The sequence below is a fragment of the Nonomuraea deserti genome (genome assembly GCF_004348685.1).
Lineage (GTDB): Bacteria > Actinomycetota > Actinomycetes > Streptosporangiales > Streptosporangiaceae > Nonomuraea > Nonomuraea deserti.
Genome location: NZ_SMKO01000010.1, coordinates 53,729 through 109,761 on the forward strand (window position 1 = coordinate 53,729; position 56,033 = coordinate 109,761).

Annotated in this window: 57 protein-coding genes (2 of these 57 running past the window's edge); 42 read left to right on the forward strand and 15 right to left on the reverse strand. The window is 70.5% G+C overall.

Annotated elements, in window-relative coordinates; all coding sequences use genetic code 11:
• Together E1292_RS06580 and E1292_RS06585 are read right to left on the reverse strand one after the other, a co-directional pair.
• Nucleotides 1–333: the 5' portion of an undecaprenyl-diphosphate phosphatase gene (locus E1292_RS06580; RefSeq protein WP_132593038.1), read on the reverse strand. The gene continues 498 nt to the left of window position 1, outside the view; 333 of the gene's 831 nt are visible here — the first part of the coding sequence; the start codon lies at nucleotides 331–333; its stop codon lies off the left edge, out of view.
• A gap of 39 nt (nucleotides 334–372) precedes the next feature.
• A complete protein-coding gene (locus E1292_RS06585; protein ID WP_220446694.1) occupies nucleotides 373–1,254 on the reverse strand; it encodes a MurR/RpiR family transcriptional regulator in 882 nt (293 codons plus the stop codon).
• A 111-nt stretch (nucleotides 1,255–1,365) separates the two neighbouring features.
• Between E1292_RS06585 and E1292_RS06590 the strand changes: the two genes are divergently transcribed.
• From E1292_RS06590 to E1292_RS06630, 9 genes are all read left to right on the forward strand, one after another.
• The gene (locus E1292_RS06590) at nucleotides 1,366–2,499 is read left to right on the forward strand and encodes a C45 family autoproteolytic acyltransferase/hydrolase (RefSeq protein WP_246089962.1); all 1,134 of its coding nucleotides are present in this window, start codon (nucleotides 1,366–1,368) and stop codon (nucleotides 2,497–2,499) included.
• Entirely contained in the window at nucleotides 2,496–4,103 is a 1,608-nt protein-coding gene (locus tag E1292_RS06595; RefSeq protein WP_132593044.1) for an ABC transporter substrate-binding protein, read from the forward strand. The genes E1292_RS06590 and E1292_RS06595 overlap by 4 nt, the downstream gene beginning before the upstream one ends.
• Nucleotides 4,104–4,106: 3 nt before the next feature.
• Complete coding sequence (locus E1292_RS06600) at nucleotides 4,107–5,024, forward strand: ABC transporter permease (RefSeq protein WP_220446695.1); 918 nt, start codon at nucleotides 4,107–4,109, stop codon at nucleotides 5,022–5,024.
• The gene (locus E1292_RS06605; protein ID WP_132593046.1) at nucleotides 5,021–5,863 is read left to right on the forward strand and encodes an ABC transporter permease; all 843 of its coding nucleotides are present in this window, start codon (nucleotides 5,021–5,023) and stop codon (nucleotides 5,861–5,863) included. The genes E1292_RS06600 and E1292_RS06605 overlap by 4 nt, the downstream gene beginning before the upstream one ends.
• Nucleotides 5,863–6,804 (forward strand): ABC transporter ATP-binding protein, encoded by a 942-nt coding sequence (locus E1292_RS06610; protein ID WP_132593048.1) that lies wholly within the window; start codon nucleotides 5,863–5,865, stop codon nucleotides 6,802–6,804. Before E1292_RS06605 ends, E1292_RS06610 begins: the two co-directional genes overlap by 1 nt.
• 1 nt (nucleotide 6,805) lies before the next feature.
• On the forward strand, nucleotides 6,806–7,567 hold the full coding sequence (locus tag E1292_RS06615) for an ABC transporter ATP-binding protein (RefSeq protein WP_132593050.1): 762 nt from the start codon (nucleotides 6,806–6,808) through the stop codon (nucleotides 7,565–7,567).
• 60 nt (nucleotides 7,568–7,627) lie between these two features.
• A complete protein-coding gene (locus tag E1292_RS06620) occupies nucleotides 7,628–8,548 on the forward strand; it encodes an AraC family transcriptional regulator (RefSeq protein ID WP_132593052.1) in 921 nt (306 codons plus the stop codon).
• Nucleotides 8,545–9,051 (forward strand): HAD domain-containing protein, encoded by a 507-nt coding sequence (locus E1292_RS06625; protein ID WP_165974421.1) that lies wholly within the window; start codon nucleotides 8,545–8,547, stop codon nucleotides 9,049–9,051. Before E1292_RS06620 ends, E1292_RS06625 begins: the two co-directional genes overlap by 4 nt.
• Before the next feature lie 62 nt (nucleotides 9,052–9,113).
• Nucleotides 9,114–9,305, forward strand: coding sequence for a PspC domain-containing protein (locus tag E1292_RS06630; protein ID WP_106243857.1), 192 nt, complete (start codon nucleotides 9,114–9,116; stop codon nucleotides 9,303–9,305).
• Here E1292_RS06630 and E1292_RS06635 read toward each other — a convergent pair.
• Nucleotides 9,223–10,041 carry a TetR/AcrR family transcriptional regulator C-terminal domain-containing protein gene (locus E1292_RS06635; RefSeq protein WP_181958194.1) on the reverse strand — a complete coding sequence of 273 codons (819 nt, stop codon included), beginning with the start codon at nucleotides 10,039–10,041 and terminating at the stop codon, nucleotides 9,223–9,225. The two genes, E1292_RS06630 and E1292_RS06635, sit on opposite strands and share 83 nt — an antisense overlap.
• Nucleotides 10,042–10,202: 161 nt before the next feature.
• On the opposite strand from E1292_RS06635, the gene E1292_RS06640 reads away from it, so the two are divergent.
• The 3 genes from E1292_RS06640 (at nucleotide 10,203) to lipB (ending at nucleotide 12,289) form a co-directional block, all read left to right on the forward strand.
• Nucleotides 10,203–10,934 carry an NAD(P)-dependent oxidoreductase gene (locus E1292_RS06640; protein ID WP_220446696.1) on the forward strand — a complete coding sequence of 244 codons (732 nt, stop codon included), beginning with the start codon at nucleotides 10,203–10,205 and terminating at the stop codon, nucleotides 10,932–10,934.
• A 159-nt stretch (nucleotides 10,935–11,093) separates the two neighbouring features.
• Nucleotides 11,094–11,657 carry a hypothetical protein gene (locus E1292_RS52195; protein WP_181958195.1) on the forward strand — a complete coding sequence of 188 codons (564 nt, stop codon included), beginning with the start codon at nucleotides 11,094–11,096 and terminating at the stop codon, nucleotides 11,655–11,657.
• The gene (lipB, locus tag E1292_RS06650) at nucleotides 11,654–12,289 is read left to right on the forward strand and encodes a lipoyl(octanoyl) transferase LipB (RefSeq protein WP_132593054.1); all 636 of its coding nucleotides are present in this window, start codon (nucleotides 11,654–11,656) and stop codon (nucleotides 12,287–12,289) included. Before E1292_RS52195 ends, lipB begins: the two co-directional genes overlap by 4 nt.
• Nucleotides 12,290–12,497: 208 nt before the next feature.
• Here lipB and E1292_RS06655 read toward each other — a convergent pair whose 3' ends face one another.
• Both E1292_RS06655 and E1292_RS06660 read right to left on the reverse strand, forming a co-directional pair.
• A complete protein-coding gene (locus E1292_RS06655) occupies nucleotides 12,498–14,027 on the reverse strand; it encodes an amino acid permease (protein ID WP_132593056.1) in 1,530 nt (509 codons plus the stop codon).
• Nucleotides 14,028–14,186: 159 nt separating this feature from the next.
• Complete coding sequence (locus E1292_RS06660; protein WP_132593058.1) at nucleotides 14,187–14,729, reverse strand: type 1 glutamine amidotransferase domain-containing protein; 543 nt, start codon at nucleotides 14,727–14,729, stop codon at nucleotides 14,187–14,189.
• Between the two features lie 246 nt (nucleotides 14,730–14,975).
• On the opposite strand from E1292_RS06660, the gene E1292_RS06665 reads away from it, so the two are divergent.
• The 6 genes from E1292_RS06665 (at nucleotide 14,976) to E1292_RS06690 (ending at nucleotide 21,625) form a co-directional block, all read left to right on the forward strand.
• Nucleotides 14,976–16,793 (forward strand): ABC transporter substrate-binding protein, encoded by a 1,818-nt coding sequence (locus E1292_RS06665; protein WP_132593060.1) that lies wholly within the window; start codon nucleotides 14,976–14,978, stop codon nucleotides 16,791–16,793.
• Nucleotides 16,790–17,845: an ABC transporter permease gene (locus E1292_RS06670; protein ID WP_132593062.1), complete on the forward strand. Its 1,056-nt coding sequence runs from the start codon at nucleotides 16,790–16,792 to the stop codon at nucleotides 17,843–17,845. Before E1292_RS06665 ends, E1292_RS06670 begins: the two co-directional genes overlap by 4 nt.
• Complete coding sequence (locus E1292_RS06675) at nucleotides 17,842–18,723, forward strand: ABC transporter permease (RefSeq protein ID WP_132593064.1); 882 nt, start codon at nucleotides 17,842–17,844, stop codon at nucleotides 18,721–18,723. The genes E1292_RS06670 and E1292_RS06675 overlap by 4 nt, the downstream gene beginning before the upstream one ends.
• Nucleotides 18,720–19,718: an ABC transporter ATP-binding protein gene (locus tag E1292_RS06680; RefSeq protein WP_132593066.1), complete on the forward strand. Its 999-nt coding sequence runs from the start codon at nucleotides 18,720–18,722 to the stop codon at nucleotides 19,716–19,718. Before E1292_RS06675 ends, E1292_RS06680 begins: the two co-directional genes overlap by 4 nt.
• A complete protein-coding gene (locus tag E1292_RS06685) occupies nucleotides 19,715–20,719 on the forward strand; it encodes an ABC transporter ATP-binding protein (protein ID WP_132593068.1) in 1,005 nt (334 codons plus the stop codon). Before E1292_RS06680 ends, E1292_RS06685 begins: the two co-directional genes overlap by 4 nt.
• Before the next feature lie 423 nt (nucleotides 20,720–21,142).
• Complete coding sequence (locus tag E1292_RS06690; protein ID WP_132593070.1) at nucleotides 21,143–21,625, forward strand: CHRD domain-containing protein; 483 nt, start codon at nucleotides 21,143–21,145, stop codon at nucleotides 21,623–21,625.
• Nucleotides 21,626–21,885: 260 nt separating this feature from the next.
• Here E1292_RS06690 and E1292_RS06695 read toward each other — a convergent pair whose 3' ends face one another.
• The 5 genes from E1292_RS06695 to E1292_RS06715 all read right to left on the reverse strand — a co-directional run bounded on the left by E1292_RS06695 (nucleotide 21,886) and on the right by E1292_RS06715 (nucleotide 26,461).
• Nucleotides 21,886–22,533: a response regulator gene (locus E1292_RS06695; protein ID WP_132593173.1), complete on the reverse strand. Its 648-nt coding sequence runs from the start codon at nucleotides 22,531–22,533 to the stop codon at nucleotides 21,886–21,888.
• 31 nt (nucleotides 22,534–22,564) lie between these two features.
• Complete coding sequence (locus E1292_RS06700; RefSeq protein WP_132593072.1) at nucleotides 22,565–23,710, reverse strand: sensor histidine kinase; 1,146 nt, start codon at nucleotides 23,708–23,710, stop codon at nucleotides 22,565–22,567.
• Between the two features lie 65 nt (nucleotides 23,711–23,775).
• A complete protein-coding gene (locus E1292_RS06705; protein WP_132593074.1) occupies nucleotides 23,776–24,600 on the reverse strand; it encodes an NmrA family NAD(P)-binding protein in 825 nt (274 codons plus the stop codon).
• Nucleotides 24,601–24,882: 282 nt separating this feature from the next.
• Nucleotides 24,883–25,521 carry a maleylpyruvate isomerase N-terminal domain-containing protein gene (locus E1292_RS06710; protein WP_132593076.1) on the reverse strand — a complete coding sequence of 213 codons (639 nt, stop codon included), beginning with the start codon at nucleotides 25,519–25,521 and terminating at the stop codon, nucleotides 24,883–24,885.
• A gap of 211 nt (nucleotides 25,522–25,732) precedes the next feature.
• Entirely contained in the window at nucleotides 25,733–26,461 is a 729-nt protein-coding gene (locus E1292_RS06715; protein ID WP_132593078.1) for a nucleotidyltransferase domain-containing protein, read from the reverse strand.
• A 10-nt stretch (nucleotides 26,462–26,471) separates the two neighbouring features.
• Here E1292_RS06715 and E1292_RS06720 point away from each other — a divergent pair, with 10 nt between their 5' ends.
• Both E1292_RS06720 and E1292_RS06725 read left to right on the forward strand, forming a co-directional pair.
• The gene (locus E1292_RS06720; protein ID WP_220446698.1) at nucleotides 26,472–27,239 is read left to right on the forward strand and encodes an SDR family oxidoreductase; all 768 of its coding nucleotides are present in this window, start codon (nucleotides 26,472–26,474) and stop codon (nucleotides 27,237–27,239) included.
• 243 nt (nucleotides 27,240–27,482) lie between these two features.
• On the forward strand, nucleotides 27,483–28,298 hold the full coding sequence (locus E1292_RS06725) for an SDR family NAD(P)-dependent oxidoreductase (RefSeq protein ID WP_132593080.1): 816 nt from the start codon (nucleotides 27,483–27,485) through the stop codon (nucleotides 28,296–28,298).
• A 79-nt stretch (nucleotides 28,299–28,377) separates the two neighbouring features.
• Here E1292_RS06725 and E1292_RS06730 read toward each other — a convergent pair whose 3' ends face one another.
• Complete coding sequence (locus E1292_RS06730) at nucleotides 28,378–29,331, reverse strand: Gfo/Idh/MocA family protein (protein ID WP_132593082.1); 954 nt, start codon at nucleotides 29,329–29,331, stop codon at nucleotides 28,378–28,380.
• Complete coding sequence (locus tag E1292_RS06735) at nucleotides 29,310–30,470, reverse strand: Gfo/Idh/MocA family protein (protein ID WP_220446699.1); 1,161 nt, start codon at nucleotides 30,468–30,470, stop codon at nucleotides 29,310–29,312. Before E1292_RS06735 ends, E1292_RS06730 begins: the two co-directional genes overlap by 22 nt.
• Before the next feature lie 141 nt (nucleotides 30,471–30,611).
• Between E1292_RS06735 and E1292_RS06740 the strand changes: the two genes are divergently transcribed.
• Genes E1292_RS06740 through mftF form a run of 5 tightly spaced genes read left to right on the forward strand, consistent with a single transcriptional unit; the run spans nucleotide 30,612 to nucleotide 36,282 of the window.
• Nucleotides 30,612–31,952, forward strand: a complete 1,341-nt coding sequence (locus tag E1292_RS06740; RefSeq protein ID WP_132593084.1) for an MATE family efflux transporter — start codon at nucleotides 30,612–30,614, stop codon at nucleotides 31,950–31,952.
• 17 nt (nucleotides 31,953–31,969) lie between these two features.
• The gene (locus E1292_RS06745) at nucleotides 31,970–32,995 is read left to right on the forward strand and encodes a hypothetical protein (RefSeq protein ID WP_132593086.1); all 1,026 of its coding nucleotides are present in this window, start codon (nucleotides 31,970–31,972) and stop codon (nucleotides 32,993–32,995) included.
• Nucleotides 32,982–33,551, forward strand: coding sequence for a hypothetical protein (locus E1292_RS06750; protein WP_132593088.1), 570 nt, complete (start codon nucleotides 32,982–32,984; stop codon nucleotides 33,549–33,551). The genes E1292_RS06745 and E1292_RS06750 overlap by 14 nt, the downstream gene beginning before the upstream one ends.
• Nucleotides 33,548–34,906: a condensation domain-containing protein gene (locus E1292_RS06755; protein WP_132593090.1), complete on the forward strand. Its 1,359-nt coding sequence runs from the start codon at nucleotides 33,548–33,550 to the stop codon at nucleotides 34,904–34,906. Before E1292_RS06750 ends, E1292_RS06755 begins: the two co-directional genes overlap by 4 nt.
• The gene (mftF, locus tag E1292_RS06760) at nucleotides 34,903–36,282 is read left to right on the forward strand and encodes a mycofactocin biosynthesis glycosyltransferase MftF (RefSeq protein ID WP_165974422.1); all 1,380 of its coding nucleotides are present in this window, start codon (nucleotides 34,903–34,905) and stop codon (nucleotides 36,280–36,282) included. The genes E1292_RS06755 and mftF overlap by 4 nt, the downstream gene beginning before the upstream one ends.
• Here mftF and E1292_RS06765 read toward each other — a convergent pair.
• Nucleotides 36,254–36,922, reverse strand: a complete 669-nt coding sequence (locus E1292_RS06765; RefSeq protein ID WP_132593094.1) for a helix-turn-helix transcriptional regulator — start codon at nucleotides 36,920–36,922, stop codon at nucleotides 36,254–36,256. The two genes, mftF and E1292_RS06765, sit on opposite strands and share 29 nt — an antisense overlap.
• Nucleotides 36,861–37,727 (reverse strand): inositol monophosphatase family protein, encoded by an 867-nt coding sequence (locus E1292_RS06770; protein WP_132593096.1) that lies wholly within the window; start codon nucleotides 37,725–37,727, stop codon nucleotides 36,861–36,863. Before E1292_RS06770 ends, E1292_RS06765 begins: the two co-directional genes overlap by 62 nt.
• A gap of 140 nt (nucleotides 37,728–37,867) precedes the next feature.
• On the opposite strand from E1292_RS06770, the gene E1292_RS06775 reads away from it, so the two are divergent.
• From E1292_RS06775 to E1292_RS06855, 17 genes are all read left to right on the forward strand, one after another.
• A complete protein-coding gene (locus tag E1292_RS06775; RefSeq protein ID WP_165974423.1) occupies nucleotides 37,868–39,175 on the forward strand; it encodes an aspartate aminotransferase family protein in 1,308 nt (435 codons plus the stop codon).
• Nucleotides 39,172–40,161, forward strand: a complete 990-nt coding sequence (locus E1292_RS06780) for a Gfo/Idh/MocA family protein (RefSeq protein WP_132593101.1) — start codon at nucleotides 39,172–39,174, stop codon at nucleotides 40,159–40,161. Before E1292_RS06775 ends, E1292_RS06780 begins: the two co-directional genes overlap by 4 nt.
• 3 nt (nucleotides 40,162–40,164) lie before the next feature.
• Complete coding sequence (locus E1292_RS06785; protein ID WP_132593103.1) at nucleotides 40,165–41,232, forward strand: polysaccharide deacetylase family protein; 1,068 nt, start codon at nucleotides 40,165–40,167, stop codon at nucleotides 41,230–41,232.
• A 47-nt stretch (nucleotides 41,233–41,279) separates the two neighbouring features.
• A complete protein-coding gene (locus tag E1292_RS06790; RefSeq protein WP_132593105.1) occupies nucleotides 41,280–42,281 on the forward strand; it encodes a hypothetical protein in 1,002 nt (333 codons plus the stop codon).
• The gene (locus E1292_RS06795; RefSeq protein WP_132593107.1) at nucleotides 42,274–42,837 is read left to right on the forward strand and encodes a hypothetical protein; all 564 of its coding nucleotides are present in this window, start codon (nucleotides 42,274–42,276) and stop codon (nucleotides 42,835–42,837) included. The genes E1292_RS06790 and E1292_RS06795 overlap by 8 nt, the downstream gene beginning before the upstream one ends.
• Nucleotides 42,838–42,934: 97 nt before the next feature.
• A complete protein-coding gene (locus tag E1292_RS06800; protein ID WP_132593109.1) occupies nucleotides 42,935–44,692 on the forward strand; it encodes a fatty acyl-AMP ligase in 1,758 nt (585 codons plus the stop codon).
• Nucleotides 44,689–46,257 carry an acyl-CoA dehydrogenase family protein gene (locus E1292_RS06805; protein WP_132593111.1) on the forward strand — a complete coding sequence of 523 codons (1,569 nt, stop codon included), beginning with the start codon at nucleotides 44,689–44,691 and terminating at the stop codon, nucleotides 46,255–46,257. The genes E1292_RS06800 and E1292_RS06805 overlap by 4 nt, the downstream gene beginning before the upstream one ends.
• 64 nt (nucleotides 46,258–46,321) lie before the next feature.
• A complete protein-coding gene (locus tag E1292_RS06810) occupies nucleotides 46,322–47,908 on the forward strand; it encodes an acyl-CoA dehydrogenase family protein (protein ID WP_220446700.1) in 1,587 nt (528 codons plus the stop codon).
• A 19-nt stretch (nucleotides 47,909–47,927) separates the two neighbouring features.
• On the forward strand, nucleotides 47,928–48,167 hold the full coding sequence (locus E1292_RS06815; RefSeq protein WP_220446701.1) for an acyl carrier protein: 240 nt from the start codon (nucleotides 47,928–47,930) through the stop codon (nucleotides 48,165–48,167).
• A gap of 14 nt (nucleotides 48,168–48,181) precedes the next feature.
• On the forward strand, nucleotides 48,182–49,096 hold the full coding sequence (locus E1292_RS06820; protein WP_220446702.1) for a 3-oxoacyl-[acyl-carrier-protein] synthase III C-terminal domain-containing protein: 915 nt from the start codon (nucleotides 48,182–48,184) through the stop codon (nucleotides 49,094–49,096).
• Nucleotides 49,097–49,107: 11 nt separating this feature from the next.
• Nucleotides 49,108–50,436 carry a preATP grasp domain-containing protein gene (locus E1292_RS06825; protein WP_220446703.1) on the forward strand — a complete coding sequence of 443 codons (1,329 nt, stop codon included), beginning with the start codon at nucleotides 49,108–49,110 and terminating at the stop codon, nucleotides 50,434–50,436.
• Complete coding sequence (locus E1292_RS06830; RefSeq protein ID WP_132593119.1) at nucleotides 50,433–51,710, forward strand: type III PLP-dependent enzyme; 1,278 nt, start codon at nucleotides 50,433–50,435, stop codon at nucleotides 51,708–51,710. The genes E1292_RS06825 and E1292_RS06830 overlap by 4 nt, the downstream gene beginning before the upstream one ends.
• Complete coding sequence (locus E1292_RS06835; protein WP_132593121.1) at nucleotides 51,707–51,970, forward strand: acyl carrier protein; 264 nt, start codon at nucleotides 51,707–51,709, stop codon at nucleotides 51,968–51,970. The genes E1292_RS06830 and E1292_RS06835 overlap by 4 nt, the downstream gene beginning before the upstream one ends.
• Nucleotide 51,971: 1 nt before the next feature.
• Nucleotides 51,972–52,763, forward strand: a complete 792-nt coding sequence (locus E1292_RS06840; protein WP_132593123.1) for a hypothetical protein — start codon at nucleotides 51,972–51,974, stop codon at nucleotides 52,761–52,763.
• A gap of 68 nt (nucleotides 52,764–52,831) precedes the next feature.
• Complete coding sequence (locus E1292_RS06845; protein WP_132593125.1) at nucleotides 52,832–53,380, forward strand: hypothetical protein; 549 nt, start codon at nucleotides 52,832–52,834, stop codon at nucleotides 53,378–53,380.
• Nucleotides 53,377–54,528: an acyl-CoA dehydrogenase family protein gene (locus tag E1292_RS06850; protein ID WP_132593127.1), complete on the forward strand. Its 1,152-nt coding sequence runs from the start codon at nucleotides 53,377–53,379 to the stop codon at nucleotides 54,526–54,528. Before E1292_RS06845 ends, E1292_RS06850 begins: the two co-directional genes overlap by 4 nt.
• Nucleotides 54,529–54,563: 35 nt before the next feature.
• Nucleotides 54,564–55,199: a 4'-phosphopantetheinyl transferase family protein gene (locus E1292_RS06855; protein WP_132593129.1), complete on the forward strand. Its 636-nt coding sequence runs from the start codon at nucleotides 54,564–54,566 to the stop codon at nucleotides 55,197–55,199.
• An 83-nt stretch (nucleotides 55,200–55,282) separates the two neighbouring features.
• On the opposite strand, the gene E1292_RS06860 is transcribed toward E1292_RS06855, so the two are convergent.
• Nucleotides 55,283–56,033, reverse strand: the 3' portion of a protein-coding gene (locus E1292_RS06860; protein ID WP_132593131.1) for a ribose-phosphate diphosphokinase. It continues 191 nt past the right edge of the window; only the last 751 of its 942 coding nucleotides appear in the window; its start codon lies off the right edge, out of view — the gene reads right to left on this strand; the stop codon is at nucleotides 55,283–55,285.

The window sequence follows — 56,033 nt, forward strand, 5'->3', positions numbered from 1 at the left end:
CTCGATCTGGTCTTTCAGCAGCACGCCGAGGATGCCGATGGGCAGCGAGCCGGCGATGATGTACCACCCCATACGGGCCGCCCAGTGGCCGCGCAACTCCTTGACGAACAGGGAGCGCGTCCAGGTGGAGATGATCTCCCAGATCTCCTTACGGAAATAGATCAGCACGGCCGTCTCCGTGCCGAGCTGGATGACCGCGGTGAACGCAGCGCCGGGATCCTGCCAGCCGGCGAAAGCGGAGACCACACGGATGTGGGCGCTGGAGGAGATCGGCAGGAACTCCGTGAGCCCCTGGATCAGCCCCAGCACCACCGCTTCTAGCCAGCCGATCACGACGAAACCTTCCGAGAATGCGGGAGTGACGAGGTGAGGTTAGCGGAAACGGGGGCCGAGCAGTTGCTCGCGTAGCGCGCTCAGCTGGTGGGAGTGCTCGACCGAGCGGGTCTGGTCGAGGGAGTCGAGCGCCAGCAGCAGCGCGTCGGCCACGATGATGCCGGTCAGGGGCTCGCCGGTGATGCCGGTGGGCGTGTGCGGCGCCGCGAGTGCCGCGTCCACGCGGTCGGCGAACTCGCCTCCGAGCTCGTCGGAGATCAGCACGATGCCCGCGCCCACCGCGTGGGCCCGGTCGATGAGCACCGTGATCTCCTTCAGCCGGCGGCCCGGCTGGAAGATGACGAGCACGTCGCCGTGGCCCAGCGCGAGCAGGTCGTCGGCCAGCGCGAAGCCGGTCGCCGAGGTGGCGCGGGCGCGGTGGCCGCGGCGGCCCAGCTTGAGCGCCAGGTGGCGGGCGGCGGGGTCGGAGGCGCCGGTGCCGAAGACGAGCACGCCCGGCGCGTTGACCAGCAGCTCGACCGCCTTCTTGAACGCCTCGGCGTCGAACAGGCGCCGGCAGTGGTCGATGCGCTCGCGGGCCTCGTCGAAGACCCGCTCCCAGATGCCCGACAGGTCCTGCCCGACGTGGCTGATGCGCTGCTTGAGGCGTACGTCGGGGGCCACCGCCGAGGTGAACTCGGCCGCCAGCACGCGTTTCAGCCCGGGCAGCCCGCCGAAGCCGAGCCGCTGCATCGTGCGCACGACGGTGGCGTTGCTCGTGCCGGTCGCGGCACCCAGCTCCTGGGCGCTGGCGAACAGGATCTGCTCGGGCGGGGCGGACACGAGGAACTGGCACACCGCCCGCTCGGCCGGCGACAGCTCGTCCCACAACTGCCTGACCTTGGCTCTGAGCTGCTCGACCGGACCGTGTGTATTTTCCATTACGGCTATTGACTCCTCTGTAGCGATCATTACTCTGTCTTGGAAACGACCGCTACAGACTCGCCGCCTCCTGAAATGAACGTTACAGGCCGGTCGGTCCAAGGAGCACCATTGAGCCTCACTTCCCTGCCCCTCGTCGAGATCTCCGGCGCTCCGCGCGAGCGGGGACGCCAGTACGGCGAGCAGGCCCGTGATCGCGTCCAGCGTGCGATGACCTACTACGCCGAGGCGTTCGGGCACTCCAGCGGACTGACATGGGAGCAGGTCGTGCAGCGCGCGGCCCGCTGGGTGGAGCCGAGCAGGGCGTTCGCGCCGGACCTGGTCGAGGAGATGGAGGGCATCGCCGAGGGCGCGGGGGTCGACTTCCTCGACGTCCTGGCGCTCAACGCGCGCGGCGAGATCATCTACGACACCACGTTCAGTTCCATGGAGCCCGACGGCTGCACGTCGTTCGCGCTGATGGGCGAGGCCGCGGGCGACGGCCACGTCTACGCGGGCCAGAACTGGGACTGGCGCGACGGGGTGTCCGGCACGCTGATGGTGCTCAGGGTGGTCCAGCCGGGCAAGCCGACGGTGATCATGCACGTGGAGGCGGGGCAGGTCGGGCGGCAGGGGGCCAACTCGGCGGGCATCGCGCTCAACGCCAACGGGCTCGGGGGGCGCTTCGACGACTCGGTGGGCGTGCCGCAGACGCTGATCAGGCGCAGGGTGCTCGACAGCGACAACCTCAACGCCGCGCTGGAGGCGCTGACCAAGCCGCGGGCCCACATCGCGAGCAACGCGCTCGTCACCCATCGCGAGGGCTTCGCGATCGACCTGGAAACCACCCCGGGAGCGGTCGGCTGGATGTACCCGACCGACGGGCTGCTCGTCCACGGCAACCACTACCAGGCGTTCGTGCCGCCGCAACTGGCCGCCTCCTACCGGCCGGGCTCGGCCGACTCGCTGTTCCGGGTGCCGAGAGCCGAAGGCGGGCTGCGGGCCGTGGCCGAGGCGTCCGGCACCGACGAGGCACGCAAGCGCATCAGGCTCGCCATGTCCGACCACCTCGGCTACCCCGAATCCCTCTGCACCCACCCCGACCCCGCCCAGCCCGCCGTGAGACGGTGGGCGACCCTGCTGTCGAGCTGTGTCGACCTCACCACCGGCGACTACCTGATCGCGGCGGGCACGCCCTGCGACCACGAGTACGAGCGCGTGCCCTGGAACCTCTACGACGGACCGCATGGAGAAGTGACCCCGTGAAGAAGACGCTCGCCCTCCTAGGGCTCATCGGTCTCACCGCGGCCTGCGGCGGCCCCGCCGCGACCACCAAGCCACCCGACCCGGCCAAGCTCACCCTGGTCGACCGCACGGCCAAGGCGGCAGGCCCGCTCGACTCCGCCGTCTGGCTGATCGACGAGGAGCCGGGCACCCTCGACCTCGACACCGACGGCGGCACCAACAACCGCACGATCATGGCGAACGTCTGCGAGCGCCTCATGCAGACCCAGCCCGACATGACGGTCAAACCCTGGCTGGCGGAGAAGGCCGAGCGGCCCGACCCCAAGACCATGGTGCTCACGCTGCGCCGGGACGCCACGTTCCACGACGGCTCGCCGGTCACCGCCGACGACGTCGTGTGGAGCCTCAAGCGGCACGCCGGCGAGGGCATGGACGAGTCCGACGAGTTCGAGGACGTCGACTCCGTCAGCAAGACCGGCGACCACGAGGTCACGATCGCGTTCAAGAAGCCCAACTCGCTGTTCGACCAGGCCATCGCGGGCGGCGCCGGCATCGTGCTGAACAAGGAGGCCGTCGAGAAGCAGGGCGAGGAGTTCGGCACGCCGGGCCACGAGGACGCCTGCAGCGGGCCGTACGAGGTGGCGGAGTGGAAGTCGGGCAGCCACCTCACGATCACCCGCCACGACGCGTACTGGAACAAGGACGTCAAGCCGCTCACCAAGAGCATCACCTTCAAGTGGGCCGAGGACACGGCGCTGGTCAACAGCCTGGTCACCGGCGAGGCGCAGGGGGCCTACCTGTCCGACACGGGGCCCGCGGTCGCGCTGCAGGCCAACCAGGCGGTCACCGTCTCCTACGGCGCCACCACGCGGGTGTACGTGTTGTTGCCCACCGACCGCGGCGTGATGAAGGACCCGAAGATCCGCCGGGCGATGTCGCTGGCGATCGACCGCGCGGGCATCGCCAAGTCGGGCTTCGCCGGGCTGGCCAGGCCGTGGAAGGTGCCGGTCGGGGCCGGAGCCTGGTCGTACGAGAAGGAGGCGTTCCAGGCGGCCTACGACCAGTTGCAGGGGGCGCCGGACAAGCCGCGGCTCGACGAGGCCAAGAAGCTCGTGCAGGAGGCGGGCTCGCCCAAGGAGCCGATCATCGTGGCCACCAACGGCGAGCAGTCCCGCACGGTCATCGCCAACGCGGTGGTCGACGCGGCGAAGAAGATCGGGCTCACCGCGCAGATCAAGACCGTGCCCGCGTCCGAGTTCGGCAGCTTCTACACCGACGAGTCGCTGCGCGCCCAGGTCGATCTGGTGCCCGACGACTGGTACATCACCAAGTCCGACCCGATCGGCTTCTACGACAACGGGCTGACCGGCTCGGCGAACAACTGGGTCAAGTTCAGCTCCCCCGAGTACGACGAGCTCGTGGCCGCGGCGCTGGAGACCACCGACGACGCGGCCCGCGCCAAGGACGTCATCGAGCTGCAGCGCCGCTTCACCGCCGACATGGTGTGGATCTCGCTGGTCGAGGTGCCCAACGCGGTCGTGCTCGGCGGCAAGGTCACCGGGCCGCCCGCCTCGCAGGTGCACATGAGCTACCCGTGGGCGGCCGACCTCGGGGCCAAGGGCTGAGCCGTGGCGGTCCGCAAGCTGGCCGGGCTGGTCGCCACGCTGCTCGCCACCTCTTTCGTGATCTTCGGGGCGTCGTACGCGGCGCCCGGTGACCCGGTCACGTTCCTGGCGGGCGGCAAGGAGAACCTGACACCCGAATACCTGGCCGCCATCCGCGCTCAGTACCACCTGGACGACCCGTTCCTGGTGCAGTACGCGCGGTGGCTGGGCGACGCCGTGACAGGCGACCTCGGGCGCTCGATGCAGTACAACGACCAGGTCTTCGACCTGATGCTGGCCCGGCTGCCGAGCACGCTCGGGCTGGTGGCGTACGCGTCGGTGTTGTTCGTGGTGTTCGGCGTCGCCCTCGGGGTGCTGGCGGCGGTCCGCGGCGGCCGCGCCGACTCCGCCGTCGTCGCCGGCACCACGCTGGCCACCTCGGTGCCGTCGTTCGTCACCGCCGCCGTGCTGATCTCGCTGTTCGGCGTGCAGCTCGGCTGGTTCCCCGTCATGGGCGGCGGGTCGCTGTGGCACCTGACGCTGCCCGCCGTGACGCTCGCGCTGGGCGCGCTGGCCATCATCAGCCGGGTGACCAGGCAGGCCATGGTCGAGCAGCGCGAGCTCGACCACGTGACCGTGGCCCGCGCGTCGGGGCTGGCCGAGCGGCTGATCGTCACCAGGCACGTCCTGCGCGGCGCGCTCGGCCCGATCGTGACCATGTGCGGGCTGGTCACCGCCGGCATGCTGGCGGGCACCGTGGTCGTCGAGACCGCGTTCAGCCTCAACGGGATCGGCTCGCTCCTGGTCAAGGCGATCAACACGCACGACTTCCCCGTGACCCAGGCGGTGATGTTGTTCATGGTCGCCGCGTACATCGTGGTGACCACGCTCGTCGAGCTGCTGCAGCCGCTCATCGACCCCAGGGTGAGGAGGCGGGCATGACGACCGTCGTCTCCACGCTCTCGCCCGGGCCCGCGCGACCCCTCGGCTACTGGCTGGCCGGCGCCTTCCTCGGGCTGGTCGTCGCGGCGGCCCTGCTGGCGCCGGTGGTGGCGCCGTACGAGCCCGACGCGGTCGACTTCGCCGCCACGCTCGCGCCGATGTCGCCCGGACACCCGCTGGGCGCCGACCAGTCGGGCCGCGACCTGCTCAGCAGGGTCATGTACGGCGCCCGCACCTCGCTCATCGGCCCGCTGCTGCTGCTCGCCATCGCCTCGGTCCTCGGCGTCGCGCTCGGCACGCTGGCCGCCTGGCACCGCGGCTGGGTCGACACCGTCGTGGCCAGGCTGACCGACGTCATGTACGCCTTCCCCGGGCTGCTGTTCGTCGTGCTGATCGTGGCCGTGTTCGGCAACGGGATGACCACGGCCGTCATCGCGCTCGGCCTGGCCTACACGCCGACGATCGCCCGCTACACCAGGAGCGTCGCGCTGGGCGAATGCGCCAAGCCGTACATCGACGCCTACCGGGTGCAGGGCATGGGCGGCTTCACGATCTGCGTGCGGCACCTGGTGCCCAACATGGCGCGCTCTATCGTCGGCTACCTGGTCGTGCTGTTCGGGGAGGGACTGATGAGCCTGGCCACGCTGAGCTTCCTCGGGTTCGGGGCGCAGCCGCCGTCCTCCGACTGGGGGCTGATGGTCAAGGAGGGGCAGCCGGCGATCGTGCAGGGGGCGTTCCTGCCGGTGCTGGTGCCGGGCGCGGCCATCGCGCTCGTGGTCGTGTCGTTCAACGTGATCGGCGTGCGCCTGGCCGACCGCATGGGCGTGAGGGGGGCGTGATGGTGCTTTCCGTCGAAGGGCTGACGATCGAGGCGGGCGGACGGCGGCCGATCCTCGGCGACGTCTCGCTCACCGTCGGCCGGGGCGAGATCGTGGGCCTGGTCGGCGAGTCCGGCTCCGGCAAGTCCACTCTCGCCCGCTCGGTGCTGCGCCTGCTGCCCCGGCACTCGACGGTGTCGGGGCGGGTGCTGGTCGCGGGCGACGACGTGCTCACGATGGAGCCAGGCGCGCTGCGCGACCTGCGCGCCACGCAGGTGTCGATGATCTACCAGGATCCGCGCTCGTCGCTCAACCCGGTCCGCAGGATCGGCGACTTCCTCACCGAGCGCATGGTGTTCACGCTGGGCCGGCCCAAGGCGGAGGCCCGCGCGCGGGCGCTGGAGCTGCTGGCCGCGGTCGGCCTGCGCGAGCCCGAACGGCACATGCGGCAGTACCCGCACGAGCTGTCGGGCGGCATGTTGCAGCGCGTGGTCATCGCCGCCGCGCTGGCCGCCGACCCGGCGCTGCTCCTGGCCGACGAGGCGACCAGCGCGCTCGACGTCACCACCCAGGCCGAGACGCTCGCGCTGCTGCGCCGGGTGCAGGCCGAGAGGGAGCTCGGCATGTTGTTCATCACCCACGACCTGCACCTGGCCGCCGCCTTCTGCGACCGGGTGCACGTGCTGTACGCGGGCACGCTGGTCGAGTCGCGGCCGGCCAAGGAACTGTTCGAGGACCCGCGCCACCCGTACACCGCGGGGCTGCTGGCCTGCACGCCCGAGCTCGACGACCCCCGCCCGATCCGCCCGATCCCCGGCCGGCCGCCCTCGCTGGACGACGCGTTCACCGGCTGCCCCTTCGCGCCCCGGTGCCCGCACGCCACCGGCGCCTGCGAGGAGTGGCGGCCGCGGCCCGTGACCGTGCCCGGCGGCTCGGCCGCCTGCCGGCTGGTGGAGGTCTGACATGCTCGCCGTACACGCCCTGTGCAAGTCGTTCGACGGCGCGGTGGCCGCCGCCGACGTCTCCTTCGAGCTGGCCGCGGGCGGCTCGCTCGGCCTGGTGGGGGAGTCGGGTTCGGGCAAGACCACGATCGCCCGCATGCTCGTCGGCCTGGTCACCCCCGACTCGGGCACGATCACCGTGGCCGGCAGGGCCCGCACCGTCAGGGAGCGCGGCAGGGCCGCCAGGCTGCGCAGGGCCCGCGAGATCCAGATGGTGTTCCAGGACCCGTACGTCTCGCTCGATCCCAGGCTCACCGCGGCCGAGTGCCTGCGCACCGCGCTCAGGCTGCACGGCAAGGAGCTCTCACGCGCCGGCGAGCTGCTCGACCAGGTCGGGCTGGGCGCCCGCGAGGCCGGGGCGCGGCCCCACCAGCTCAGCGGCGGCCAGCGCCAGCGCCTGGCCATCGCCAGAGCCCTGGCGGTCGAGCCGTCGGTGCTGGTACTGGACGAGGCGGTGGCCGCGCTGGACGTGTCGATCCAGGCGCAGATCCTCGAGCTCCTCGCCCGGGTGCGCCGCGACTCGGGCGTCGCCCTGCTGTTCGTCAGCCACGACCTGGCCGTGGTGCGCCACCTCTGCGACGACACGCTCGTCCTGCACCGGGGGGTGGTGGTCGAGCGGGGGCCGGTCGCGCGGGTGCTGGCCGAGCCCGAGCACCCCTACACCAGGCTGCTGCTCGACTCGGTGCCCCGGCCCGGCTGGGACCCGGCCAAGGCAACCCGCTGACGATATCCATACGACCGGCCGCGGTTGAGAAGCGCAATCCCCTATGCGATCGTCTGACCCATGGACCAGCTCGCGGCGCTTCTCGACGGCCCGCGTGCCCGCGGCGCCTTCCTGCTCCGCTCGGTCCTCGCTCCGCCCTGGGCGCTGCGCATCCAGGACGAGGCCCCGCTGTCGGTGATCGCCCAGGTGTCGGGCGAGTCGTGGATCGCGCTCGACGGGCGCGCACCGGTACGCCTGCCGCCGGGCGAGGTCGCGGTCACCCGCGGGCCGGAGCCGTACACCGTGGCCGACCATCCCGGCACCGAGCCGCAGGTCGTCATCCACCCCGGCCAGCACTGCGCGACACCCGACGGACGGCCGCTCACCGGGACGATGGACCTGGGCGTGCGCACGTGGGGCAACGACCCCGACGGCGGCACCGTCCTGCTGACCGGCACCTACAACCTGGAGGGCGCGGTCAGCAGGCGGCTGCTCGAAGCGCTGCCCCGGCTGATCGTGCAACCTGGCGGCCCGATCATCCCGCTGCTCACCGACGAGATCGTCAAGGACGAGCCCGGCCAGGAGGCCGTGCTCGACCGGCTGCTCGACGTGCTGCTCATCGCGGTGTTGCGGGCCTGGTTCGCCACCCACGAGGCGCCCGGCTGGTTCCGCGCCATGAGCGACCCGGTGGTGGGCCGGGCCATGCGGATGATGCACAACGACCCCGCCCGTCCCTGGACGGTGGCCGCGCTGGCCGCCGAGGTGGGCGTGTCCAGGGCGTCGCTGGCCAGGCGCTTCACCGAGCTGGTCGGCGAGCCGCCGATGGCCTTCCTCACCGGCTGGCGCCTGGCCCTGGCCGCCGACCTGCTGCGCGAGCCCGACACCACGATCGGCTCGGTCGCCAGGAAGGTCGGTTACGGCAGCCCGTTCGCGCTGAGCGCGGCGTTCAAGCGCGTCCACGGCGTCAGCCCGCAGGAACATCGGGCCGGAGCCCTGCTGTGAAGCCGCTGCTGCTGCTCGACGTCGACGGCGTGCTCAACCCGATGGGCCGGCCGACGCCCGACTACCGGCGCTACCGGTGCACGATCGGCGGCGAGGTCTACACCGTGCACCTCAACCCCAGGCACGGTCGCAGGCTGCTCGACCTGGCCATCGCCACCGGGTCCGAGCTGGTGTGGGCGACCACGTGGGAGCAGCACGCCAACGACTGGATCGCGCCCAGGATCGGCCTGCCCTCGCTCCCCGTCATCCCGCTGACCTCCGACCCGCCGAGCGAGCACGGCGAGATGTTCAAGACCCCGCACGTGGCCGCCTACGCCGGCCGGCGGCCGTTCGTGTGGTTCGACGACCAGGTGTGGGCAGAGGACGAGGAGTACCTCAGGGTCCGTCAGGGGCTGGCCGACTTCCTGCTCATCCACGTGGACCCGATCCGGGGCCTGACCAGCCGGCATCTGGGCATGGCTCAGGAGTGGCTGACCCTTACAGGGTTTTCTCAGGGTTCCTGACGGGAGTCCGTCGGGCCGGTCGGTCGTTGTACGGGTAGGTCGTAACCACACGGAGGCACAGCATGTACCGCTCAAGAGAGCACAGGATTCTGGCCGGCGTCTGCGGCGGTCTCGCCGACAAGATGGGCCTTCCTCCCACCCTCGTCCGGATCCTCTGGCTGCTGCTCTCGCTCATCCCGGGGCCGCTCTGGGTGGTCTACGTGGCGATGTGGATCCTCGTTCCCGAGGAGCCGAAGGGCTACCGGGCGGCTTAGGCGCTGACGATCCCGGCTCACTGTCCGTTGCCCGTCTGGACGGTGGGCCGGTGAAACCGCCCCGGCCGCGGTCGGGGATCCTCTCGAGGCCGTCGAGTATCAGGTCGAGCCCGAAGCCGAACTCGTCCGCGTACGCGTAGCCCGGCTGAAGGGCGTGGTCCGCGAGCATCTCGGCGAGGTGCGGATAGACGCCCGCGGGCATCTGCCGGCCGATCGTCTCCGCCACGTCCCCGAGCTCTTCGGGGGTGCTGAACGGCAGGCTCGACTCCTGCAGGACGAACCCGTAGATGTAGCTGTCGAGGGCGGAGAACGCGTGAGCCGCCATCGCGATCGGGAAGCCCGCCGCGCGCAGAGCGCCGATCACCGAGTCGTGGTGCCGCAACGTCGAGGGGCCGGGATTGCGCCGCGAGTCCATCAGCCCCAGGGCCCAGGGATGACGCGAGAGCACGTGGCGGGCGGAGATCGCGCGCCGGCGCATGGCGGTCTTCCAGTCGACATCGCCGGCGGGCAACTCGATCTCGCTGAAGACCAGGTCGACGATTCCGTCGAGAATCTCGTCCTTGTTGGCCACGTGGTGATAGAGCGACATGGCCTCGACCTTGAGGTGCTCGGCCACCTTGCGCATGGTGACCGAGGCGACGCCCTTCTCGTCGGCCACGTGCACGGCGGCTTCCAGGACGCGCTCCTTGCTGAGCGGGGTCCGAGTCGTCCGTGGCCGGCGGGGGCGCGATGGCATGTGCGAATCTCCCGATATTTCCTGACGTCTTCGACGCCGGGCTTGACTGCCTTACGCGCGTAAGGATAGCGTCCGAGCCATACCTTACAGGTGTAAGAATCCGGGCTCGCGGTTGGGCATCGTTCTGAGGGCGGCGCCGTACCCGCGGCGAAAGGGAGGTCATGGACGCACGCGAAGGATCTGCGGGCGCCGGCGACAGGCGCGCCATGAAGGTCTGCATCGTCGGGGCTTCCGGGAAGCTCGGACGGTACATGGTCCGGCACGCCCTGGACCGCGGATACGAGGTGGTGGGCGTGTGCCGCGGGAAGAGCGTCGGGAAACTCGAGGAGTTCGCGGGGCGCATCACCGTCGTCCCGGGAGCGACGGACGACCGCGAGGTCATCAGGCGCGCGGTCGCCGGGTGCGACGGGGTGCTGACGGTGCTGGTTCCCTGGGGGGTCAAGGGATACTCGACCGGGACCGCCCAGGCGGTCATGGATCACGCGCCCGCGGCAGCGCGGCTGGTCTTCTCGTGCGGGTGGCACATCACGCGCGACGGACAGGACGTGTACGGGCTCACGTTCCGGGCGTTCGTCAAGATCTTCGGCTGGCTCGGCAGGCTGGCTCGGGCCGTGGACATCAACGACCAGGTGGAGGCGTGCCGCCGGGTGTTCGCCAGTGGCACCCGCTGGACCGTCGTGCGGGGCAGCGATCTGGAAGAGGGTGAGAGCCAGGGGCTGCCGGTGTGGAGCCGGCATGTCGGTGACCCGGTTCTCGAGAGCAACCTCACCCGCCGGGTGGACTTCGCCCTGTTCATGGTGGAGGCGCTCGTCAACGACGAACTGGTCCACGAGGCGCCGGCGATCGTCGGCTGCCGGACGCCGTCGGCGCGTGCGTACGCCCAGCCGGCCTGACCTGTCGGCCCGCGTGATCAGGTTCGGCGCGCGGCCGGCCACGTGCGCCGCCGCCCGGCTCCGATCGGAGCCGGGCGGCGGCCCGCGCCGGGCCGTAACCATCCCGGCGCCCTCCTTGTTCTCGGAGAACTCCATCACCAGGGTCTGGCCCTGGCCGACGTGGCGCGGATCGATGTCCATCCCGCCGGTCCGGACGCGGGCGGCCTTGTAGCCGACGGAGTCGCGGAACTCCTCGATGCTGGACGGTTCCCCGCCGACGACCTCCCCGCGGCCCGGCTCGCACTGCTTGCCGAACGGCACGTAGCTGACGTCGGCGGAGACGCCCGCCTCCTTCAGGTCGCGTTCCAGCCGGTCGGCGTCCCTGAACTCGTTGATCTGGACGCTGATCGTGCCGTCGGTGTTCTGGCTCACGGCGTACGCGGGCGTCTCGGTGCCGGTCAGCAGGGGGACCGCGATGAACACCTCGGCCACCAGGTCGGCGACCGTGTGCGGGTCGTCGACGCGGCGGGTGAGAAAGCGGGTGACCGCATCGACATGTCGCCGGTAGAAGGCCTCGAAAGCCACAGGATCTGTGGCGATCTTCGGCTGTTTGCGACGCACCGGCCATGCTCCCTTCGTCGATTGACACCCCTGCTTGGTGAGAAGTGGCCGAAGGGTTACAAGGCTGGACCATCGGGGCGGGTGCTGCGTGGCTCCGGCGGCGGCTTATCCTCGAAGTCATGAGGGCAAGGCCGCTGACGCTCATCGAGGATGAGCTCGTCGACTACGACAAGGCTATGGAGCGCATGACCGACCTGGTCGGGCAGCGCCAGCGGGACGAACGACCGGACACGCTCTGGCTGCTGAGCCACCCCTCCGTCTACACGGTCGGCCGCCGCACCCCGCTCGACCACCTGCCCGACCCGACGCGCGGCATCCCCGTGATCGAGACCGGGCGCGGCGGGCAGCTCACCTACCACGGGCCCGGGCAGCTCGTCGGCTATCTGATCGTCAAGCTCGACGACGACCAGGGCATCGTCGACTACGTCCGCGAGGTGGAGCTGCGGATGGTGGAGGCGCTGGGCAAGCTGGGCCTGCCGGCCGAGCGCCGCGACACGCCGCCCGGCTCCGAGCTGCTCACCGGCGTCTGGACGGCCGCGACCGGCCGCAAGGTCGTCTCCATCGGGATGCGGCAGAGCCGGGGCGTCACCAGCCACGGGTTCGCGCTCAACGTCGACGGCGACCTGTCGCCGTGGAACTGGGCGATCGCCTGCGGGATGCCCGACGTCGACATGACCTCGCTCAAGCGCGAGCTGGGCGCCGCCTCGATGGGCGACGTCCGCGCGGCCGTGGCCGCCGCCTTCGAGGCCTCCTGACCGGGGGTCAGGCGCGCGGAAACACCTGCACGTCGGCGTTGTGCCCGCTTCCGACCACCACATCGAGCAGGTGTGGAGCATGGACGCTTTCAGCGACTCGGCGACCGCCTCGGGGACATCGCGGATGTAAAGCGATGCCATGCACAAGATGCTAGAAGAGTGCAAGCACGCGGGTACGGCCCGCGGGGAGCCGTACCCCCGTCGGGCCTCAAGGAACGGGGACCTCGTCGATCGTGCGGCGAGGGCCCGTGAACCAGTGGCGGGCCGACAGCACCCACCACAGCGCGATGCCGATCAGCACCACCCCCACCGCGATCGGCGCGTAGTTGACCGACGTCCAGGTGAAGTCCGGGTTGCCGGGCACGCCCTCGGGCGAGAACGGCATGATGAAGTAGATCGACACGATCACGATCTCGACGCAGGCGATCCAGCACAGAGCCTTGTACTTCCTGCCGAGCGTCCACGGGCCGGGGGTGAAGGCGTCGCCCATGCGCAGGCGGAGCCAGATCGGGATGAGGAACGCCAGGTAGAGCCCGATGACGGCGATCGACACGACCGCGTAGAACGCGACCGGCGTGGTCAGGCCGGGAGGGGCGTAGAGGGCGGGCAGGGTGATCAGCGCGGCGGTGACGCAGCCGCCGAGGATGGCGTTGACCGGGGTGCGGTTGCGGTCGACCCGCGACCACAGCCGCCAGCCGGGGATCGCGCCGTCACGCGCGAACGCGTACGTCATCCGCGACATCGACGTCACGCAGCTCATCCCGCAGAAGAACTGGCCCACCGTGGAGATCGCGAAGATCGCCGTGGCCAGCGGGGACGACAGCGCCGTCTCGAAGATGGCGCCGACGAAGCCGCCCTGCTCGTTGAGCGCGTCCACGTTCGTCGCGGCGAACAGGAACGACAGCAGCAGGATCCACCCGCCGATGGCCGAGTAGAAGATCGACTGCCACAGCCCGCGGGCCGCGCTCTTGGCCGCGCCCTGCGTCTCCTCCGACACGTGCGCGCAGGCGTCGAAGCCGGTGATCGTGTACTGGGTGAGCAGGAAGCCGAGCGGCAGCACGTACAGCCAGAAGGGCAGCCCATCCGAGCCGGCGCCGAAGCCGGAGTTGTTGTTCGTGCCGCCGAAGACGAAGCCGAGCGACTGGTGGTCGTCCGGTGCGAAGATCAGGATGGCGACGACGATCGTGGCGCCCGCGACGTGCCACCAGACCGAGACGTTCTGCAGCAGCGAGATGAGCCGGTGGCTGTAGATGTTGATGAGGGCGTGCAGCGCGAGGACGATCACGAACAGCAGGAACGCCTGCGGGAGCGTGCCCTCCCAAGCTCCGCCGGTCAGCCGGTTGATGGTGATGTTGAGGAACGTCGCGCAGCCGTAGTCGACGGACGCGGTGACGGCGATGAGGCCGATCAGGTTGAGCCACCCGGTGAACCAGCCGTGGATCGGCTTGCCCAGCTTGGCGGCCCACCAGTAGATGCCGCCCGCCGTCGGGTACGCCGACACCAGCTCCGACATGCAGAAGCCGATGATCAGGATGAACACGGAGATCAGCGGCCAGCCCCAGGAGATGGCGATGGGGCCGCCGTTGTTCCAGGCCTGTCCGAAGGTGGTGAAACAGCCGGCGAGGATGGAGATGATCGAGAAGGAGATGGCGAAGTTCGAGAATCCGCTCCAGGTGCGGGCCAGCTCCTGCTTGTAGCCGAGTTCGGCGAGTCGCCTGGAATCCTCTTCAGTGGTCACTGAGGTCTCCCTGGGGGCACGGAGGACGCTCCATTTGGTCTACATCTAGACCATTTCTCTCCAGGGGACAAGGAGTTACGGCCGGGTTTCGATCTCGTCATCCGACGGCGGAGGGAGGGCGCCAGGGCCGGCGCCCTCCCTCCGCGTCAGTTCGCGCCTCTACCCGAACGCGTCGGTCGCGGCCTGGCAGAAGGCCTTCAGGTCGTCCGGCTTGCGGCTGGTGACCAGCGTGTTCGGCCCGTCGGTGCACACCACGACCTCCTGGTCCACCCACGTGGCGCCGGCGTTGCGCAGGTCGGTCTGCAGGCTCGGCCAGGACGTCATCGTGCGGCCGCGTACGACGTCCGCCTCGACCAGGGTCCACGGCGCGTGGCAGATCGACGCCACCGGCTTGCCCGTGTCGAAGAACGACCGCACGAACTGCACGGCCTGCGGCACCGTACGCAGGAAGTCCGGGTTCGCCACGCCGCCGGGGAGCACGAGGCCGTCGAAGGAGCCCACGTCGACGTTGTCCACCGTGTCGTCCACGGCGAACGTGTCTGCCTTGTCCAGGTGGTTGAACGCCTGGATCTGGCCGGGCGCGGTGGAGATCAGCCTGGGCGTGCCGCCCGCCTGCTTGACCGCCTTCCACGGCTCGGTGAGCTCGACCTGCTCGACTCCCTCAGGAGCGACGAGGAACGCGATGGTCTTGCCCTGCATCATGCGATCTCCCCCTTGGTTTCGGCTCTTTCCCGCCCCCTATCCGACGGGTTCGGATGTATGCGGGTCGCGTCTCCAGCGGGTCGCCATAGGGTGGGATGCCAGGTCACGGGCGTGCCAGGCGGGCTGAAAATTTACACCGCCGAATGAAACGAGAATGAAACAATTTTCCGTCACGCGTTGACACGAGGTCTCCGTATGGTGTGCCTTTCTCTACACAGGAACCCCCCGCCTGAAGGTGAGGCACGTATGAGGAAATGGTTCGCACGCCTGGCTGCGCTGGGCGTCGCGCTATTAGTAGCAGGTCAGGGCACGACGACGGCCCTTGCTCAGGAACCGACGGCGGGGAAGAAGATCGTTCGCGTCGGCGCCACGCAGTCCATGGACTCCATGAACCCGTTCCTGGCGGTCCGCCTGGTCTCCACGTCGATCCACCGCTGGATGTACGGCTTCCTCACGGTTACCGACTCCAAGACGCTCCAGCCCAGCGCCGACCTGGCCGAGTCGTGGTCGGCGTCGGACGACGGCCTCACGTGGACGTTCAAGATCCGTGAGGCCAAGTGGTCCGACGGGCAGCCGATCACGGCCGAGGACGCCGCCTGGACGTTCAACAAGATCATGACGGACGAGGCGGCCAAGACCGCCAACGGCCCGGCGGTGGAGAACTTCGAGAGCGTCACGGCCAACGGCCAGGAGCTGACGATCAAGCTCAAGTCGCCGCAGGCGTCCATGCTGGAGAACCCGGTCCCGATCGTGCCCAAGCACGTCTGGGAGTCGGTCACCGACATGGCCGACTACGACGCCGAGAAGTACCCCACGGTGAGCAGCGGCCCGTACTTCGCGACCGAACACAAGAAGGACCAGTACGTCAAGCTGCAGGCCAACCCCAACTACTGGCGGGGCAAGGCCAAGGTCGACGAGCTGCAGGTCATCTTCTACGACAACCCGCAGGCCGCGATCGCCGCGCTGCAGAAGGGCGAGATCGACCTGATCGGCCGGCTGGACCCGCCCGAGTTCAAGGCCATCCAGAGCGACCCCAACATCGAGGCGTGGAACACCGACGGCCGGCGGGCGAGCTACCTGCAGATCAACCACGGCGCCACCACGACCGACGACAAGCCCCTCGGCGACGGCCACCCCGCGCTGAAGGACGTCAAGGTGCGCCAGGCGCTGCACTACGCCATCGACAAGCAGAAGCTGGTCGACGAGGTGTGGGACGGCCTGGCCAAGCGCGCCGACGGCTCGATCGTGCCGCCGATGTACAAGGACTTCTTCTGGGAGGCCACCGGCGACACCAAGGTCACCTACGATCCGGCCAAGGCCAACCAGATCCTCGACGACGCCGGCTACAAGAAGGGCGCCGACGGCGTCCGCACGATGCCCGACGGTGACCGCAAGCTGGAGTTCCGCTTCAGCATCCACACCGACACCCCGCTCGAGGACAAGCTCGCCGAATACCTGACCGGCTTCTTCAAGGAGATCGGCATCACGCTGACCACCAAGAAGCTCGAATCCAGCAAGTTCACGGAGGAGACGGGCTACACCGGCCTGTTCGACATCGCGATCAGCGGCTGGTCGGTCAACCCCGACCCCGAAGAGGTCCTGGCCACGCACCTGTGCTCGCGCCGGCCCACCAAGGACGGCGAGGGCGGCGGCACCGAGTCGTTCTACTGCGACGAGACCTTCGAGAAGCTCTACAAGGACCAGCAGAAGGAGCTCGATCGGCCCAAGCGGGCCGAGATCATCAAGCAGATGCAGGAGCGCCTCTACACCGACGCCCCGGTCATCGCTCTCTACTACACGAACGACCTCGAGGGCTACCGCAAGGACCGCATCACCAGCATCACCCCCATCCCCGAGGACAAGGGCCTGCTGTACGGCGGCAGCAGCTACTGGCCGTTCTACACCGTCGACGTCAAGGCCGCGGCGGCGAGCGGAGCGAGCGGTGACGGCGGCGGGTCGAACACCGGCATCATCGCCGGTATCGTCGGCGCCGTGGTGGTCATCGGACTGGGCGGATTCCTCCTGAGCAGGCGGCGCAAGAGCGTCGCAGACGAGCGCGAATGACAACTCCGCTCGAAGCAGCAGAGCCCGCCGCCGCGCAGGCGGCGGGCCCTGGTGACGGGCGCTCCACCCGCAGCGGCACGCTGCGCTACGCGCTGTCGAAGGCCGGTGGGGCGCTGTTCAGCATCGCCATGGTGATCGTCGGCACGTTCTTCCTGTTCCGGATGTTGCCCGGCGACCCCGTGCGCAGCCTGGCGCAGGGGCGCAACATGACCCCGGCCCAGCTCGACCTCGAACGCAGCCGGCTCGGCCTGGACAAGCCGCTGATCCAGCAGTTCTTCGACTTCGTCGGCGACACGCTCCGCCTCGACCTCGGCATGTCGTACGAGTACAAGCGGCCCGTCCTCGACCTGATCGGCGAGCGGCTCGGCCCTACCCTGCTGCTCGCGGGAACGGGCCTGGTCATCGCGGTCAGCCTCGGCATCTGGCAGGGCACGCGGGCCGGCTGGCGCAGCGGCAGCACGTTCGACCGCTTCTCCACCGGCACGTCGCTGCTGCTGTGGTCGGTGCCGACGTTCTGGCTCGGGCTGCTGCTCATGATGGTCTTCGGGGTGGGCATCGGGCCGATCCCCGGCATCTTCCCGTTTCGCGGCATCGAGAGCGTCGACGCCCCCGACGGGTTCGCCTACGTGCTCGACGTGGCCTCCCACATGGTGCTCCCGTGCCTGACGCTGGTCGCCGTGGTCTACGCCCAATACCTCCTGGTCATGCGCTCGTCGCTGCTGGAGGAGGTCAGCCAGGACTACGTGACCGTGGCCAGGGCCAAAGGGCTGCGCGACGACGACGTACGCCGCCGCCACGCCGTCCCCAACGCCCTGCTGCCCACGGTGACGCTGGTGTTCATGCGCGTCGGGTTCGTGGTCGGCGGCGCGGTCACCGTCGAGACGATCTACACCTGGCCGGGGCTCGGCCAGCTGTTCTACGAAGCGATCAGCGTGCCCGACTTCACGCTCATGCAGGGCACGTTCCTGCTGATCACGGTGGCGGTGATCGTCATGAACACGCTGGCCGACGTGGTCTACCACATGCTCGACCCGAGAGTGAGGTCGGCATGACCAGTGTCGCCACGACCCGCAGGCGGCAGGCGCTGAGCCGCTTCTGGGCCGACTTCCGCGGCCACCGGGCCGGCGTCGCCGGCGTGGCCGTGCTCGTCGCCGCCGTGGTGCTCGCGCTGATCGCGCCGCTGTTCATCGACCAGAGCGTGACCAGCGTCGTCGACACCACCGGCGACGACTTCGACGCGCCCAGCCTGGCGTTCCCGTTCGGCACCGACGAGTCGGGCCGCTCGATCCTGCTGATGGTCTGGTGGGGCTCGCGCACGTCGCTGCTCATCGGCTTCCTCGCCGCCCTGCTGAGCATCGTGATCGGCATGGTCGTCGGCATCGCCGCCGGGCACTTCCGCGGCTGGCTCGGCGCCGTGCTCATGCGCGTCACCGACTGGTTCCTCGTCCTGCCCTCGCTGGTTACCGCCCTGGTGCTGGCGGCCATCCTGGGCGGCAGCACCTTCACGATCATCATGGCCATCGGCATCACCACCTGGCCGTCGACCGCCCGGCTGATCAGGGCCCAGACGCTGGCCGTGGAGTCCAGGCCGTACATCGAGCGCTCCAAGGCGCTCGGAGCCGGCCACTGGCACATCACCACCCGCCACGTGCTGCCCAACGTGGCGCCGCTGCTGCTGGCCAGCACCACGCTGGAGGTGGCCAGCGCCATCGTGACCGAGTCGACGCTGGCCTTCCTCGGCGCCAGCGCCAACAAGACCTCGTGGGGGACCATGCTTCGCGGCTCGTACGACTTCGGCGCGGCCAACGAGGGCGCCTGGTGGTACATCCTCATCCCCGGCCTGGCCATCCTCGCCGTCGTCATGGCGTTCACCCTGGTCGGCCGGGCTCTGGAGGCCGTGCTCAACCCCCGGCTGAGGAGGGCCTCGTGAGCGAGCGGAGCGAATCCAGGGCCGGCCTGCTCGAACTCGACGACCTCTCGGTGACCTACCGCATCGCCTCCGGCGAGGTGCCGGCCGTACGCGGTGTGTCGCTGACGCTCGACTCCGGAGCGGCGCTCGGAGTCGCCGGCGAGTCGGGGTCCGGCAAGTCGACGCTGGCCATGGCGCTGCTGCGGCTGCTGCCGCGGGACGCGCGCGTCGGTGGCCGGATCCTGCTCGACGGCGAGGACGTGCTCACCATGAAGTGGGGACGCATGCGCGCCGTACGCTGGGCCGAGGCCTCGATCGTGTTCCAGGGCGCGCAGCACGGGCTCAACCCCGTGCGCAAGATCGGCGACCAGGTCGCCGAGCCGCTGCTGGTCCACGGCCAGGCCAGGCCCGAGGCGGCCCGCAAGCGCGTGGCCGAGCTGCTCGACCAGGTCGGCCTGCCCACCTGGCGGGCCCGCAGCTACCCGCACGAGCTGTCGGGCGGCCAGCGGCAGCGCGTGATGATCGCGATGGCCCTTGCCTGCTCGCCCCGCCTGATCATCGCCGACGAGCCGACCACCGCGCTCGACGTCATGGTGCAGGCCCAGGTGCTCACCCTGATCAAGGACCTGGTCGCCGAGAACGGCATCTCGCTCATCATGATCTCGCACGACCTGTCCGTCCTGGCCGACGTGTGCGACCGGCTCGCGGTCATGTACGCGGGCCGCATCGTCGAGCAGGGCCCGTCAGGCGAGGTGTTCCACGACGCCAAGCACCCCTACAGCAAGGCGCTGGCGGCGGCGTTCCCGACGGTGGGCGACCCGGCCGCGCGGCTCGCGCCGAAGGGCCTCGGCGGCGACCCGCCGGACCCGATGCAGCTCCCGACCGGCTGCTCGTTCCACCCACGCTGCCCGGTCGCGCTCGACGAGTGCGCCACCCTCGACGTGGAGTTGTGGCCGGCCGGCGAGCGCCGCACGGCCGCCTGCGTACACGTCAGGGCGAAGGAGGAGGCCTCATGACGGAGACGCAGGCCACGAAGGAGAAGGTCTCGACCGCGGGGCAGAACCTGCTGGAGGCCCGCGACCTGCACGTCGAGTTCGTCGCGCGCGGCCGCCGCGCCCGCGCGGTCGACGGCGTCAACCTGTCGATCGGCGAGGGCGAGATCGTGGCCCTGGTCGGCGAGTCCGGCTGCGGCAAGACCACGCTGGCCCGCACCCTGCTCGGCCTCGAACGGCCCACCTCCGGCGAGGTCCGCTACGGCGGCACGGCGCTCGACTACGGCTCCAAGGCGCTCAAGGCCTACCGCAGGCAGGTGCAGCTCGTCCTGCAGGACCCGACGGGCTCGCTCAACCCCCGGCACACCGTCTACGAGGCCGTGGCGGAGGGGCCGCGCATCCACGGCCTGGCCGACGAGGAGACCGCCGTCGCCACGGCGCTGTCCAGAGCCGGGCTGCGGCCGCCCGAGCGGTTCTTCCTGCGCTACCCGCACGAGCTCTCCGGCGGCCAGCGGCAGCGCGTGGTGATCGCCGGCGCCCTCGCGCTCAACCCGCACGTACTGGTCGCCGACGAGCCGGTCGCGTCGCTGGACGCCTCCGTACGAGGCGAGATCCTCGCCCTGATGCTCAAACTGAGGGCGGACCTCGGCCTGTCGGCGCTGGTCGTCACCCACGACCTGGGGCTTGCCTGGAACATCGCCGACCGGGTCGCGGTCATGTACCTCGGCAGGATCGTCGAGTCGGGGCCCGTGGAGCAGGTGCTGACCGCGCCGCGCCACCCGTACACGCAGGCGCTCATGTCGGTGTTGCCGGAGTCGCCCGAACGGGTGGTGCTGACCGGCGAGCCGCCCGACCCGACCAGGATCCCCGGCGGATGCCGCTTCCACGCCCGCTGCCAGGTGCTCGCCTCCGGCAAGGCGGCCGAGGCCGGGGTCGACGGCAAGTGCCGCTCGGAGCCGCTCGACGTCCTGCCGGCCGTCCCCGGGGCGCAGGCCGCCTGCCACTACGCGGACGTCGCCGGCTAACTCGCGGGGCGCTCGGTTGCGTAGCATCGCGGCCCGGCGGTTGCGCGAGCGAATCCGAGTTGGCGGGCAGGTAGGGCGGGCGCGCACGGTCTGCGTGAAGCGGAAGCGTGGGCGCTGGTCGAGCACGATGACCTCTACTTCCATGCCGCGGGGTTCGTACCAGAGGTTCACGGCAGAAGACTTACTGCGCTTATTGGACATAGGGCCGTAATTCGGTCACATGGGATCGGTCGCGTCGGCTGGAAGAGCCGGCAAATCCACGCCTCCAAGCATGACGTGTCAGGCGGCACAACGTCGTCGTCGGTCATATTGCGTCCTTGACGATTCCGGTCATGACAGCGCGGTTTCGACCCGATAGACGCCGGAAAGAAACGACTACGTACAGTGATGAATCGCTACTTATAGTCATCAAGGAGGCTTGCCGTGATCAAGCCAATCGTCCTAATTCCGGCACTCGCCGTAGCAGCGGTCGTCTTTCCCAGTACGGCCAGCGCAACCACGAGCCACACGCCGTCCAACCGGTTCGTCGAAATGACCGGAGAACAGGAGGTTCCCGGTCCCGGCGATCCGGACGGTGTGGGAATCTTCGCCTGGAGGGTGAGCGGATCGTCACTCTGCTACGCCATCACCGCCCACAACATCGACCCAGCGACCGCGGCGCACATCCACGAGGGCAGGGAAGGAGAGGCGGGTCCGATCGTGGTGACGTTGCAGGCGCCCACCGAGGGCTTCGCGAGCGAGTGCATCCGCGCCGTGAGGCGCCAGACAGCCGACAACGCCGAGACCACGCTGACCTTCGGCGAGCTGAAGGCCATCGCCCACAGTCCGAGGAAGTTCTACGCCAACGTCCACAACGAGGAATTCCCGGACGGCGCCATCCGTGGGCAGCTCGACGGTGCCGACTAGGGCCGGTACGGAGTCGAGATCAGCGGGATCTGCCTGCGCTACGGTCTGTGATCCTGGGTGCCGCTGACCAACGTGTCATAGGCCGCCAAGCCTCGAAGGTCCCTGGCCCGACGCTTCCCGCGGTGCGTGGGGGTGAACTGGTGCACGAGTTCAGGACCAAGGGGCCGGCCTGCTGGCGCACCGTGCAGACCACGTTGAAGGCCTCCTACGCCGACCACTATCGGCGGTGGCGGTGAATCCGTCCACGCAGGTCCATGCGGCTAACCGAGGTCGGCGTCGTGCACCAGGATGGCCGCCTGGACCCGGTTGGCCAGGCCCAGCTTGGCCAGCACCCGGCTCACGTGCGCCTTCACCGTGGCCTCCGTCAGGCGCAGCTCGCGGCCGATCTCGGCGTTGGACAGGCCGCGGGCCACGGCCCTGATCACGTCCTCCTCCCGCCCGGTGAGTGCGGCGAGCTGCTTGCGCGCGGCCTCGGCGCGTGAGGGGGCGCGGTCCACGTACGAGGCCAGCAGGCGCTTGGTCACCGACGGGGAGAGCATGGCCTGGCCGCCCGCGACCGTACGCACGGCGGCGGCCAGCTCCCTCGGCGGGGTGTCCTTGAGCAGGAACCCGACCGCGCCCAGGCGGAGCGCCTCGTGCACGTACTCGTCCAGGTCGAACGTCGTCAACATCACCAGCTTGGGCGGGTCGGGCACGGCCAGGAGCCGGGCGGCGGCGGTCAGGCCGTCCATGCCCGGCATGCGCACGTCCATCAGCACGACCTCCGGCCGCAGCCGCCGCGCCGCCGCCACGGCCTCGGCGCCGTCACGGGCCTCGCCGACGATCGCGATGTCACCGGCGGCCTCCAGGATCAGCCGCAACCCCGACCGGACGAGCTCCTCGTCGTCCACGACGAGCACCCGGATCACCGGAACCCCCATGCGCGGAAGGACGGGCGGGTCAAGCCGGAATCCTGGCGCTCACAAGGAAGCCGCCGCCGTCCTCGGGGTTGGTGCGCAGGGTGCCGCCGAGCAGCTCGACGCGTTCCCGCAGCCCGATCAGGCCCCAGCCCGCGCCGGGCAGCTCCTCGTGCGGCGACCGCGGCGCCTCGTTGCGCACTTCCACCTCCAGCACGTCGGTCCCGAAGCGGATGCGCACGTCCGCGCCGGCGTTCCCCGCGTGCTTGTGCACGTTGGTGAGCGCCTCCTGCACCACGCGGTACGCCGTCCGCTCCACGGTCGCCTCCACCGGCCGCGTCTCGCCCTCGTCGTGCCTGGTCACCGCGATGCCCAGGGCGCGGGTCTGGTCGAGCAGCCGGTCGAGGTCGTCCAGCGTGGGCGGCGGCCGGAGCGCGCTGCCCGTCGCGGCGGCGGGATCCGCACCCACCAGGTCGCGCGGGGGCGAGCGGAGCACCCCGAGCACGTCACGCAGGTTGGCCAGCGCCTCCCGACCGATTCCCGCGATCATGGCGGCCGACCGCGCGGTCCCGTCGTCGGCCGCCCGCATCTCCATCGCCCCTGCGTGCAGGACGATCAGCGAGACCCGGTGCGCGACCACGTCGTGCATCTCCCTGGCGATCCTGGCCCGCTCCTGAGCCCTGGCCTGCTCGGCGCGCATGACCTGCTCGCGCTCCAGCCGCTCGGCGCGCTCCCTGGCCGCTTCCAGCACCTCGCGTCTGGCGCGTACCCAGAGACCGAGCGCCAGCGGCAGCCCGATCACGGCCAGCGCCATGGCCACCGCGTTGGCCGGGCTGGCGGTGGCGAGCCGATGGGCGCCGTCCCGCCACTCGCCGACCAGCGCGGAGATCCCGCACACCGCCAGGCAGCCGCCGAGGTAGGCGGCGACGCCGCGGCTCCTGTCGAGCGTGAGGCCCGCGTAGTAGGAGGCGACCATGAGCGGCGGCCACATCACGAGCCCGGCGTACCCGACGGCGCCCACGACGGCCAGCGGCCACCAGGAGCGCCTGACCTGCCAGGCGGCCACACCCGCGGCGGCGGCGATCGCGGCCAGCACCGGGAGGGGCAGGCTCGACGGCACCCCGACCTGCCCGTGCACCACGAGCAGCGAGGCGGCGAACACACCGGAGCCGAGCAGGACGAACCGCATGTCCCCAGCGTATGGGGCGGCCGGCGAGATGGATGACGACGAAAGTAGTAACCGCCGATCGTCGATCAGGCGCGGAAGGCGTCGGCGTTCTCCGAGGCCCACTGGGCGAAGCCGCGCGCCTTCTTGCCGGTGACCTCACGCACGGTCGGCACCACCGTGTAGCCGACCTCGGGGGTGTTGCCCAGCGCGTCGACCAGGAACTCGATGGTCTGCTCGCCCATGCCGTCGGCGGCCCACTTCGCCCTGGCCTCCTCGACCGTCAGCTCCACGAACTCGATGTCCTTGCCGATGGCGGACCCCAGGATCGCCACCTTCTCCTTGATGGTGATCGCCTCGGGTCCTGTCAGCGTGTACGCCTTACCGCCGTGTCCCCCCTCGACCAGTACCTTCGCGGCCACGGCGGCGATGTCGCGCTCGTGCACCAGCGCGCTCAGCCGGTCGCCGAACGGCTCCTTGATGACGCCTTCCGCCCTGATCGAGTGGGCCCACCACTGCAGCGTGTTGGACATGAACTCGACCGGGTGGAGCAGCGTCCACTCCAGGTCGGACGCGGCGAGCGCCTGCTCCAGGGCGCCGTCCTCGCGCCCGCCGAGCACCGTGGCCCGCCGCACGCCCGCCTTGACGGCCAGGGCGACGAGCTCGGCGCCGTCGGGGAGGGCAGCGTAGTCGTCGCCCGCGAAGTTGATGAAGTGCACCCCGGTGACGCCGTCGAAGACGCCGTGCAGGGAGCGGGGATCGGCGAGGTCTCCGGCGACGACCTCGACGCCCTCGGGGAGGGAGGCCTTGGCGGGGTTCCTGGTGAGGGCCCGGACCCGCTGGCCGGCTTCGAGGAGCTCCTCGACGACGTGACGGCCGACGGTCCCGGTGGCCCCGGTGACGAGCATGGTCATGGCGAACCCCTCTGCGGTCTGGAACGGAATGTTCTGCTCTCATAGTAGCAGAACGGAATAATTCATTCCAATAGGAGGAGAGATGTCAGGGCAGCGCGCTGCCGGGCCGCGAAACGGGTCACGGCCCTGCGCATGATCACGTCATGGCGGCGCCCCCGGTCCCAGAGCACGTCCTGGCCGGAAGGCGCTCGGTGGCGAGCTGGTTCGGAAGGGGCTCGTGCCGGGTTGGTTCGGAAGGGGCTCGTGCCGAGCTGAGTCGGAAGGGGCTCGTTCCTGGCTGGGTCAGAAGGCGCTTATCGTCGCCGGCGCGCGCTCGGCCCGGCTCAGGGTGCGGATGACCGCGGTGGCTCCGTGGCGGTGCACGGCCAGCCGGGCCAGCAGCGCCACGACGGGCTCGTTGACGGCCGGCGGCAGCGCGGGGGTGTCCACGCCCACGCTGGCCGCCAGGTCGTCGGAGTGCACGACCAGCTCCATCAGCCGGGTGAGCAGGAAGTCGTCCAGCCGGAGGCACCAGCCGGCCCAGGGCAGCATGACCACCCGGTCGGCCGGCTCCGCGGGCAGCGCGGCGCTCAGCCGGTCGAGCAGCGCCTGCGTCCTCTCCGCCAGCGCCGCGGGGCCGTCCGCCGCGACCGCCTCGCCACCGCGCCTGATGCTCACGTTGCTCTCGTGGTCGAGCCCGGCCTGCACCCACGGCGAGCGCGAATAGTGGTCGATGAGGTCGATGGGCTCCTGGACCTCGCCGTCGCCGGGGAGCACGTCGCCGACCCTGACGAGCTGGTGAGCCAGGTGTCCGGCCAGTCCCGAGACGCTGAACTCCGTCAGGGCGCTCGGCTTGTCCCACGACGCGCCCACGGCGGGATGGCGCAGGAGCGAGACCGCCGACGTCGCGGCCACCAGATAGGACTGCCGGATCTCCCCCATTTGCCGCCCTTTCCCCGGATTCAGGTGGTACGCGCCAACACTATCCGTTCTCACACGGGCTGCCGGATGCGGGAAGCCGCCTCCCGGCCAGGCCCTCCGAGCGGACCACCGGGCTGATCAACGAGGCCCGGCCAGGCTCACGCAGGGCGCGGGTCGGGGGGACCTGGCCGGCAAGCTGAGGCGGCCCGCCTCGCGCGCCCGGAGGCGGCCCTCATGCCAGGGCCTTCCTGATGGCCGACCTGACGAACGCCCGCGCCAGCCGCGCCCTCCTGAACCGGCTCAGCACCGGAGGCGGGGTGCCGTACCTGCGGGCGCGGACGTCTGCCACCACGTTCTCCGGCGCGCCCAGCCCGGCCAGCACGTCGAGGGCCTCGCGCTTGCTGATGAGGCGGCCCTCCCGCAGGGTGACCGTGGCCCTGGCGACCGTCAGCACACCCAGGTCCACCCAGACGTCCTGCAGCCAGCGCCGCCGCCCCTGGGCCTTGACCAGCCAGAAGTCCCGCAGGTCGGACCGGACGAACGTCTCCAGTTGCTCGTCCGACACCGGCGGCAGCACCTCGCCGGGCGGCGGGCCGTACAACTGCCGGGGCGCGGTGTGCAGCTCGCGCCGCGTGACGGCGGTGACGGGGCGGCGGAATATGCGCTCGTGCGCCCACGTCACATGCTCGGCGGAGAGATCGTCCAGCTCCTGACGGGGCATGTAGGAGCAGTGCAGCAGGCCGGCGAGGGGCTGGTCGAGCGACCGGTGGACGGCCTTGATGCGCCGCCACTGCTCCATCGTCACGGGCGAGTCGAGCACCGCGATCAGGTCGAGGTCGCTGCGGCCCGGCCGGTAGTCGCCGGCTCCCAGCGAACCGTGCGCCCAGAGCGCGACCAGAGGGACCGCCGGTTCGATCCTGTCGAGAAAATCCTTCAGCAGGCGTTCGGTCGCTGCGTGCATGATGGCAACTATGATCGATCCACGGCGTACAGGGAAGGTCGCGCTGATCACAGGCGTGGGCCGCACCGCCGGCATCGGGGCGGGGATCGCCCGGCGGCTGGCGGCATCGGGCTGGGACATCGCCTTCTCCCACTGGTCGCCCTACGACGAGCGCATGGCGTGGGGCGTCGAGCCTGGAGCGACCGACGCCATCGCCGCGGCCCTCGCGGACGGCGGCGCGGCCTCGGTGGCGATCGAGGCGGATCTCTCCGACGTGGCCACCCCCGCCAGAATCTTCGACCAGGCGGAGCAGGCGCTGGGCAACGTCACCGCGCTGGTGATGTGTCACTGCGAGTCGGTCGCCTCGGGCCTGCTCGACACCACCGTGGAGAGCTTCGACCGGCACTTCGCGGTCAACGCGCGGGCCACCTGGCTGCTGATCCGCGAATACGGGAGGCGCTTCCGCGGCACGCATGGAACCGGCCGGATCATCGCCCTCACCAGCGATCACACCGTCGGCAACCTGCCCTACGGCGCGAGCAAGGGCGCACTCGACCGCATCACGCTGGCGGCCGCCCACGAGCTGGAACACCTCGGCGTCAGCGCCAACGTGGTCAACCCAGGACCCGTGGACACCGGGTGGATGCCGGACGAGGTCCGCGAGCAGTGCATCCGCCAGACGCCGCTCAACCGTCTCGGCACGCCGCAGGACACCGCGGACCTCGTCGACTTCCTCTGTTCGCCGCAGGGCCAGTGGATCAACGGCCAGTTGCTCATGAGCAACGGCGGGTTCGGTTGAGTGGAGCAACGGGCGGTTCGCTGGTGAGCGACGGCGGGTTCGTTGAGTGGAGCAACGGGCGGTTCGCTGGTGAGCGGCGGCGGATTCGGTTGAGTGGAGCAACGGGCGGTTCGCTGGTGAGCGACGGCGGATTCGGTTGATGAGCATCGCCCGAAGCCGGCGGTTCCTTGCAGGGGCTGAGCCGGTGCGTACCGCAGGAAAAGCCTTGGCGTCCGTCCGGCCGCCGCAGGCATGATGGCAACTATGATCGATCCACGCCTCGCAGGAAAGGTCGCGCTGATCACCGGGGCCAATCACGGCATAGGCGCCGCCACCGCGGTCGCGCTGGCCGCCGAAGGTGTCGCGGTCTTCCTCACGTACAAACGGCTCGCCGCGCTGAACGATCCGGCCTATCCACCCGCGTACGACCAGGCCCGCGGCTCCGACGCCGGCGAGGTGCTGGGGCGCATCCGCGCGGCGGGCGGCACCGCGGAGGCCGCCGAGGCCGACCTGGCCGACCCGGAGACCCCGAAGGCCCTGTTCGACCAGGTGGAGAAGACGTTCGGCCCGGTGGAGATCCTGGTCAACAACGCGAGCGGCTGGCTGAGTGACACCTTCACCCCCGCGAGCCGTGACGGCGTCGGGCGTCCGCTGCGGCCGGTGGACGCCGGGACGCACGAGCGGCAGTTCGCGGTCGACGTGCGGGCTCCGGCACTGCTGATCGCGGAGTTCGCGCGGCGCCACGTCGAACGCGGCGCGACCTGGGGCCGCATCATCGGTCTCACCTCCGGCGGCCCCGACGGCTTCCCCACCGAGGTCTCCTACGGCGCGGCGAAGGCGGCCCAGGGCAACTACACCATGTCGGCCGCGCACGAGCTGGGCGCGTACGGCATCACGGCCAACATGGTCTATCCGCCCGTGACCGACACCGGCTGGGTCAACGCGGAGGTGGAGAGGCTGGTCGCGGAGAGCGGCGTGTTGCGGGAGGTCGCGCAGCCGGAGGACGTCGCCGAGGTCATCACCTTCCTGGTCTCCCACCAGGGCAGGAGGGTCACCGGGCAGACCATCAGGATGTTCTGAGCGGCGTCACGTCAGAGCGGGCATGCTCGTTAGTCGCGGCGTCCGTCCATCCGGTCTTCGCGGGGTCGGGCGTGGCTCTCTAGCGCAGGTTCTCCGCGACGCTCACCCAGCGCAGGGTTTCGGAGAGGGGAATGCGAAGGTCCGCGGCTCCCCTGACCGCCGCGGTGAAGTGTTCCACCTGCGTGCGGAACTGGTTGGCCGCCGCGGGGGTCCACCTCCGGTGGCCGTGGGCGGTGGTGAGGCGGATGGTGCCCGCCCCGGACGCCAGGAAGGGGAGCTCCAGTTCGAGGACGCCGGCCGTGCCCACCAGCAGGAGCCGTTCGGCGAACGTGCCGGTGAACCCCCAGGACGCCGTGCCCGTCGCACCTGAGGCGAAGCGCAGCCACGCCGAACCCGCGACGTCCGGATGGCCGGTGAACGTGCCGCGGGCCTGCGCCACGTCACCGAGCAGCCACATCAGAGCGTGAACGCAGTAGCAGCCGAGATCCCAGAACGCTCCGCCGCCCAGCTCGGCGGAGAGGCGGAAGTCGTCCGGCCTCGCGAGCGGAACGGAGAAGTGCGCGTGCGCGGTGGTGATCTCGCCGATGTCGGCGAGGACCGCGGTGAAGGCAGGTGTGTCGTACTGGGGGTGGAAGCGGTACATGAATCCCTCCATCACCACCGGCCGGCCTGGGCCGGCGGCGGCGGCGATCTCCTTCACCTCGGCCGACGATCTCGCCATCGGCTTCTCGCACAACACGTGCTTGCCGGCCTCCAGCGCTCGCACGGTCCACTCGGCGTGCAGGGAGTTGGGCAGCGCCACGTAGATCGCGTCGACGGTGGGATCTGACAGGACCTCGTCATAGGAGCCGTACGCCCGGGCGCCGGGATGGCCTTCGGCCATCTCCGCGGCCCTGCCGAGATCGCGGGCGCCGACGGCGGCGAGGCGTGCCACGGGGGACGCCGCCACCGCCGGCAGGAAGTCCGAGCGGGCGATGCGGGCCGCCCCCAGCACGCCCCAGCCGAGCGCCGTCATGCCGGAAGAGCGGCCCACGGCATGGGCGTCACGGGCTCGAACGTGGACTCGATCTTGGTGGTGCCGCACTCCGTCATCGCCAGGATGATCTCCAGGACATGCAGGGCCTGCCGGGCTGACACGCGGGCCGCGCGGCGCTCGATGACGGCGTCGGCCACCTCGGCCACCCCCCGCGCGAAGTCCATGTCGTGCAGGTCCTGCTCGGGCGACTTCTTGTAGCGGTGGCGGTAGTCGGCCGGCCGGACCAAGGGGAAGGGGACCGGTGGCTCAAGGTAGTGATCGCTCGACTCCCGCTGCTCGTCGGGCACCAGCGTCTGCAAGGTGACGCCGGCGCCGTAGTCCCAGCATTCGGCGACGCGCAGCACGCCGTCGTCGCCGACGATCCGCAGCGCACGATCCTCGGGGGCCAGCGTGGAGCAGGTCAGCCTGGCGATCGCTCCCGAGGTGAAGCGCAGGGTCGCGGTCGTGAAGTCGGGCGCGAAGTCCGAGCCGGTCACGCCGGGCACCTTGCCGGGGACCACCAGCGCCGAGAACGACGTGACCTCCGTGGCCGGGCCGAAGAAGGCGGTCAGCCAGTTCAGGTAGTACGCCGCGTGTTCCAGGGCGGGGCCCACGCGGAACTCGTCCAGGTAGGGCCACGGCGCGCCGGACTCGCTGGTCCAGGTCCAGTACGGCATCTGGTGGATGGCGCCGTCGTCGAGTTCGGCGTAGACCAGCCTGGGCCGCCCCACGACACCGTCGCGAAGGGCGCGCCACACCGTCTGCGCCGTCTCCCCGAGCAGGGAGCAGGGGCCGGCGCCGAGGGTCAGGCCACGCGACTCGGCCAGCTCCACGAGCTCGCGCGCCTCCGCGACGGAAAGGGCGAGAGGCTTTTCCGAATAGACGTGCCGGCCCGCCTCGAGAGCCGACCTGGTCACGTCGGCATGGCTTCGGGGATTCGTGAGATTGACTACGATGCGAACGGATTCGTCGGCCAGCAGGTCGGCCATGGACGCGAAAGCTGGAATGCCGTGGTGGCGGCTGAAATCCGCGGCCCGAACAGCATTCCTGTCATAGACGCCGACTGCTTTGAGCTGCGGGTGGTTGGGGATTGTGCTCGCATAGTAGTCGGCGACATATCCACACCCCACTAATGCGACGCCCATTGCATGCTGCATGTCCGGCACCTTAGCCCGTTCCCTGTTCCGGTAATAGGACCCTGAACGGGTATAGCCGTTCAGGGAGCTGGTCGCCCTTCTCCGCCATGGCTATGGTTGCCGAAATGCCGAGCCTTTTGCATTCGCCCGGAAGGGGAAATCGTGGCGCAGGTCGTTCGTCCACCTGAGTCCGTGCCGTGGGCGGGTCGCCTGGAGATCGCCCGCCTGGCTTTTCCCATCCTGTACGGCGAGGTCGTGGGGGTGATCACGCCGCTCGTCATCGTGGCCATCATGAGCCGCGTGGACGAGGAAGCGCTTTACCTCAGATCGCTCTACGTGCCGCTCGCGCTTCTCTTCATCGCCTTGCAGATGGGTTTGGACATCAGCAACCAGGTCGCCGCCGCGCTGAGTCGCGGCCGGGGACGACCGCAGGACGTGCTGCCCACGGCGGCGAGCATGGTCGTTGTGGGAGGGGCGGTGTGGGGGGCCGTCGCTCTCGCCGTCATCGCGGGCGCACCCTGGATCGCCTCGTTGCTCGAAGTACCGCCCGGTTCCACGGCGGACTTCGTGTCCTTCGTCCGTTGGATCTGCTGTGCCAACCTGTTGTGGTTACCGGTGTCCTTGTGCACGTCCAGTCTCAGGGGGTACGGCCACGTGCGCAGCGCGGCAGGCGTGGTCCTGCTGGGCGCGGGTGTGGAGATCGCCACGGCAGCCGTCCTCGGGTTCGGCACCGGCCTCGGCATGTACGCCCTGCCGATCGCCATGGCCGCCGGCGGCGTCGCCGCGCTGTCCTATGCCGTCCTCGCGTTGGTCAGGACCGAAGTATGGCGATCGAGGGAAGCGCTCAACTGGCGCCCGGAGGCGGTCACCCACCTGGCCTCTGTCGGCGGACCGATCACGATCTCGTTCGTGGTGATCGCGGCGAGCAATTTCGGCCTGATGTGGGTGGTGGCGCCGTTCGGCCCCGATGTCGTTTCCGGGTTCTCGGCGGCCGCGGCCCTGGAGACGCTCATCCTGGTACCGTCCACCGCCATCGGCTCCGCGACGGCGATCACGATGAACCGGTTGCGCGGAGCTGGTCGGCCTGACCTGGTGATGTCGGCCATGAAGGCGGGCCTGGGGCTGGCGTGGCTGACCTACTCGGTGCTGGCTCTCGCGGTATGGCTGCCCCGCGCTCCGCTGGCCTCGCTGATCGCCGGGGCGCCCGACGTCGCCGCGCAGACCGAGCTCTTCCTCGGTATCGTCGGACTCACGTACGGGTGCATGGGGATCACGGTCACCGCCATCGTGGTCATCGAGCAGATCGGCGGCGGGTTCCTCGCGCTCCTGCTGAACATCCCGTATTTCCTGGGTACCGTCGCCGTCGGAGCCCTGTTCGCCCGAGCGGTCGGCGTCCAGGGCCTTTACTGGACGCTCGCCCTGCTGAACGCCACAGGCGTGCTGACCGCGCCACTGCTCGCGAGCAGGTTCGTCCGCCGCCGGTTCTCCGGAGGGCCACGGTGAACATCAGCGTCGCGATCATGCATCATCCCGCTCGCGCCCACCTGGTGGGCGCGCTGGTCAGGGCCTGCCTGCCGCTGGTCGCCAGGGTGGTGACCGATCCCGACCCGTCGGGCATCCGCAGCCCTCTGCGCACGGCCAAGCGCGCGTGGGCCGCCGTGGGGGAGGGCGCCACCCATCACCTGGTCATCCAGGACGACGCGCTGCTCTGCGCGGATTTCGCCGCGCAGGTCATGGCCGCCGTCGCGGCCAGGCCGCGGCACGTCGTGGCCCTCTACTCCGACTGGAACAGCCCGCAGAACTCCTATCTCGTACGCCGGGCCGCCGCGGCCGGCGCCGCGTGGGCTCCGCTCTCCCGCACCGACTGGGCGCCCGCGGTCGCCCTCCTGATGCCCGCCGATCGGGCCCGTGAGCTGGCCCGCTATCTCGCGCCCATTCCCGACGAGGTGATCGACGACGATGAGATGATCGCCCGGTTCTGCCGTGAGTGGCGGCTGCCGATGCTGGCCGCCGTCCCTCACCTCGTGGAGAAGGGGAACGTCGAATCCCTCACCGCGCACGAGGACCTGTATCACGCGACCGTGTTCGCCGGCAGGAACCCGCCGCCGACGGTTCACTGGGCGAGGGATTCCGCACAGGACGCCGCGCTGGCGGCCGGATTCGAGCGGGCGGATCCCTGGGAGCACATGGTCGAGCTCCGCGGCTCGCGATGCTACCTCCGCTTCACCCGCCCTCGTACGAAGGAACCGGCAGGACACGAATACGGCTGGTACTGGCACGACTGGGCGCCGCTGATCGGCATCGATCCGCGCGTGGTCCCGGGACAGGGCGTGCGGGCCGAGGTCTGGGCGGCGGGATACATGCTCGGGGCGGACACCCTGGAGATCGACCGCGCCGACTGGCTCCGGCCGGCTCTGAACACCTGGGTGGAGTCAGGCCTGCGGCCGGCCGACCGTTCGCGGTTCGGCCCTGAAGGTCGCGCCGAGCTGACGGAGGCGTGCCTGGAGGGCTTCTCGGTCAGGAGGGCCGCCGATGTCGCCGTCTGAGGACCTGCGGTCGGTGGCGGCCAGGATGGCTCGCAGGGAGGCGCGGCTCAACCGTCTCATCGCCCCCGACCAGCCACCCGGCGACATCCGCCCGCCCGCTCCCGACGTGGTGATGCGGGTGGTGCCGTGCCCCGTCTGCGGTGCCGCGGGCGCCGATCCGCCGTTCGACCACTGGAGCGTGACCGGCGAGGAGACCGGTCTGCCCACCCTTGCCGTGCTCGGTTGCGAATGGCTGGCTCCACGGGCGGTGCTGCCCATGGCCGTCGCGATCGAGCAGGGGACAGGGCCGCTCGCGTACCGGACGCGGGCCGTGGCGCGGCTGGAAGGCCTGGACCTGTGGGCCGTCGACCGGAGCGAGACCTGGGCGGACGCCCTCGTGGACGGGCACGACGCCCCGGGCGACGTCGGCGAGGCGACGTTGCCGGCGGTGACGAGGGCGCAAGGCCGCGATCTCCTGCCGATGTTCACCGGCCCGCACGCGCCGGACCGCGAGACGAACCTCAACGACATGTACCTGGAAGTCCGGCTGACCGCCATGGGTGAGGAAGGGATATGAACGATCTGACCTGGCACAAGGTCCCCTTCACCGGGACCCGCGCGCGAACAGGGCCGGCCACGTGGGGCCAGCGGCAGGTGTGGCGTGACATACGCCAGATGCCGGGCGGCACGCCGTACAACGTCGCCTGCCCGCTGGCCGTCGCCGACGGGATCGGCCTGGACGACGTGCTGGAGCTGACGGCCGGGTTGGTGGGGCGGCACGAGTCCCTGCGCACCGTCTTCACCGACGAGGGCGGCGGGCTCGTGCAGCGGGTGCTCGCCTCCGGCGAGGTCCTGGTCGGCGTCCTGGACGATCCGGAAGCGGACCACGAGCAGGTGGACGCGCTGGCGGCGCGGCTCCGTGGCGCGGACTTCGACCACGCCGCCGACGCGCCCTTCCGCGCGGCCGTCGCGGCGCGCGACGGCGTGCCGTACGCGGTCGTCGTGTGCGTCACCCATCTGGCGGCGGATCTGCTGAGCACCCGGCTGCTCGCCGCGGAGCTGGAGCGCATGCTCCGGTGCCGTGCGGAGGGTGCCCCGTTGCCGGAACCCGCGCCGGCGGCCCAGCCGCTCGACGTGGCGGCCGCGGAGCAGTCCGCCTCGGGGCGGCGGATGGAGTCGGCCGCTCTGGCTCATGTCCGCTCCACGCTGAGCGCCTTCCCGCGCGCAAACTTCCCGCGGCCGGCCGGGCCGGCTCAGACGCCTCGCTACCGGCAGGGCGGCCTGGGCTCGTACAGGGCCGCCGCCGCGCTGGACACGCTGGCCGGCCGCTACCGCGTCGGCAGTTCGACCGTGGCGCTGGCCGCCGCGGCCGCGCTGCTCGGCGCAGTCACCGGCCGTGACGAGGTGGGCCTGCTGCTCGTGACGGGCAACCGGATCCCGGCCGAGTTGCGGCATGCCGTGGGCACCCTCACGCAGGACGTCCCGGCACTGATCGAGGTGACCGGCCCGGCGTTCTCCGACGTGATCCGGGCGACCTGGAAGTCGTCCGTCCGTGCCTACCGACACGGCAGGTTTGATCCTGACAAGGCCTGGGACATCATCGACGACATCGGTGAGGAGAAGGGCGGGCATCCGGAGCTGCGCTGCTTCTTCAACGACTTCAGGACGAACTCCACACCGGCGATCGTGCCCGACGCCCGGGTCGCTTCCGAATTCCGCTGGGCGGACGGCACCGACGAGGACGGCATCACCTTCTTCCTGGAGGTCGGGGACACGCCGGGGCATCCCGGCGCGGTCCTGCTGTCGTTGTGCGCCGACACGGCGTATATGCCTCCCGACGCCATAGAGAGGTACCTGTGGCGCTTCGAACGGTTGCTGGTCGACCAGCTTTCCCGGGATGTGCAGGTGGCGCGGCTCGGGGAGTACGTGTGATCCCGCGGCTGGACCCCGGCACACGCGTCCTGGCGCAGGGCCGCGTCCTGGTGGGCGGCCGTCCCCGCCGGGTGCTGTGCCTCGACCGGGCCCAAGCCGGCGAGGTCACTCGCTGGCGGGCCGGGCGGCCGGTCTCCGGCGCGCATCGCGCACTCGCCCGCCTGCTGGTGGAGGCCGGGCTGCTGCGTCCGGAGCCCGGAGCGGGTGGGCCCCGGGACGCGGAGGTGACGGCCGTCGTTCCCGTGCACGGACGGGTGCGGGAGCTGGCCGCGTGTCTCGCCGGGCTGCGCGGCCTCGCGGTGATCGTGGTGGACGACGGCTCGCCTGACGGGGAGGCGGTGTCGAAGGTCGTCTCCGATGCCGGGGCCAGCTATGTGCGCAGGGAGACGCGAGGCGGCCCGGCCGCCGCCAGGAACACCGGGCTGGCCGCCGTGACCACGCCCTACGTGGCGTTCGTGGACTCCGACTGCGTCCTGCAACCGGGCTGGCTGGACCGCCTGCTGCCGCATTTCGCCGACGAGGAGGTGGCGGCGGTCGCCCCGCGCGTCGTGTCGTACGACGCCGGCCGCGGATGGTTGTCGCGTTACGAGGCCGCCCGCTCCGCGCTCGACATGGGGGACACCGCTTCGGTGGTGAGGCCCGACGGGCTGGTGCCGTACGTGCCGACGGCGGCGCTCGTGGTCCGGCGGGCGGCGGCGGGCGCCGGCTTCGACGAGCGGCTTCCCCTGGGCGAGGACGTCGACTTCGTCTGGCGGCTGGCCGCCTCGGGGCGGCAGGTCCGATACGAGCCCGGAGCGAAGGTCGCCCACCGCCACAGGGTCCGGCTGGGCGCCTGGCTGGCCCGCCGCGTCGAGTACGGCACCGCCGTGGCGGCGCTGGACCGCAGGCACCCCGGCGCCATCCCGGCGCTCGACGCGTCCGCGTGGGGCGTCCTGGCCTGGGCCGCCGCGGTGTGCGCGCCCGGCGGGGCGGCCGCCCGCGCGGGCCTGGCGGCCGCCTGCGTGGCCGCCCATGCCGCCGACCTGGCCGGGGAACTGCCCGGCGAGCCCGCGCGGGCGGCCGCGCTGGCCGCCGCCGACACGCTGACGGCGGGCCGCCTGGCGGGAGCGTCGGTATCGCAGGTGTGGTGGCCGCTGGCGCTGCCCGCCGCGATCGCCGTTCCCCGGCTGCGCCTCCCGCTCGTCGCCGCGCTGGTGCTGCCCGCGCTGGCCGAGTGGGCAGAGCGCCGCCCGCCGCTCGACCCGGTCAGGTACGTCGCCGCGCACGTGCTGGACGACGTCGTGGGCGCGGTCGGAGTGTGGAAGGGGATGCTGCGCGAGCGTACGTTCCGGCCGTTGTTGCCGCGCCTCAGGCGTACTCGATCAGGCGGGCCTTGATCGCCGTGACGACCGCCGCGGTCCTGTTGGGCGAGTCCAGCTTCAGCAACACGCTGGCCACCAGCCGCTTCGCGCCGTGCTCCGAGATCGACAGGCGGCGCGCGATCTGCCTGTTGCTGAGACCGTCGGCGAGCAGGGACAGTGTCACGCTCTCCCGCGCGGTGAGGCTGACCGGCGGACGGCGCTGTGGCGCGTCCGCCGCGGAAGGCGGGCCCGACGCGCGCGTGAGCAGCTCCCGCGCCAGCCGGTCGGGAATCACCAGCTCGCCCGCGACCACCCGGTGAAGGGCGTCGCGCAGATGATTCGCCGTGATCTCCTCCTGGATGAGGTAACCGTCGAATTGCGATGAGAGGGCGAACTCCGGGCCGGCCACCTGGGCCTCGTCGAGCAGGAGAATGGTCTTGACGTCTTCTTCGCGCGTGCCGGGCAGCGCTTCCGTGGTGATCAGGACATCGCAGGCGTCGCCGTCGACCGTGAGGTTCACCATGGGGACCTGCCGCAGAACGGTCTCCAGACCTCGATGAAGCAACTCGCTGCCGACGAGAATCGCGACGCTGATCTGTGCGGTTTCTGTGCCTTCAGGAAAGGTCGGCGTCATGACTGGCATCAAATACGGTCGTCGTTGGGCAAGGCCAGGCATTTGACAGGTTCCGGACAGCGAGCTCCGCGAATTCCGCGAGGCGGTGCGACAAACGGCTTCCGTGCGCGGCGAAAAGCGGACCCCAGGCCACGAAACCGGACCGGCGCTGCGTTCCCGGCTCTCCCGGCACTCCCGCGAAACCCCCTCCCGCCGCGCTGACCAGTGACCGCCCGGCGGCCACGTCCCAGACGAACACATCCGCGTTCACGGCCAGGTCGGCCCGGCCCGCGGCCACGTAGGCGAGTGCCAGCGCCGAGGACCCGATCCTGCGCACGTCCGCCGTCTCCACCAGCTCCGCGTGCAACCGGGCCTCGGCAGGGTCCCGGACGCCCGGCGTCGGGATGTCGGTCAGGACGACGGGCAGCGGATCGGGCTCCGCGGCGCGCGGGGGCGCCGGCCGGCCGTCGATGCGGAGAACGCCGCCCGCCGCGGTGAACAGCTCGCCGCGCGTCGGCTCGTACACGGCTCCGCCGACCGGCTCGCCGCGCACCGACACCCCGATCGACACCGCGTACAGCCCGAGGCCGCGCGCGAAGTTGTGCGTGCCGTCGATGGGATCGACGTACCACTCGACCTCGCCCGCTCCGCTGGCGCCCGTCTCCTCACCGACGATCACGCTGTCGGGGCAGGACGCCGCCAGCATCGTCCGGATCAGCGACTCGGCCTGCCCGTCCGCCTCCGTCACCACGTCATGCCGGCCGCTCTTGGCCCGCGTCGCGACGCCGGGGCCGTAGCGGGTGACGAGGAGCGAGCCGGCCTCGACGGCGGCCGCGGCGGCCAGAGCGACCAACCCGACATGATCCATCTCCTCACCCTAGGCAGATGAGGGGTCCCCGGCACCGGGTCGTTCGGGTATGCCCTCTCGCCCGGCCGATCGCCGCTTATGTCCCCTCCGGCCAGTCGGCACGCTGGAGCACACACACGTGGAAGGGCCTGGAGATGGCAATGGGACTGACGTCCGAGCGCGGCAGGTCGGAAGCTCACTGGGCCGCCGAGCAGCGGGTCATCGGGCCCGGCCTGCAAGCCGTGATGTTGTGGTCGAAGCTCTGCGTCGAGCATGCGGAAGGCGCCATGCTCACGGACGCCGACGGTCACGAGATCGTGGACTTCCAGGGCGCCGGCGGCGTCAACTCGATCGGACACTCCCACCCCCGGTACGTCGCGGCGCTGGCCGCCCAGCTCACCGGCACCCCTGCGGGCGCGTTCGGCTCGCCCGCCCGGCTCGACATGGTGAACGCCCTGCGCCGCGTGCTCAGCGCGCCCCTCGACCGCATCCAGCTCTACAGCGGCGGCACAGAAGCCGTGGAGGCGGCCCTGAGACTGGCCAAGTCGGTCACCGGGAAACACGAGTTCCTGTCCTTCTGGGGCGGCTTCCACGGCAAGACGATGGGCAGCCTGGCCCTCACGTCAGGAGCCAGGGCCGGGCTGGGCCCGCTGCCCGCCGGCTCCTTCAGCGCGCCGTACGCCAACTGCTACCGCTGCCCGCTGAAGCTCAAGAGCCCCTCCTGCGGATTCGCGTGCGTGGACCTGGCGCGCGACGTCATCAAACGCGAATCGACGGGGGCGTTCGCCGCCATCGTGGTCGAGCCGGTGCAGGGCCGCTCGGGCAACGTCGTCCCGCCCGACGGTTATCTCGCGGCGCTCAAGGAGGTGGCCGAGGAGTTCGACGCCCTGCTCATCGCCGACGAGATGATGACCGGCTTCGGCCGTACCGGAGCGCCGATGGCCTACCAGCACGACGACGTCACCCCGGACATCGTGACGGTGGGGAAGGGAATGGGCGGGGGGTACCCGGTCACCGGGGTGATCTCCACCGCCGTCCACATGTCCGCCGCGCCCTTCTCCGACCCGAGCGCCAGCTCCTCCAGCTTCGGCGCGTTCCCCATGGCCTGCCGGGCGGTCGCCGCCACCACGGACGTGCTCGTCGATGAGGACCTCGCGGAACACGCGCGCAAGATCGGCGCCGAGCTGCTGGAACTGCTGCGCCCGCTGGCCGACGAGGCGCCGCTGGTGGGGGACGTGCGCGGGCTGGGCCTGGCCATCGGCATCGAGCTCGTGGCCGACAAGGCCACGAAGGAGCCCGTGTCCGGCCAGGTGCTACGTGAGACGTTCCTCGCGCTGCTGAGGGCGGGGGTCCTGGTCATGACGGGCGGCAACACCTTGCGGCTCTATCCGCCGCTCAACGTCGACGCCGACCTCGCCCGCGAGGCCGCCGGCGTGATCCGCGAGACCCTGACAGGAGGTTCCCGATGAAGGTGGCGATCGCGGGTTTCGGCGTCGCCGGCGCGGCCCGGCTGTCGGCCTACCACCGCCTGGCGGGCGTGGACGTGGTCGCGGTCGTCGACCCGTCGCAGGACAGACGCGAGACAGCCAGGCAGGCCGGCGTCCGCGCGTACCCCACGCTCGCCGAGCTGAGCGCCGAACACGCGCCCGACGTCGTGGACGTGTGCGCGCCCCCGGGACACCACCGCGACCTGACCCTGGCGGCGCTGGCATCCGGCAGCCACGTGATCTGCGAGAAGCCCGTCGCCTTCCGCACCGCCGACGCGCTCGACCTGGCCGAGGCGTCGAGGCGGGCCGGGCGCCTGCTCTACCCGGCGCACAACTACCTGTTCTCGCCGATGATGCGGCTGCTGGAAGAGTGCGCGGCCGGCGCCGGGACACCGCGAACGTTGTCCTTCCGCATCGAGCGGCAGACCCACGCCAGGGGCAACGACGCCTACCGGCCGGACTGGCGGCGTGACTTGGAGATCGCCGGCGGGGGCATCCTGCTGGACCACGGCTCGCACTGCGTCTACATGGCCGCCCGCCTCTTCGGGGAACGGCCCGCCAAGGTCTCCGCCGTGGCCCGCTGGCAGACCGAAGGCCTCGACGAGGCCATCGACGTGCGGCTGCACTTCCCCTCCGGCACCGCCGACATCGAGCTGAGCTGGGTCGGCGACCGGCGTACGAACCGCTACACCCTGGCGGGCCCCACCTCCTCGGTGGCCATCACCGACGGCACCGCCGTGCTGACCGGGCCCGGCGGTGACGAGGAACGATCCCTGGAGTCGCCGACCCAGAGCTCCACCCACGAGGATTGGTTCGCGGACCTCTTCGCCGACTTCACCGCCCGGCTGGCGAGGCCCGCTTCGTGGGCGGAGCCCCTCCACGACATCGCCTCGACCGCCGAGGCCATCGAGGCGGCGTACACGTCGGCCCGGCGGGACGGCCAGCCCGTCCCGCTCCGGCAGGGCTGACCGATGTGGTACGCGGGCGTCGGATGGGAGAAGGACGCGTACGAGCTGGCCGTCCTCGACCAGGCGGGAACCGCCGTCGTGCCCCCGCTCCGTCTCGAGACCGTGGGGGTAAGGGACGTCGTGGCCCGCCTCGTCCGGCTGGCCGGCCGCGAACCGCTGATGTGCGTCATCGACGGCACGAACGGAGTCGTCGACGGTCATCTGATGGCCGCGGGACTCGACGTCTACCGTGCTGACGGCGACGTCGCGCCGCCGCGGCGGGCGTTCGGGTCGCCGGACGCGGTCGTCCTGGCGGAGCTGGGCCGTACCAGCGGGTCACGATTGACCAGGATCGCCCTCGACTCGGGCACGCTCACCGGGCTCGACCAGCGGATCGAGGAGGACCTGGACTCGGCCGCGCTCGTCGAGGCCGAGCAGGTCGCCTCGGGCCGGTGCGTGCCGCACGGCCGCCGCGTACACCCGAGGGTGGCGCTCACCTTCGACGACGGCCCCGACCCCGACCACACGCCGCGCCTGCTCGATCTGTTACGCCACTACCACGTGCCCGCCACCTTCTTCTGCCTCGGGTTGCACGCCGCGGCCCATCCCCGCCTGGTGGCGCGGGTCGCGGAGGAGGGCCACAGCGTGGGCAACCACACGTGGTCGCATCCCTACCTGCCCGACCTCACCAGGCAGGAGGTCCTCGCCCAGGTGGACAGGACGGCCGAGGTGCTGGCCGGGATCACCGGGCAGGTCCCGACGTTGTTCCGGCCGCCTTTCGGCGGCCGGAACGCCGACGTGCTCGGGTGGCTGGCCCAGCACGGGCAGACCACCGTGCTCTGGGACGTCGAGGCCGCTGACTGGGCGCTTCCCGGCGCTTCGGCGATCGCCCACCAGGTGATCCGCGACACGGATTTCGGATCCGTCGTGCTCCTGCACGACGGCGGCGGTGACCGTTCGCAGACGATCGAGGCGCTCCCGCTGATCCTGGAGACCCTCATGGTGAGCGGGTGCAGATTCGTGCCCGTCGAGGACCTGATCGACGTCGACGACCAGAAAGAGCGCGTGGCACCTTCATGGACATCCGCATAAGCGTCGCGATCATGCATCATCCGCGTCGAGCCGATCAGGTTCCCTCGTTGCTCGCATCGTGCGCCCCGCTCGCCGCGCAGGTGATCGTGGATCCGGATCCCTCGGGAACTCCCAGCCCGCTGCGTACGGCCAAGCGCGCCTGGGCGGCCGTGCCCGGCGAGGCCACCCACCATCTCGTCCTGCAGGACGACGTACGGCTGAGCGCCGGATTCGCCGCCCACCTGGCCGATGCCGTCCACGCGCGGCCGCGGCACGCCGTCGCCCTCTACTCCAACTGGAACAGCCCGCAGAACTCGTACCTCGTCAGGCGGGCCGCGGCGGCCGGCTCCGCGTGGGCGCAGCTGTCGCAGGAGGAGTGGATCCCGACCCAAGGGCTCGTGCTCCCCGCCGAGCGGGCCAGGGAACTGGCCGCGTACCTGGCTCCCATCAGCGACGACATCCGCGACGACGACGAGATGGTCGCGCTCTTCTGCGCCGAGCGCGGGCTGCCCGTGGTCGCCGCGGTGCCGCACCTGGTCGACCACGAGGACACGCCCAGCCTCGCCGGGCATCCCGGTTCCTTCCACGCGACCGTCCACGCGGGCGGCCGGCGTCTCGACCCCGGCCACTGGCACACGTGCGACGACCGGGAGCGCGGCAGCTTCGCGGTCGAGCTCATCGACTCCCGGTGCTTCCTGCGGCTGTTCCGCGAGGGCGAGCCCGTGGAGCATCCCTTCGGCTGGTACTGGGCGGACTGGTCCGCGCTGATCGGCCTGGATCCCCGGCGGATCCTCGCCACCCTGCCGCGCCGGGACGTGCCCGCGTACGCGCGGGAGTTGTGGGCCGCGGCCTACATCCTCGGGGCGGACGCGGGTGAACGCGCGGGCCCCGGCGCGGACTGGATCCTCCACCGGGCGATCGCCTCGTGGGTCGCCTCGGGACTCAGCGCCGCCGACCGCGCACGCCTGGACGAGAGCTCGTCCGCGGCCCTGACCGAGCTCGGCGTCGAGGCCGTCGAGATCGGTCGCGCGGCGGCCCGGCCGAGGCTGGAGGAGCTCGTCCGTGCGTGAGGCAGCCACCATCACCGAGCGAATGGCCCGGCGTGAGGCACGGGCGCTGCTGCTCGTCCCGCCCTCGATCCCCGCGCCGCCAGGGGTGCTCGACCCCCAGGTCACCCTGCGTTCCGTCACCTGCCCCTGGTGCGGTGCCCGGCCCGAGCCGCCGGGCGCGCAGCCGGGTGAGCCGCCGGTCGTCCGGCGTCGCGTTCGGCCCGAGCCGCCGGACGACCGGCCGGTCGTGACGATCCTGGCCTGCGAGACGCTCGCCAACCGGGCCCTGCTCCCGGTGCTCGCCACCGCGCCCGGACACTACCTGTCGCGAGGGGTGTTCGTGGCCAGGCGCCCGTCGGCCGGGAACGTGAGCGAGTTGCTGACCGCCCTGGACGCGGCCGAGAGCTGGGCGGACCCGGGGAGGCGCGCCCCGAGCGGCCTCGACGCGGTGGTGCCGGCCTCGACCCGTATGGCGAACGAGGTGCCCTCGCACTTCCTCTCGCCCCACGCCGAACTCGACGACCTGAACACGCTCTACGCGCGGGTCCGGTACGCGGCCGTCCGGGCGGGGTTGTGAAGCCGATCAGGCATAGCCCTTGGGCCGCCCGAATGCGGCTGTCGCCTCCGAGAACCGGACGAAATCATCCCATCATGTTCCCATCAGGGAGGGTTGCATGCCTGACCACGACACCTTGACGGCACTCCTGCGGGACTGGGCCGTCGTCCGCGGCGATCAGGAAGCGGTCGTTTTCGCGACAGACCCGACAGACGCCGCCGGCGACCAGTGCCTGACCTACGCCGAGCTGGATCGCACCGCGCGCCGCGTGGCCGCGCTGCTCCAGCTGCACGCCGACCTGGGCGATCGGGTCCTGCTGCTCAACGAGCCGGGCCTCGGCTTCGTCGCCGCCTTCTTCGGCTGCGTCTACGCGGGCATGATCGCGGTTCCGGCGCCGCCGCCCGGCGGTCACCGCAGCCACCAGGCCCGCCTGGCGGGCATCGCGAGAGACGCCGGCGTCAAAGTGGCGTTGTCCGAGCGAACAGGGCTGGACGCCGTCCAGGAGTGGGCCGACGACGCCGGCCTGAAGACGATGACCTGCCTGGCCGTCGACGGAGCGCTTCCCCCGGCCGAGCAGTGGGCCGGCCCGGGGACGACCACCTCGGAGACCCTCGTCTTCCTGCAGTACACGTCCGGTTCCACCGGAGACCCCAAGGGGGTCGTGGTCGACCACGGCAACATCCGGGAGCACACCGAAGTGTTCCGCCGCATGACCCGCGCCACCTCACGGACGCGTTTCGGCGGCTGGCTGCCGACCTTCCACGACTTCGGGCTGATCGGCCTGCTGCTGTTCCCCCTGTCCCTGGGCGCCACGACGGTGCTGATGTCCCCTCTCGCCTTCGTCAAGCGGCCGTACGCCTGGCTGCGGCTGCTCGACCGGCGCCGTGTCAACTTCACCGGCGGTCCGAACTTCGCCTTCGATCTCTGCGTGCGAGCGGTCACCGAGGCGCAGGCGGCCGGGCTCGACCTGTCCTCGGTGACCCACGTGCTGAACGGATCCGAGCCGATCCGCGCCGAGACCCAGCAGGCGTTCATCGAGCGCTTCGCACCTCATGGGCTCGACCCTGCGGCCATGCTCCCGGCGTACGGACTGGCCGAGGCGACCCTGGCGGTGACCTGCACTGACCCTCAGCGCGGCATGGTGGCCACCCACGTGGACGCCCTCCAGCTCGCCCTCGGCCTCTTCGTGCCCGCCCGCCCGGCGGCGAGCACCGAGGAGCACACCCGGCTCCTGGTCTCCAGCGGGCCGGCCCGCGACGAGGTCGTCGTCGTGGACCCCGTGAAGGGCGAGATCCTGCCGGACGGGCAGATCGGCGAGATCTGGGTACGCGGTCCCCAGGTGACGCGCGGCTACTGGAACCGTCCGGACGCGACGAAAGCCGTCTTCGGAACGACCGGCGACCAGGGCGGCGACTACCTGCGTACCGGCGACCTGGGGACGATCCACGAGGGCCAGTTCTACGTGACAGGCCGTATCAAGGAAGTGCTGATCGTCCACGGGCAGAACCTGTACCCGCAGGATCTGGAGGCCACGGTGCGCGCGGCCCACCCGGCGCTCGCCCGCGGCGTCGGCGCGGCATTCACGGTTCCCACTCCTGACGAGCAGATCGTCATCGTGCAGGAGTGCCGCGCGCACGCCCTGGAGGACATGACACCGTCCGGCCTCGCCGCGCAGATCCGCAGTGCCATCCGGCGTGACTTCGGCGTGGCGGTCGGCGGTGTGGTCCTGGTCCGGCCGTCCCAGGTCCGGCGGACCACCAGCGGGAAGATCCAGCGCGGGCTGACGCGCGACCTGTTCACCAAGGACGAGCTCAGGGCCCTGCACGAGGAGCTCACGCCCGCCGTGCGCTCGCGCTACCGGGGCAGCGCGACATGACCACGGCCGCAGACATGGACCGCGTGCTCGGCGACCCGGCAGATCTCCGCGGCCTGTTCTCCCACGCGCGCCTCGCCGAGCTGGACCGGGCCGAGGAGTTCCCGGCGGACCACTGCCGCGAGCTGGACCGGTTCGGCCTGCCGGCGCACTACGTGCCCGCCCGATTCGGCGGTGACCTGCACTCCTACCCGGAACTGCTCGAACTGATCAGGGCCGTCGCGCGCCGGGACCTCACGGTTGCCGTGGCGCACGCCAAGACGTTCCTCGGATCGATCTGTGTGTGGCTGGCAGGGGACGACGACCAGGCGGGGTGGCTGGCGCGCGAGGTCCGCGCCGGGACCCCCGTCTCCTGGGCGCTCACCGAGCGTGGTCACGGCAGCGACCTGCTGGCCGGCGAGGTCACCGCCTACGACGGGCGGCTGACCGGCGAGAAGTGGCTGATCAACAACGCCACCCGCAGCAGCCTGCTCACCGTCCTCGCCCGCACGTCCCCCGCGGGCGGGCCCAGGGGATTCAGCGTCGTGCTGGCGGACAAGCGGACCCTGCCCGAGGGCAGCTACCGCCATCTGCCCAAGGTGCCGACACACGGCATCAGGGGGGCCGACATAAGTGGCATCGAGTTCCGCGACGCGCCCTCGACCCTGGTGGGCGAGCCCGGCGGCGGGCTGGAACTCGTGCTCAAGGCGCTCCAGCTCACCCGCACCTTCTGCGCCGGGCTGTCGCTGGGCGCGGCCGACCAGGCGCTGCGCCAGGCGACCGCGTTCACGCGGGACAGGCACCTGTACGGCAGGCGGCTGATCGACATGCCCCACGTGCGCAGGACGCTTGGTGAGGCGCACGCGGCCAGGATCGTCGGTGAGGCCGTCACCACGGTCGCGGCCCGATCCATCCACACCCTGCCCGGCGAGATGGCCGTCGTCTCGGCCGTGACCAAGGCGTTCGTCCCGGCCAGGATCGACGAACTGATCGGCGCGTGCGGGACGCTGCTGGGCGCCCGCGCGTTCCTCACCGAGGTCCTCGATCACGGCGCCTTCCAGAAGCTCGACCGTGACCACCGCGTGGTGGCGATCTTCGACGGCAGCTCGTTCGTCAACCAGAACGCGTTGATCAACCACTTCCCAGCGCTGGTAGGCGGCTACCGGAAGGGGACGGTGGACGAGCAGGGCCTGCGCCGCACGCTCGACACGTCCCTTCCGCTGCCGGCGGCGGACCCGGACCAGCTCACCCTGTCCTCCAGGAACGGCTCCAGCCTCGTGCAGCACCTGCGGGCCGGCGACCTGCCCGAGCTCCCGGGCGCGGCCGAGCTGCGGCAGGCGTGCGAGGAGGTGCACGGGCAACTGGCCGGGATCGCGCCGGCGGCCCGCGACGTCAGCCCCGAGGCGTTCGCGCTGGCCCAGCGGTACGAGCTCTGCTTCGCCGGAGCGGCCGTGCTCGGACTTCACCTGGTCAACGGCGGCGACGAGAGCCGGGCCACGGCCGCGCTCGCCTACGTCCTGGCCAGGCTCACCGGGCGGCCGGCAGGCCCTGCCTACGACCGGCTCGCCGAGGAGGCTGTCGATGCCTGAAGCACTGGAACACCTGCTCGGGGATCCCTGGGACCCGGCCAATCCCCTCGGCTACGCGGAGATCGTGGCGGCCGACGAACGCCAGGAGATGTTCGCCGAGGCGGAGCAGCGGCTGGACGCCTACGGGATGAACGCAGAATTCGTCCCGGTCGAGTATGGCGGCCGCTTCAGCACCTTGGACAGGCTCGCCCGGGTGATGCGCGCCGTCTGGCGGCGAGATCCCTGTCTGGGCCTCGGCTACGGAGCAAGCAGTTTCATCGCCTCGGTCAACGTGTGGGCGGCCGGGTCGTCCGAGCAGAGGACGGCGTTCGCGAAGCATCTGCTGGCCGACCGGAAAATCGCCTCGGTCTATCACGAACTGGCGCATGGAAACGATTTCGCCCGTGCGGAACTGGCCGCCTACGGCATGCGGTTGAACGGCCGTAAAGAGGTGGTGACCAACGCCCAGAGGGCCGACTCTCTGGTGATCTTCGCCAGGACGTCACCGGACCCGGGTAGCCGCAGCCACTCCCAGTTTCTCGTGGACAAAGCGGATCTGCCCCAGGACCGGATGGCTTACCTCCCTCGATTTCCCAGCATGGGGATGCGTGGCGTGCAGTTGGGCGGCGTCGTCTTCACCGACTGCCCGATTCCGGATGACGCGATGATCGGCATGCCCGGCCGGGGGATCGAGACCGCGCTACGCTCTTTCCAGCTCACTCGTACGGCGCTGCCCTCGATGATCATCGGTGTTCTCGACACCGGGCTGCGCACGGCGCTCCGCTTCACCACCGGGCGACGGCTCTACGGCCGCGCGGCCGCCGACATCCCCTACGTGCGGGCGATCGTCGCCGAAGCGTTCGCCGACCTTCTGCTGTGCGACGCCTTCTGCACGGTGACCGCCCGCACGCTGCACCGGCTGCCCGGCCTGGCCAGCGTGCCGGCCTCGCTGGTGAAGTACGTCGTCTCGCAGCAGCTCATCGACGCGATGAACCGCCTGTCGTCGGTGCTCGGCGCGCACTTCTACATCCGCGACGGCGATCACGCGATTTTCCAGAAGCTGCTGCGTGACCTTGCGGTCATCGGTTTCGGGCATGCCGCCAGGGTCGCCTGCCTGGCCACCGTGCTGCCACAAACGCCCCTGCTCGCGCAACGGTCGTGGCCGGCAGCGGAGCAGCCGCCCGACGCCATATTCCAGCTCGGTACCGAACTGCCCCCGCTGCCCTTCGACGCCCTGGCGGTCTCCGCCTCGGGCAGGGACACGCTGAGTGCGGTGCCGAGGTCCATGCTCGACGAGACAGGCCTCGACCCGGAGCTGAGGCGGCTGGCCGCGTTGTTCGCCACCGAGTTGCGGGAGCTGACGAGCGAGGCCGGCGATCTGCGGCCGATGGAAACAGGCGTGGGAGCGAGCCCGGAAGCGCTGGCCATACCCGCGCGACTGGCCGCCGTGCTGGCCGCGAGCGCGTGCCTCGGCGTCTGGCGGCATGCGGAAGGCGGCTTCCTCGCCGATCCCACATGGGTGGTCGCCGCCCTGACCCGTCTCACCGCCCGTATCGGAAAAGGGGACGGGCACCTGCCGGCTCCCCTGACCCGGCGCCTCATGTCGGAGCTGCTGACCCGGCATGAGGACAGCCGTGGCTTCGACCTGACGGCCGGTTCGATCGCCGGCTGACCACGCGAAGGAGATGCCTGTGGATGACCTGCACAAATGGCTGACCCACCTGGTGGCGTCCTATCTGGAGAAGGATCCGGACGAGATCAGCGGTTCGGTGTCGCTCGCGACGTACGGGCTGGACTCCGTTTACGCCTTCGTGATGTGCGGCGACATCGAAGACCACCTTGATGTCCGGCTGGAGCCGACCGTGGCCTGGGACTACGAGACCATCGACGCCCTGGCCGACCATTTGAGCTCGCTGGTGGAGCAGCCGTGACCGTCCTGAAGGAGGTGGCCGTCCACCTGCCGTCGCAACGGGTCGCGGTCCGTTCGCTCCAGGAGGAGCTGCACCTGACCGACGTGCAACTCAAGGTCTACGAACGTTTCTACGGACTGTCGCACATCCTGCGTGAGCCCGAGGGCACCGTGTACGACCTGCTGATGGCGGCCGCCGGCGAACTCGGCACGCTCCACGGCCTCGAGCGGCGGATCCGCTATGTCATTCAGGCCAGGACCCTGCCGGTCGCGACGCCGTATCCGACAAGCGCTGTCCAGGAGGTCACGCGTTCACTCGGCCTGCATCGAGCCCAGGCGTTCGTCGTCTTCCATCATGCATGCGCGTCCGGCCTGCTCGCCGTGGACATCGCCGGGCGGCTGCTGGAAAGGGATGGAGACCCTGATGCGCTCGCCTTGGTGCTCACCGGGGAGAAGACCTTCACCATCGCCGCCAAGATGGTGCCGGACGTGGCCGTCAACGGAGAAGGCGCGGCGGCGATCCTGGTCGCGCCCGCGGGCGGGCGCGACCAGGTGCTGAGCTACGCGACCCGCACTCACGGGCGTTTCAGCGAGGGGCTCACTCTGTCCGGTGAGAAGCTCGCCGAGTTCGGTGAGATGTATCCGAAGGCGCTCGCCGAGGTGATGGGGGAGGCCGCGGACCGCGCGGGACTGGCCCTGACCGACATCGACCTGATCCTGCCGCACAACGTCAACCGCGTCTCATGGGTACGGCTGTGCAAGCTCATCGGTTTCCCCCTGGACCGGGTGTTCCTGGACAACATCCCCGTGACCGGCCACTGCTTCTGCGCCGATCCTTTCCTGAACCTTCGCTCGGCGTGCTCACGTGGCCGGCTGAAGCCTGGCGACACGTATCTGATGGCCGCTGTGGGGCTCGGGGCGACGTTCTCGGCCATGATTCTCAAGCACTAGGAGACCGCACCGTGTTTCTCGACCGGATGAAAGCGGCCCTGACCGGCTCGCCGCACACCCCTCTGGTTTTCCTGGGCAATTTCGAAGTCGAGGACCAATGGGCCGACGGAGTGAACGGGCTGCCGCGTGTGAGCTTCTCCGCCGGGGCGACGATCGTCAACCGGATGGACGAGTTCGGCCTTCTCCTGGCCGGTCCCGGCGACCACGTGGTGCTGAAAGAAGCTCCCGACGAGGACTACCTCACGCACCTCGAAGAGCTGGGAGTGGCGCTGCCGCGCGTGCACACTGTGGCGCGCAACGACCCGGCGCGGACGGTGACACTCGACGCGCTGGAAGACCAGAAGCTCCTGGCGGAGTTGTCCGGGCTCGTCGGCGCATGGATCGCCCCGCATGGCACCTCGGTCCTGGAGGAACGGCTGGCGGAGGCAGCCCGGCTGCCGCTGATCACGCCCTCGGCGGCCGTGTGCAAGGCGACCAACAGCAAGATCTACAGCCGCAGAGCCGCCGACGGGACCGGTCTGCGCCAGGCCACCGGCTGGACCGTGAGCGACATGAACGAGCTGGAGGTCGCCCTTGACGGAGCCAGGGTCCTGCTGGGCAAGGGCGGGACCGTTGTGGTCAAGGACGCGTTCGGCGTGTCAGGCAAAGGCATCACGGTGATCGCCGAACAACAGAAGCTGGATCGCCTGCACGCGATGATCCGGCGCCGGGCGGCCAAGAGGGGGGACGACACCCTGGCGCTCGTGATCGAGGAATGGGTGGCCAAGGTCGCCGACCTCAACTACCAGTTCACCGTGGGCCACGACGGGTCGGCGCACTTCGACTTCGTCAAGGAGGCGATCACCGAGGCCGGCGTCCACAAGGGGCACCGGATCCCGGCCGACCTGGCGGCCGCACAGGTGGCACAGCTGGAGGACGCGGCCCACAGGCTGGCGAAGGTGCTTCACGGCGACGGGTTCCACGGAGTGACGGGTGTCGACGCCATGGTGGCGCCGGACAACAGCCTCTACCCCGTGGTCGAGATCAACGCCCGCCACAACATGTCGACCTACCAGCTCACCGTGCAGGAGCTTCTCATGGCGCCCGGACAGATCGCGCTGGCTCGCCTGTACCCCCTGCGTCTGGACGGCCGGCTGACGTACCGGACCTTGAGGCGGAGACTCGCCGGGCTTCTCCTGGATGCCCCTGGGGGTTCGGGTCTGCTGGTCAACAACTTCGCAACCGTCAACGCCGGCGCCAGGGACGGCACCTTCGACGGGCGTTTGTACGGCCTGCTCATCGCCGAGGACCGGGCCCGGCTGGCCGCACTCGACACCGAGATCGTGAGGAGACTGCCATGACGGCGTACACAGTGCAGGGTCTCGACATCGGCGAGCTGGCCGAGCACTTCGGGACGCCGCTCTATGTCTATGACGGCGACGCGCTGCGGCAGCAGTTCGAGGACCTGCGGGCCCGGCTCCATTCCCGGCTGGAGATCTTCTTCTCGCTCAAGTCCAATCCGAACGTGTCCATCTGCACGGTTCTGGGCTCGTTGGGTGCGCGAGCCGAGGTGTCGTCCCTGGCCGAACTGGCCACCGCCCTGCGTGCCGGAATCGCCTCCGACGACATTCTCTTCCTCGGCCCGGGCAAGAGCGAGCAGGAGTTGCGGGCATGCCTCACCGAACGGGTCCATGCCATCGTGTGCGAGTCCTTCGGGGAGCTGGAGCTGATCGACCGTCTCGCCGCCGAGTACGGCGTGCGGGCGCCCGTCGTCCTTCGCGTGAACCCCGGTTTCGCTGTGAAGGGCTCGAAGCTCACCATGGGCGGTAAGCCACGCCAGTTCGGGATCGATGAGGACCAATTGCTGGGCGCGCCGGACCTGTGCGAGCGCCACGCGAACGTGCGGGTCGCCGGCATCCAGACGTACATGGGGACGCGCATACTCAGCGAAGACGTCGTCGCGGAGAACACCCGCATGATCCTGGACCTGGCGGAGCGGCTGTCGGCGAAGCTCGGCTTCCCGCTCGATCTCGTGGACGTCGGCGGCGGACTCGGCGTGGCCTATTTCGACGGCGAACGAGATCTCGACGTGGACGTCCTGGCCGGCCTGCTCAACCCGATGATCGAGGAGTTCACCGCCCGCAACCCGGCGACGCGGATGGTCATGGAACTGGGCCGCTATCTCACCGCTCCCTCCGGGATCTACGTCGTTCGCGTGCGGTACGTGAAGACCTCGATGGGGGAGAGGTTCGCCATCGCCGACGGCGGCACGAACCATCACATGGCGGCGGTCGGCATCGGGTCGTTCGTCAAGCGCAACTTCCCCGTACGCCTGCTCAGCCGGTCGGCCGAACCCACCGGTCCCTGGACCGTCACCGGTCCGCTCTGCACCCCCAACGACACGCTCGCGAAGGCGGTCGTGCTCCCCGACCTGCGGCCGGGAGACCTGCTCGGCGTGCTCAGGTCCGGTGCGTACGGCCCCAGCGCCTCTCCCGTCCTGTTCCTCAGCCACGGCCACCCCGCCGAGGTTCTGGTGATCGACGGGGAGTCCCGGCTGATCCGCGAGCGTGACGGCGTAGACGACCTGCTGCGGCAGCAGCGCATGCCCATCTCAGGCAAGGAGAAGCACGGATGAGCGAGATGAAGACCATCGAGCGGTCCACCGTCAGCAACACCATTGCGGGTGAGCTCGCGGCGATACTCAACCGAGAGGTCACCGGCATTTCGGACAGCACATCACTTTTCGACGAACTCGGTCTCGACTCCACGACCGTCCTCGAACTCCTGATGCGGCTGGAGGACACGCTCATGATCGAGTTCGACACGGACACGCTGGAGCAGCACCACTTCGAGACCGTGGGCACGCTCGCCGACTACGTCATCGAGCAGGCATAGCGTGCGCCTGCACCGGATCGAGACACGAGTGTTCGAGGAGGGGCTCCCCTTCTCGTCCGGCGCGGCCGCCCGGTGGATGGAGCATTACACCCAGGACATCACCGGCTTGTACGGTCTCGCGCCGCGGCCCGGCCACCTGCTGAAGCGACGTAACAGCTATGCCGACATGGCCGCGGCCATGCTGGAGATCATGGCTCCCGTCCCGGCTGCGATGGAGGTGGTGGCGATGGCCACCACAGTGCCCGACGCCGATCTGCAGCAGGCCCCGATCTCGATGCTGGCCGACGCCTTGCTCAGCGATCCGCTGCCGCTCGGGGCCAGCGAGCAGGGGCCGATCGCGCCCTTCACCGCGCTCGAGCTGATCCAGCTGTACGACACCGAGAACGCTCTGCTGATGGTGCTGGATCAGCGAAGCCTGCCGTACGACGTGACCGGCCCGGAGGAGATCGTGCCACTCCAGGACTGCGCGGTCGCCCTGCTGTTCACCGAGGACGGCGGCTGCGCCGACGATTTCGCCATCCGGCACTGGGTCGACGTTCCACCCGTGAAGGTGGCGGATCTGCTGGCAGGCGAACGGGACGGTGGAGCGACGCTGATCGCCGGAGCCGGCCTGGCGAAAACCCTGCCCAGTGGTTTCCCGGACATGAGGGTGGCACCGCTGGGACTGCCGTGCACCGGAGCCTGGACGGAACTGGCCGTCGCGCTGCCCGGCCTGCGGGGCCGGAGCGTCACAGTCGCCGACTACGACCACGCACTGCGCCACCTCAGCACCTGCACACTCCATATCGATTGAGAGTCACAATGACGCTCCGGGATCTCTCCTACGCCCCCATCCGAGTCGCGGCGCGGACCGACGGTCTCGTGGCCGCGCTGTCACTGCTTCACGAGACCACGGGAACGGTCGGGTACGGCCCGGAAGGGCATGTGATCGTGCCCCGTGGCCTGATCGAGGCCGATCCGGAAGCCGAGGTCATCGACACGATCGAGCTGCACGGCCGGCTTCTGTACGGCCTGCACTGCCCCGGAAGATCAGGACAGGCTCCTGAAGAGTGGACGCTTGGGCTGGTCTGGCTTCGGTACGGCCTGTCCGAAGGGCTGCTCGAGTCGTGCATGACCTACCTCGGCGGACGCACGGTGGGGAACAGCCCGTTATTGCTCCAGCAGATGATCAAAGGTCAGCTCGCCGAAGCCGTGATCGCACACCTGGAGGTCCTCACCGCGCTGGAAGACGCGCACCCGGGTGACCTCGACGAAAGCGCCCTGGCCGCGTTGCACCAGCGAATCACCCGGACCGATCGAGGGTTGCTACGGCTGCTGGGCGGCAGCAGCCTGTGCGCGGACGGCCCCGGCCAAGCCGTGCACATCTCCGAACTCATGGCCGACGCGTACACGAAACGGCAGACGACATGATCGAACTCAACGAGCGGCAGTCCACGCTACGCGCGTACGCCCGCGAATGGGCGACCGAGCTGGCGAAGCGGGCCTTCGAGCTGGAACGCTCACCGGAGCTCGTGCATCGGCTCCTGGACTTGCCCGGGATGGTGTTCCTGGCCAGGACCCCGGTCCCGGCCGAGTACGACCGGGATCCGATCCTCCTCGACGGCCACCGCTACGACGGGGGGTCGATGGAGCGGGTGACGATCTGTGAGGAGTTCGCGGCGGCCGACGCGGGGATGATGCTGGCGGCGCCGGGTCCGTCGATGTCCGGTGTGCTGGTATCGCAGCTCGGGGACAAGGCGCAGCAAGAGTGGTTCTTCAGCCGTGTCCTGGAACGCCCCACCTGGACGTTCTTCGCACTCACCGAACCAGACCGGGGCTCCGACGCCGGCGGGCTGCAAACGTCGCTCGTCCCCGACGGCGATCGCCTGTTGCTCAACGGAGCCAAGCGGTTCATCGGTAACGCCGCCCGGGCTTCGTTCGGGGTGGTTTTCGCCCGGACGAAGCCCGGGCCGCTCGGTGTGGTGGCGGCGCTGGTGGAGACCTCCCTGCGGGGCTTCACCGCCACACCCTTTCCGACCGTCGGGCTGCGCGGCAACCAGGTCACCGACGTGCGGTTCGACAATGTGGAGATCACGATGGACCGCATGCTCGGCGCGCACCTGTCGCCCACGAGGAGGGGCTTGCTGGGCGCTGTGCGCGGCCTGAACAAGCTCCGCCCCGGCGTCGCAGCTCTGGGCCTGGGCATCGCGCGTGGTGCCTACGAGTATGTGCGCGCCGAGCGGCGTGATCTGACCGCCTGGGAAAGATGCGAGCTCGACGAGATGGCGCGCGACATCGAGAGCGTGCGGCAGCTTGTCCGCCGGGCCGCCACGGCGGCCGACGCGGACGACCCCGCACTCGCCACCCTGGCGTCGGCGGCCAAGGCGCGAGCTTCGCAACTGGCCGAAGAGATCACGCTGGGCGCTTTCGGATTCTTCGGCGCAGGGGCGCGGCTCCAGCATCCGCGGCTGGACAAGTACGCCAGGGACGCCCGTGCCGTCGAGTACATGGAGGGCACGCGTAACATCCACCATCTCAACGTCTTCCAGGGGCTTTCCCGGAGAAGGCTCGCCTCCTGAGCGCCTGGTCACTCCGGCCGCGTGGTTGTGTCCCCGTGGCCGGAGCGGAGGCGCTCGCCGGTGTGGAGATCTGGCAGGTAGCCCTGGACCGGTCGGCCGACATGGACGACTACGCCACGACCCTGGACGATCGCGAGCGCGCCCGGGCGGCAGGTTTCGCCGGGACGGCCGAGCGCAGGCGGTACCTTGTGTCACACGCCGCCGTTCGGCGCATCCTGGCCCGGCGTATGCGCGTACGCCCCGCTGACGTGCGGATCGCCGTCGGCAGGCACGGCAAGCCTTATTCGCCGGAGCGGCCCGACATCCAGTGGAACCTGTCGCACTCGGGAGAACTCGCGCTCGTGGCCGTGGCCCCCGATCGGAGCGTAGGGGTGGATGTGGAGAGGGTGCGGCCCGAACTCGACCGGGCGGCGTTCGCCGCCCGCTTCTTCCCGCCCGAGGACGTCGCGTACATCGACAGGTCACCCGAGCGGTTCGCGCTCGTCTGGGCGCGGCGTGAGTCCTGCGTCAAGGCGGCCGGGGGGCGGCTGACGCAAGGTTTGCGGCTCCCGGTCAGCGGGCCGTCGCCCCAGCTCGTCCGGGACCCGGCCGGGATCCTGCCGGGAGCCTGGCTGGTGCTCGACATACCGGTGCCGCCTGGTTTCCGGGCGGCACTGGCGATCAGCGTGTGACTCCGTACGAGCGGCCTTCGAGGCGGACGCAGCATCGTGATTTCGCCGACACCTCGTGCCGCACGGGCGCGGCCGGGCGTTCCTTACTGGCCGGTGTTGAAGAGCGCGCTTACTGACTCGCCGTCGTGGATGCGGCGCATGGCCTCGGCCAGGGCGGGCGCGATCGACAGGACGGTGAGCTTGTCGCAGGGCTTGGGCGGCGGCACGGTGTTGGTGCAGACGATCTCCTCGACCTCCGGCAGCGCGCCCAGCCGCTCCAGCGCCCCGCCCGAGAACAACCCGTGCGTGCAGGCCACGCGGACCGACCTGACGCCCTGCTCGCGCAACCGGTCGAGCAGCTCGATGACCGTGGAGCCCTTGGCGATCTCGTCGTCCAGGATGATCACGTCCTTGCCGGCCACCTCGCCGATCACGGAGCTGATCACCACGCGGTCGTCGCTGAAGCGCTGCTTGGCGCCCATCGCGACGTCGGTGCCGAGCAGGCGGGAGAAGGCGGCGGCCTCCTTGGCGTTGCCGAGGTCGGGGGAGACGACGACCGTGTTCGACAGGTCGTACTGGCGGAAGTGGGCGGCCAGCTCGCGCAGGGCGTGCAGGTGGTCGACGGGGACGCTGAAGAAGCCGTGCACCTGCGGCGAGTGCAGCGTCATCGCCAGCACCCGGCTGGCCCCGGCGGCCACCATCAGGTCGGCGACCAGCCGGCCGCCGATGGAGATGCGGGGCGCGTCCTTCTTGTCGCTGCGCGCGTAGGCGTAGTGGGGGAGGACGACCGTGGTGCGGGCGGCGGAGGCGCCGCGGGCGGCGTCGAGCATCAGCAGCAGCTCGACGAGGTGCTCC

Bases quoted from the DNA above. Each gene is read 5' to 3' on its own strand.
- E1292_RS06780 (WP_132593101.1), top strand. From the start codon at position 39,172: ATGAAGGTGGCGATCGCGGGTTTCGGCGTCGCCGGCGCGGCCCGGCTG.
- E1292_RS06710 (WP_132593076.1), bottom strand. From the start codon at position 25,521: ATGGGGGAGATCCGGCAGTCCTATCTGGTGGCCGCGACGTCGGCGGTC.
- E1292_RS06705 (WP_132593074.1), bottom strand. From the start codon at position 24,600: ATGACCATGCTCGTCACCGGGGCCACCGGGACCGTCGGCCGTCACGTC.
- E1292_RS06660 (WP_132593058.1), bottom strand. From the start codon at position 14,729: ATGATGCAGGGCAAGACCATCGCGTTCCTCGTCGCTCCTGAGGGAGTC.
- E1292_RS06675 (WP_132593064.1), top strand. From the start codon at position 17,842: ATGACCAGTGTCGCCACGACCCGCAGGCGGCAGGCGCTGAGCCGCTTC.
- E1292_RS06715 (WP_132593078.1), bottom strand. From the start codon at position 26,461: ATGCACGCAGCGACCGAACGCCTGCTGAAGGATTTTCTCGACAGGATC.
- E1292_RS06720 (WP_220446698.1), top strand. From the start codon at position 26,472: ATGATCGATCCACGGCGTACAGGGAAGGTCGCGCTGATCACAGGCGTG.
- E1292_RS06805 (WP_132593111.1), top strand. From the start codon at position 44,689: ATGACCACGGCCGCAGACATGGACCGCGTGCTCGGCGACCCGGCAGAT.
- E1292_RS06750 (WP_132593088.1), top strand. From the start codon at position 32,982: ATGTCGCCGTCTGAGGACCTGCGGTCGGTGGCGGCCAGGATGGCTCGC.
- E1292_RS06800 (WP_132593109.1), top strand. From the start codon at position 42,935: ATGCCTGACCACGACACCTTGACGGCACTCCTGCGGGACTGGGCCGTC.
- E1292_RS06610 (WP_132593048.1), top strand. From the start codon at position 5,863: ATGGTGCTTTCCGTCGAAGGGCTGACGATCGAGGCGGGCGGACGGCGG.
- E1292_RS06745 (WP_132593086.1), top strand. From the start codon at position 31,970: ATGCATCATCCCGCTCGCGCCCACCTGGTGGGCGCGCTGGTCAGGGCC.
- E1292_RS06785 (WP_132593103.1), top strand. From the start codon at position 40,165: ATGTGGTACGCGGGCGTCGGATGGGAGAAGGACGCGTACGAGCTGGCC.
- E1292_RS06685 (WP_132593068.1), top strand. From the start codon at position 19,715: ATGACGGAGACGCAGGCCACGAAGGAGAAGGTCTCGACCGCGGGGCAG.
- E1292_RS06620 (WP_132593052.1), top strand. From the start codon at position 7,628: ATGGACCAGCTCGCGGCGCTTCTCGACGGCCCGCGTGCCCGCGGCGCC.
- E1292_RS06735 (WP_220446699.1), bottom strand. From the start codon at position 30,470: ATGCAGCATGCAATGGGCGTCGCATTAGTGGGGTGTGGATATGTCGCC.
- E1292_RS06615 (WP_132593050.1), top strand. From the start codon at position 6,806: ATGCTCGCCGTACACGCCCTGTGCAAGTCGTTCGACGGCGCGGTGGCC.
- E1292_RS06765 (WP_132593094.1), bottom strand. From the start codon at position 36,922: ATGCCTGGCCTTGCCCAACGACGACCGTATTTGATGCCAGTCATGACG.
- E1292_RS06775 (WP_165974423.1), top strand. From the start codon at position 37,868: ATGGGACTGACGTCCGAGCGCGGCAGGTCGGAAGCTCACTGGGCCGCC.
- E1292_RS06670 (WP_132593062.1), top strand. From the start codon at position 16,790: ATGACAACTCCGCTCGAAGCAGCAGAGCCCGCCGCCGCGCAGGCGGCG.
- E1292_RS06640 (WP_220446696.1), top strand. From the start codon at position 10,203: ATGGACGCACGCGAAGGATCTGCGGGCGCCGGCGACAGGCGCGCCATG.
- E1292_RS06835 (WP_132593121.1), top strand. From the start codon at position 51,707: ATGAGCGAGATGAAGACCATCGAGCGGTCCACCGTCAGCAACACCATT.
- E1292_RS06605 (WP_132593046.1), top strand. From the start codon at position 5,021: ATGACGACCGTCGTCTCCACGCTCTCGCCCGGGCCCGCGCGACCCCTC.
- E1292_RS06770 (WP_132593096.1), bottom strand. From the start codon at position 37,727: ATGGATCATGTCGGGTTGGTCGCTCTGGCCGCCGCGGCCGCCGTCGAG.
- E1292_RS06725 (WP_132593080.1), top strand. From the start codon at position 27,483: ATGATCGATCCACGCCTCGCAGGAAAGGTCGCGCTGATCACCGGGGCC.
- E1292_RS06755 (WP_132593090.1), top strand. From the start codon at position 33,548: ATGAACGATCTGACCTGGCACAAGGTCCCCTTCACCGGGACCCGCGCG.
- E1292_RS06665 (WP_132593060.1), top strand. From the start codon at position 14,976: ATGAGGAAATGGTTCGCACGCCTGGCTGCGCTGGGCGTCGCGCTATTA.
- E1292_RS06630 (WP_106243857.1), top strand. From the start codon at position 9,114: ATGTACCGCTCAAGAGAGCACAGGATTCTGGCCGGCGTCTGCGGCGGT.
- E1292_RS06635 (WP_181958194.1), bottom strand. From the start codon at position 10,041: ATGCCATCGCGCCCCCGCCGGCCACGGACGACTCGGACCCCGCTCAGC.
- E1292_RS06585 (WP_220446694.1), bottom strand. From the start codon at position 1,254: ATGGAAAATACACACGGTCCGGTCGAGCAGCTCAGAGCCAAGGTCAGG.
- lipB (WP_132593054.1), top strand. From the start codon at position 11,654: ATGAGGGCAAGGCCGCTGACGCTCATCGAGGATGAGCTCGTCGACTAC.
- E1292_RS06850 (WP_132593127.1), top strand. From the start codon at position 53,377: ATGATCGAACTCAACGAGCGGCAGTCCACGCTACGCGCGTACGCCCGC.
- E1292_RS06830 (WP_132593119.1), top strand. From the start codon at position 50,433: ATGACGGCGTACACAGTGCAGGGTCTCGACATCGGCGAGCTGGCCGAG.
- E1292_RS06700 (WP_132593072.1), bottom strand. From the start codon at position 23,710: ATGCGGTTCGTCCTGCTCGGCTCCGGTGTGTTCGCCGCCTCGCTGCTC.